Raw genomic sequence first — 57,671 nt, forward strand, 5'->3', positions numbered from 1 at the left:
TGATGAATAAGTTGGCCATTGGCCCGGCACGCCAGCAAACCCATTACCACTTGTCCGGATTTGGCGCGCAGGGTCATTATTGCACTGCACAAAAAACTTTTTCAAGGACTTTTTTGTGCGGTGCAAAACCAGCACTTCATCATCATGACCGTTATCTTTACTGAGCTGAGGGTCTTACCTTATTACCCAATGAGTCCACTTCCCTTCAGTAGCATTGCGCCGCAATATCACCACAGGCTTGCTCCCGCCAGAATGAATACAATATGACAACAAAGTTGTACTATACTTGCCGCACTGCGAACGTTTGCGGCGCCTTTGTGCGGCCATGCAACCGGTACCGGATCGACTCGTGGTTAAAGAAGGAAAGCCATTCCAAAAAAGAAGGCAAAATTTCATAAGTTACCGGCGCTGTTGTAACCAGCGGCTATATGTCATTAAAAACAATATCTTGCATCTTCACTGCCGCCGCAGTGCCCCCATGCCGTCCCAAATGGCATTTCCACATTATAAAAATCATTTCCAAAACTTGTTGATCGTCACATTTTTTTTCGTATCATCAGAGTATGGGTTGCGTAGATGTTAAGTGTCCTCACCAGACGTGTCTGCGCGCCGCTGTCATTTCGACAAACAACAACACGGTGCCGAGAGCACCTCAGATGAATGGATACACATCATGGCTAAAATGAAAGCAATCGAAGCGGCCGCCAAAATCCTGGAGCTGGAAGGTGTCAATAAAGCCTTTGGCGTTCCCGGTGCCGCCATCAACCCCTTCTACTCCGCACTGAAGGGTCTCGGCTCCATCGACCACGTACTGGCCCGCCACGTTGAAGGCGCGTCTCACATGGCCGAAGGCTATACCCGTGCCAACCCGGGTAACATCGGTGTATGTATCGGTACTTCCGGCCCTGCCGGCACCGACATGATCACCGGTCTGTACTCCGCTTCTGCCGATTCCATTCCGATCCTGTGCATCACCGGTCAGGCGCCGCGTGCCCGTATGCACAAGGAAGACTTCCAGGCCGTGGACATTGAGTCCATCGCCAAGCCGGTTGCCAAGTGGGCCACCACCGTACTGGAGCCAGGTCAGGTTCCCGGTGTATTCCAGCAGGCTTTCCACATCATGCGCTCCGGCCGTCCCGGCCCCGTGCTGATCGACCTGCCGTTCGACGTGCAGATGGCCGAGATCGAGTTCGATCCCGAAGCCTACCAGCCGATGACTCCCTACAAGCCGGCCGCCACCCGCATTCAGGTTGAAAAAGCCCTGACCATGCTGAACGACGCCGACAAGCCGCTGCTGGTTTCCGGTGGTGGTGTTATCAACGCCGACGCCGCTGCCCTGCTGACCGAATTCGCCGAAGTGCTGAACGTACCGGTAATCCCGACCCTGATGGGCTGGGGCACCATTCCGGACGACCACGGCCTGATGGCTGGTATGTGTGGTCTGCAAACCTCTCACCGCTACGGTAACGCCAACCTGCTGGCTTCCGACTTCGTACTGGGTGTAGGTAACCGTTGGGCCAACCGCCACACCGGTTCCGTAGAGGTTTACACCAAGGGCCGCAAGTTCGTTCACGTTGACATCGAACCCACTCAGATCGGTCGTGTATTCGGTCCGGACCTGGGCATCGTATCCGACGCCAAAGCCGCTCTGGAACTGTTCGTTGAAGTGGCCAAAGAGTGGAAAGCCGCCGGTAAACTGAAAGACCGCAGCGCCTGGGTTGCCGAGTGTCAGGAGCGCAAGCGCACCCTGCAGCGCAAGACTCACTTCGACAACACTCCGGTGAAGCCGCAGCGTGTATACGAAGAAATGAACAAGGCTTTCGGCCGCGACACCACCTATGTGTCCACCATCGGTCTGTCCCAGATCGCCGCCGCCCAGTTCCTGCACGTGTACAAAGAGCGTAACTGGATCAACTGTGGTCAGGCCGGTCCCCTGGGCTGGACCATTCCGGCCGCTCTGGGCGTATGTGCCGCCGAACCGGGTCGCCAGGTTGTTGCCCTGTCCGGTGACTACGACTTCCAGTTCATGATCGAAGAACTGGCCGTAGGTGCCCAGTTCAAACTGCCCTACATCCACGTGCTGGTGAACAACTCCTACCTGGGTCTGATCCGTCAGTCTCAGCGCGGCTTCGACATGGACTACTGCGTACAGCTGTCCTTCGAAAACATCAACGCGCCAGAGCTGGGCGAGTACGGTGTTGACCACAAAGCCGTGGTTGAAGGTCTGGGCTGTAAGGCCATCCGCGTATTCAAGCCGGAAGACATCGCTCCTGCCTTCGAAGAAGCCAAGAAGCTGATGGCCGAGCACTCCGTACCGGTAGTGGTTGAAGTCATCCTCGAGCGCGTGACCAACATCTCCATGGGTGTTGAAATCGACGCCGTCAACGAGTTCGAAGAGCTGGCTGAAAAGGGTGAAGACGCCCCCACCGCCATCTCTCTGCTGGACTGATTGATGACAGCGATGGGGCCCGACGGGCCCCATCCTGACTTTGCCCCCAACTGAACAAAGGACATCGCAATGCCGAAATTAGCTGCCAACCTGTCGATGCTGTTTACCGAAGTCGACTTCCTGGATCGTTTCGACGCCGCCGCCAAGGCCGGTTTCAAGGGTGTTGAATACCTGTTTCCCTATGATTTCGCCGCTGAAGAAATCAAGGCCAAGCTCGATGCCAACGGCCTGACCCAGGTACTGTTCAACCTGCCCGCCGGTGACTGGAACGGTGGCGAGCGCGGTATCGCCTGTCACCCGGATCGGGTTGAAGAATTCAAGGCCGGCGTCGACAAGGCCATTGCCTACGCCAAGGTACTGGGCAACACCCAGGTAAACTGCCTGGCCGGCATTCAGCCTGCCGGTGTGGCATACGAAGAAGCGGAAGCGACCTTCGTGGCCAACCTGAAGTACGCCGCCGAGAAACTGAAGGACGCCGGCATCAAGCTGATCGCCGAGGCCATCAACACTCGCGATATTCCCGGCTTCTTCCTGAACAACACTCAGCAGGCGCTGGATATCATCGAGAAAGTGGGTTCCGACAACCTGGCTTTCCAGTATGACATCTACCACATGCAGATCATGGAAGGGGACATCATCCCGACCATCGAGAAGAACCTGGGCATCATCAACCACATTCAGCTGGCTGATAACCCCGGTCGTCACGAGCCGGGCACCGGCGAGCTGAACTACCACAACATCTTCGCCTTCCTGGACAAGATCGGCTACGACGGCTGGATCGGTGCCGAATACAAGCCGGCCACCACCACCGAAGCCGGCCTGGGCTGGCTGAAGACCCACGGTGTGGTCTGAGGTTTTTCACTTAATTCGGTTTCTCTCGACGCCGGTTCACCGGCGTCTTCAGACAAAAGGATAACGAACATGAAAATTGGTTTCATTGGCACCGGTATCATGGGCAAGCCCATGGCTCAGAACCTGCAGAAAGCCGGTCACACCCTGTACTTCTCCGAGCACTACAACAAGGCCCCGGCCGACCTGCTGGGTGACAACGGTATCGCCCTGGCCAACCCCAAGGCCGTTGCCGAAGCTGCCGAAGTCATCATCACCATGGTACCCAACACTCCTCAGGTTGAGGACGTGCTGTTTGGTGAGAACGGTGCCGCCGAAGGTCTGTCTGCCGGCAAGGTCGTGGTAGACATGTCTTCCATCTCTCCGATCGCCACCAAGGAAATCGCCAAGCGCGTTAACGAAACCGGTGCCGATTTCCTGGATGCTCCGGTATCCGGCGGTGAAGTGGGCGCCATCAACGCTACCCTGACCATCATGGTGGGTGGTGAGCAGGCCGTATTCGACAAGATCAAGCCGCTGTTCGACATCATGGGTCAGAACATCACCCTGGTAGGCGGTAACGGCGACGGTCAAACCACCAAGGTGGCCAACCAGATCATTGTTGCCCTGAACATCGAAGCCGTTGCCGAAGCGCTGGTATTCGCTTCCAAGGCTGGCGCCGATCCGGCCAAGGTACGTGAAGCCCTGATGGGTGGTTTCGCTTCTTCCAAGATCCTGGAAGTTCACGGCGAGCGTATGGTGAAAGGCACCTTCAACCCGGGCTTCCGTATCGCCCTGCACCAGAAGGACCTGAACCTGGCCCTGAGCGGTGCTCGCGAGCTGGGCGTTGCCCTGCCCAACACCGCCAGCGCACAGGAACTGTTCAACACCTGTAACGCCCTGGGCGGCGACGGCTGGGATCACTCCGGCATGGTCAAGGCGCTCGAGCACCTGGCCAACCACAACATTCGGGGCGAGTAAGTCCTGAACCGAAAAGCGGTGTTGAGGCTTCAGCCGCTTTTCGGTACACCTCGGGGCAGACGTCGGTGACAAGCTGACTTTCACTCAGGGGGCTTTGTGTTAGACACTGGTCGCTGAACGTTTGCCCCACCCCGTTATTGAACCAACAACAGCAAGAAGACAGCCGTTTTTTCAGGAGTATTTGCAATGGATATCCAACCCAAGGAGTTGTTACAGCAGTTATTCGACAGCGCCGTGGCCGCCGCCCTGCCCAAGGGGAACCTGGCCGAATACCTGCCGAAGGATACTTCTCAAAAAGCCGTTGTTATCGGCGCCGGCAAGGCTGCTGCCTCCATGGCCGCCGAGCTCGACGCCATCTGGGAAGGGGAACTGTCCGGCGTGGTGGTCACCCGCTATGACCACGGCGCCCCCTGTGAGCGCATTGAAGTGATTGAAGCCGCTCACCCGGTGCCGGATGATGCCGGCGAGCGCGTGGGCCGCCGCATTCTGGAGCTGGTGGAAGGCCTGGGCGAAGATGACCTGGTGATCTGCCTGCTGTCCGGTGGTGGCTCTTCACTGCTGAGCCTGCCGGCCCCGGGTCTGACCCTGTCCGACAAGCAGGCCATCAACAAGGCCCTGCTGAAGTCCGGCGCCGCAATCGATGAAATGAACTGCGTGCGCAAGCACCTGTCCGGCATCAAGGGTGGCCGTCTGGCCGCCGCCGCCTATCCGGCCCGTCTGATCGCCCTCGGCATCTCCGACGTGCCCGGTGACGAAGCCACCGTAATCGCCTCCGGCCCGACCGTGGCGGATCCGACCACCTCGGCCCAGGCCCTGGCCATTCTCGACAGCTACGGCATTGAAGTGGGTGCCCATGTGCGCGCCTGGCTGGAAAGCGCCGAATCCGAAACCGTCAAGCCCGGCGACGAGCGCCTGAGCAAGGCCGAGTTCCACATGATCGCCACCCCTCAGGATGCCCTGGACGCCGCCGCCCACCTGGCCCGTGCCAAAGGTCTGGCCCCCCTGGTGCTGGGTGACTGCATTGAAGGCGAATCCCGCGAAGTGGCCAAGGTTCACGCCGCCATCGCCAAGCAGATCCTCAAGTGCGGTCAGCCCGTCCAGGCGCCCTGCGTGATCCTGTCCGGCGGTGAAACCACAGTGACCATCAAGGGTAACGGTCGTGGCGGCCGCAACAGCGAGTTCATGCTGAGCCTGTTCAACGAGCTCAAGGGTCAGGCCGGCGTGTATGCCCTGGCCGCCGACACCGACGGCATCGACGGCGTGGAAGACAACGCCGGCGCCATGATCACCCCAGAGCTGTTTGCCCAGGCGGAAGCCGCCGGCCTCAAGGCCGAAGACTACCTGGCCAACAACGACAGCTACGGTTTCTTCTCCCAGCTGGGTGTGCTGGTGGAAACCGGCCCGACCCGTACCAACGTGAATGACTTCCGGGCCATTCTGGTACTGCCGAAGTAACACCGAATTCAAACAACAATAATGCTTGGCCGCCGGCGTGCGGCCACTTTCCAGCGAGACCGGCCAGTGTGCCGGTCTTTTTTTGTCTTTTCAGCCCCCTTGCTGCCACACTTTTTGCTCGAAGCATGACCACCTTTCCTCTATAATCACGCGCTTTAAAATTCCCGGACGCGGGTGGTGTTCACAGCCTGGAGGTATGACCCGAGTGATCAAGACGCCTTACTATCTCATCGACAAGACCAAGCTGCTGCGCAACATGGAGAAAATCGCCTATGTGCGCGAACACTCCGGCGCCAAGGCGCTGCTGGCCCTGAAATGCTTTGCCACCTGGTCGGTGTTCGACCTGATGAGCCAGTACATGGACGGCACCACCTCTTCCTCCCTTAACGAAGTGAAGCTCGGCAAGCAGAAGTTCGGCGGGGAAACCCATGCCTACAGCGTGGCCTATGCCGACGATGAAATTGAGGAAGTGCTGGCCCACTCCGACAAGATCATCTTCAACACCATCGGCCAGCTCGAGCGCTATGAAGCCGACTCCGCACATCATGTGCGCGGCCTGCGCCTGAACCCGGGCGTGTCCAGCTCCGAATTCATCATCGCCGACCCGTCCCGGCCCTTCAGCCGTCTGGGCGAGTGGGATGCCGACAAGGTGTTGCGGGTGATGGACCGAATCTCCGGCTTCATGATCCATAACAACTGCGAAAACAGCGACTTCGAGTTGTTTGACCGCATGCTGGGCGAGATTGAACACAAGTTCGGCCGCCTGCTGGAACAGCCACAGATCACCTGGGTCAGCCTGGGCGGCGGCATTCACTTCACCGGCGACGGCTACCCGGTGGATCGCTTCTGCGCCCGGCTCAAGGCCTTCTCCGAACGCTTTGGCGTGCAGGTGTATCTGGAGCCCGGTGAGGCCTCCATCACCATGAGCACCTCGCTGGAAGTCACCGTGCTCGACACCCTGTACAACGGCAAGCAGCTGGCCATTGTCGACAGCTCCATCGAAGCCCATATGCTCGATTTGCTGATCTACCGGGAAACCGCCAAGATGGCGCCCAACAACGGCGAGCACCCCTACATGGTGTGCGGCAAGTCCTGCCTGGCCGGCGACATTTTCGGCGAGTTCAACTTCGACCAGCCGCTGAAGGTGGGTGATCGGCTATCCTTTATCGATGCCGCCGGCTACACCATGGTGAAGAAAAACTGGTTCAACGGCGTGCAAATGCCTGCCATTGCCGTACGCGAGCTCGACGGCAGCGTAAACCTGGTCAGGGAATTTACCTTTGACGACTTTGTAAGCAGCCTCTCCTGAGGCATGGAGTAACCACAACGCAGCCTTTCAAGGAGGCTCCAGAGGAAAAAGATGAAAAAGAACGTTCTGATTATTGGTGCCGGTGGTGTTGCCCAGGTCGTTGCCCACAAGTGTGCGCAACACAATGATGTACTGGGTAACATTCACATCGCCTCACGCACTGTCGCAAAGTGTCAGCAAATCGTCGACAGCGTGCGGGAAAAGGGCAGCCTCAAGGTTGCCGGTGAATTGCAAGCCCATGCCCTGGATGCGCTCGATATCGAAGCCACCAAGGCATTGATTGACAAAACACAGTCGCAACTGGTGATCAATGTCGGATCGGCTTTCATCAATATGTCGGTGCTGCAGGCCTGTATCGAGACCGGTGCCGCCTACCTCGATACCGCCATTCACGAAGATCCGACCAAGATCTGCGAAAACCCGCCCTGGTACGCCAACTACGAGTGGAAGCGCAAGGCCATCTGTGAAGAGAAGGGCGTCACCGCCATTCTCGGTGCCGGCTTTGACCCGGGTGTGGTCAACGCCTACGCCGCCGTGGCCGTGAACGAGTACTTCGACAGCGTCGATTCCATCGACATTATCGACATCAACGCCGGCAGCCACGGCCGTTACTTTGCCACCAACTTCGATCCGGAAATCAACTTCCGTGAGTTCACCGGCCGCGTCTGGTCCTGGCAGAACAACGAGTGGGTGCAGAACCGAATGTTCGAGCACAAGCGCACCGACGATCTGCCGGTGGTGGGCTCCCAGACCAGCTACATGACCGGTCACGACGAGGTTCACTCCCTGTCCCAGAACCTGGGTGTGCCCAATGTGCGCTTCTGGATGGGCTTTGGCGAGCACTACATCAATGTGTTCACCGTACTCAAGAACCTGGGCCTGCTGTCCGAACAGCCGGTGAAAACCGCCGAAGGCCTGGAAGTGGTACCGCTGAAAGTGGTTAAGGCCGTGCTGCCCGATCCCTCTTCTCTGGCTCCGGACTACACCGGCAAGACCTGCATCGGTGATCAGGTGAAGGGCAAGAAGGACGGCAAGGACAAGGAAGTGTTCATCTACAACGTATCTGACCACGCCGACGCCTATGCCGAAGTGGGCAGCCAGGGCATTTCCTACACCGCCGGTGTGCCGCCGGTCGCCGCCGCCATGCTGATCGCCACCGGCGAGTGGGATGTGAAGAAGATGGCCAACATTGAAGAGCTGGATCCCAAGCCCTTCATCAACCTGCTCAACGAAATGGGTCTGCCGACCCGCATCAAGGACGAGCAGGGCGACCGCCCGCTGAGCTTCTGAGCTTAACCGGCAAATGCAAAAGGCCAGTCGAAAGACTGGCCTTTTTTGTGCGTGCAGTGCGAAGTAGCTAGCAGCGGGGTCTTTTAATCACTCCCGTCCTCTTTTTGTCACTCCGCGAAGGCGGGAATCCAGAGCAGGCAACGTGGATTCTGCAGGCATGGACTCCCGCCTCCGCAGGAGTGACGAAGACACTCACACTTCAGCCTCAGGCCCTGGGCGCCTTGCCGCCGATGGCCTGGGTGACTGCCTTTGCTGCGTCCATCACCAGGGCGCTGAGCTGGGGAATGCGCTCCCACTTTACCCGCACCGCCGGTCCGGAAATGGAAATGGCGGCCACAGCTTCGCCGTATTCGTTGTAGATATTGGCGGCAATGCAGCGCAGGCCTTCAAACTGCTCCTCATCGTCGAGGGAGTAACCCTGCTGGGCGATCTTGACCAGTTCCTGTTCAAACTGGCTGGGGTTGATGATGGTGTGATCGGTGTAGGCCTTCATGCCCCCCTTGCGCACCAGCTCCAGGGCTTCCTTCATCGGCAGTGCCGACAGCAGTGCCTTGCCCACGCCGGCGGCATGCACCGGTGAGCGGCTGCCCAGGGACACCACCATGCGCATGGTCTGGGGCGACTCCACCTGGCCTACATAAACCACGCTGCCCTGCTCCAGAATGGCCAGATTGGAGGTTTCACCGGTTTCCGCCACCAGCCGCTTCATGTGCGGCCGGGCCTGAGCGATAAAGTCGCGTTTTTTCAGGTAGGCGTTGCCGATGGAAAAGGCATTCACGCCAATGCTCCACAGCCCTTGAGTGTCATCCAGATCGACAAAGTCATGGCTGCGCAAACTGTTGAGCAGGCGGTGGGCCGTAGACGGTGCCAGTCCCAGACTGCCGGCCACATCGGTGAGCGACATGCCCATGTCGGACGCGGCCAGCCGCTCCAGCAGCAACAGCGCCCGGGACAGGGACTGCACCTGAGTGACGCCGGCAGGCTTGGTGGTTTTGTTTTTTTTGAGTTTTGTTTCGTCAGCCATGAAAAAGCCGTGTAATACAGAGACCTGGCTCACATTGTATGGTTAATTCCCGCTCAAGTCCCGCGCTGTGTGGCGTTGGCTTATGGCAAGAGGTGAGTGAAAGGAAAGGTGGCGCTGAAATTCGGGCACAAAAAAACCGACACTAGGTCGGTTAATCTGGTCGGCGTTGCAGGATTCGAACCTGCGAAAACACTCTGGTCCCACTCATACCTAAAAAACGGATGCGCTACCAGGCTGCGCTCACCGTGAATTCCAGGCACAAAAAAACCGACACTAGGTCGGTTAATCTGGTCGGCGTTGCAGGATTCGAACCTGCGACCCTCTGGTCCCAAACCAGATGCGCTACCAGGCTGCGCTAAACGCCGTTAAACTGTTTGAAAGCAGTGGTGCGAAGGGGGGGACTTGAACCCCCACGTCCATAGGACACTAACACCTGAAGCTAGCGCGTCTACCAATTCCGCCACCCTCGCATGTTTACTGCTTTCAGGCCTTGGCCTGAAACTGGGGTGACCGACGGGGCTCGAACCCGCGACAACTGGAATCACAATCCAGGACTCTACCAACTGAGCTACGGTCACCAATGTTACTCTGTCCAATACCGAATGGCGCGCCCGACAGGATTCGAACCTGTGACCTCTGCCTCCGGAGGGCAGCGCTCTATCCAGCTGAGCTACGGGCGCTCTATAATTGGACGCTGCGAATACTAAGCGTCAGCCTCCCCCCTGTCCAGTACTTTTTTCCTCACCGTGCGCGTCTGCCGGTTTTGTCGGCAGAATGGTGTTTTTTTTAACTAAAGTGAAGAAGTGAGTGCTTGCCGGCAATTGACTTGGGCCGGCAAATCCCTAGAATCACCCAATAGGAATGAACGTTCATTCATTCGCAATTCAGATTCCGGACAAACAAGATGGCAAACAAACGCGAGCGCATTCTCAATGCAGCGGAACACCTGATCGCCACTCGAGGCTTTCAGGGCATGTCGATGCAGCTGGTAGCCCGGGAGGCCGAGGTGGCCACCGGCACCATTTACCGCTACTTCACGGACAAGGAAAGCCTGCTGCGCTGCGTGCACGAGGAGCGGCTGCAGGAGGTCTCCCTGGCCCTGCTGAAGGGCGTCGACACGCAAAACCCCTGCTTTGAGCAGTTTCGCGTGTTATGGCAAAACTGCCTGCACTACCTGCTGAGCAATGCCGATTGTCTGCTGTACCGGGTGCAGTACGAGGCCTCTCCCCTGTTCAACCGGGAAGAGGAAGAACGCATGGATGAACGCTATTTCAAGCCGGTGTTCGAGTTTTTTGAACAGGGCCGCCAAAGCGGCCTGTTTCGGGATCTGCCGGCACCGCTGCTGGGGTTTCTGGCACTGGAGAACCTGATGCTGCTGACCCAGAAACACGCCCGGGGCTGCATTCAGCTGAACGAAGCCATCTTTGACGAGCTGATGGATGCCGCCTGGAACGCCTTATTAAAACGCTAACAACCACGTCGCGGGAGTGACTTCGATGAAAAAATGGACCCTGTCCATGCTGCTGCTGGTGATCCTGATCTTCGGCAGTGTCATTGGTTTTAACCTGTTCAAGCAAAACATGATGGCGCAGTACTTCGCCAATCAGCCGGTGCCCAGCTTTCCGGTCACCGTGACCGAGGTCACCCCGGTGAACTGGACGCCGCGCATTGCCGCCATCGGTTTTATCGAGCCCATTCAGGGCATTAACGTCAGTAACGAGTCTGCCGGTATCGTCCGCGCCATTCATTTTGAGTCGGGCCAGCAGGTCAAGGCCGGTGAAGTGCTGGTGGAACTGGACGCCGACGTGGAAAAGGCCAATCTGCGCAGCGCCGAGGGCCGGCTGCCGGCGGTACAGGCCAACCTGGCGCGCATGCGCCAGCTGTTCCAGCGCGGCTCCGTCTCCCAGGGCCAGCTCGATGACGCCAATGCCAGCTACCGGGAGCTGCAGGGCCAGATTGACTCGCTCAAGGCCACCATTGAACGCCGCACCATTCGCGCCCCCTTTGACGGCGTCATGGGGATTCGCAATGCCTTTCTCGGCCAGTATCTGAATGCCGGCACCGACATTGCCCGGCTGGAGGACATCAGCCAGTTCCGCATTCGCTTCACCATTCCCCAGACTCGCATCGCCGAAATCAAAGTGGGCCAGGCGCTGAACATTCTGGTGGATGCCTACCCGGAGACGCCGTTCGAAGGTGAAATCACCGCCATCGAGCCGCAGATCAATCCGGAGTCGGGCGTGGTGCAGGTGCAGGCCAGCATTCCCAACCAGGACGGCAAGCTGCGCTCGGGCATGTTCGCCAAGCTGGACGTACAGTTGCCGGTTAAACCTGACCAGATCCTGGTGCCCCAGCATGCCATCAACTTCACCCTCTACGGCCAGACCGTGTATGTGGTGCAGGAAGAAACCACCGACGACGGCGAGACCGTGCTGGTCGCGCAACAGCGGGTGGTGGAAGTGGCCGAGCGTGAAGCCGACGTCGCCCGGGTGGTAACGGGTCTGGAAGCGGGTGACACCATCGTCACCTCGGGCCAGGTACGCCTGTCCAACGGCAGCCGGGTCAAACCGGTGGAAAGCGACGCCCTCGACACCCCCGAGTCGGCCCCCCTGCTGTAAGCGGAGAATTCCATGCGTTTTACCGATATCTTCATTAAACGGCCGGTACTGGCCGTCTCGATCAGCCTGCTGATCGTGCTGCTGGGGCTGCAAGCCCTGCAGAAAATGCAGGTGCGTGAATATCCGGAAATGACCAACACGGTGATCACCGTGAGCACCGGCTATTACGGCGCCAGCGCCGATCTGATTCAAGGGTTTATAACCCAGCCCCTGGAGCAGGCCATCGCCCAGGCCGACAACATCGACTTCATGACCTCGTCGAGCAGCAACGGCAGCTCCAAGATCACGGTGCAGATGAAGCTGAACACCGACTCCAACGCGGCCCTGTCGGACATACTGGCGCGGGTCAACTCGGTGCGTTCGCAATTGCCCCGGGAAGCGGAAGATCCCAGCCTGGAGATGACCACGGGGGCCTCCACCTCCATCATGTACATCTCCTTCAGCAGTGAGCAGTTGAACTCGCCCCAGATCAACGATTATCTGGAGCGGGTGGTTCGACCCCAGTTCTACTCGGTGGACGGGGTGGCCAAGATCAACCTGTTCGGGGGTGCCAAGTTTGCCCTGCGTATCTGGCTGGATCCGCTACGGCTGGCGGCCCAGCAGCTCACCGCCCCCGAGGTGCTGTCGGTGCTGCAGGCCAACAACTACCAGGCCGCTGCCGGTCAGGCAACCGGTTATTACATGCTCTATAACAGCGACATCAACACTCAGGTGGAAACCGCCGAAGAGCTGGAGTCGCTGGTGATCGCTACCCGCAACGATGCCGTGGTGCGTCTGCGCGACGTGGCAAAAGTGTCACTGGAAAAGAGCCACGACGTGGTTCGCGCCCTGGCCGATGGCCAGTCGGCGGTGATCATCGGGGTGGATCCCACGCCGTCGGCCAACCCGCTGACCGTAGCCGAGAATGTGCGCAACATGCTGCCCGACCTCGAGCGCAACATGCCCGACACCATCAAGATGGAATTGTTGTATGACGCCACCGACGCCATCAACGAATCCATTCACGAGGTGGTGAAAACCATTCTCGAGGCCTCGCTGATCGTGGTGGTGGTGATCACCCTGTTCCTGGGCTCACTGCGCGCCGTGCTGATCCCCATCATCACCATTCCGCTGTCGCTGATCGGGGTGGCCATTCTGATGAGCCTGTTCGGCTTCAGCATCAACCTGATGACGCTGCTGGCCATGGTGCTGGCCATCGGACTGGTGGTGGACGACGCCATCGTGGTGGTGGAAAACGTCGACCGGCATATCAAGGCCGGGGAGTCGCCCTACCGGGCCGCCATTCTTGGCACCCGGGAGATTGCCGTGCCGGTGATCACCATGACCATCACCCTGGCGGCGGTGTACGCCCCCATCGCCTTGATGAGCGGCATTACCGGCTCCCTGTTCAAGGAGTTCGCGCTCACCCTGGCCGGGGCCGTGTTTATCTCCGGCGTGGTGGCGCTGACCCTGTCGCCCATGATGTGTTCCAAGCTGCTCAAGCACCACGACAACCCTAACCGCTTTGAGCAAGGCGTGGAAAACACGCTGGAGCGCATTACCGGCAGCTACAGCCGCATGCTGGACGCCGTACTGGCCAAGCGCGCCGTGGTGATCGCCTTTGCCCTGCTGGTGTTCGGCTCCATGCCGGTGCTGTTCAGCTTTATTCCCAGCGAGCTCGCCCCGAACGAAGACAAGGGCGCCTTTCTGATGATGGCCAAGGCCCCCAACACCGCCAACCTCGACTACATCGAGAACAACATGCGCAAGGCGGTGGACGTGCTCAACAAGGACGACGCCCTGTCCACCTCCCTGACCATTGCCGGCGTGCCCAACGCCAACCAGGGTCTGGCGGTGGCGGTGCTCAAGCCCTGGAGCCAGCGCGACGCCCAGAAATCGGTGATCGAGCGGCTGACCCCGCCGCTGCAGGGCATACCGGCGGTGGCCATCAGTGCCTTTCCGTTCCCCGAGCTGCCCGGTGCCTCCAGCGGCCTGCCGGTGCAGTATGTACTGACCACGCCCAACAACTTTGAAAGCCTCTATGAAGTGGCCGCCGAGGTGCTGCAAAAGGTCAGCCAGAGTCCGCTGTTTGTGTACAGCGAGCTGGATCTGGCGTTTGACTCGGGCACCATGAAAATCAAGGTCAACCGGGACAAGGCCGGCGCCTACGGCGTGACCATGCAGGACATCGCCCTCACCCTGTCCACCATGATGAGTGACGGTTATGTCAACCGGGTGGATCTAGGCGGTCGCAGCTATGAGGTGATCCCTCAGGTGGCCCGGGCCGACCGGCTTAACCCGGACTCCATCAAGGACTACTATGTGCGCGCCCACAACGGCGACATGGTGCCCCTGGCCAACCTGGTGTCCATCACCATGGAGGCCCAGCCCCGTGCCCTGCCCCACTACAACCAGCTGAACTCGGCCACCATCGGCGCCGTGCTCACCCCGGGTGTGAGCATGGGCGATGCCATCGGCTTTCTGGAGCAAGAGGTGACCACCGGGCTGCCCAACGGTTACAACCACGACTACCTGGGCGCCGCCCGCCAGTTCGTCACCGAGGGCAACGCCCTGTACATGACCTTCCTGCTGGCGCTGTTCATCATCTTCCTGGTGCTGGCGTCCCAGTTCGAAAGCGTGCGTGACCCCCTGGTGATCATGGTGTCGGTGCCCCTGGCCATTTCCGGCGCCCTGGTGGCCCTGGCCTGGGGGCTGGCGACCATGAACATCTACACCCAGGTGGGGTTGATCACCCTGGTCGGCATTATCACCAAGCACGGTATTCTGATGTGTGAGGTGGCCAAGGAAGAGCAGCTGCACCGGGGCCGGGATCGTACCGAGGCCATTCGGGTGGCGGCCCGCATTCGTCTGCGCGCCATTCTGATGACCACCGCCGCCATGGTGGCAGGCCTTATTCCGCTGCTGTTTGCGGTGGGCGCCGGCGCCTTCTCGCGCTTTGGCATGGGCATTGTGATCGTGTCGGGTCTGAGCATCGGTACCCTGTTCACCCTGTTCGTACTGCCGGTGATCTACACCTTCCTGGCCTCACGCCACCAGCCGCTGCCGGAGTTTGACGAAAGTCAGGCGCCCAAGGCACTGGCCGGTCACTGAGCCGGCACTCAATAACCCCAAGGGCTGCCTCGCGCAGCCCTTTTTATTTTTGAGCCATGCTGTAATAGCGATGTCGCCAACAAGGAGAACAACATGCTGCTATGGATTTTGCTGGCGCTGGGCATCGGCCTGGTGCTGGTGCTCGGCCAGAACCGGGCTCAGAACGAGCTGGAAACCCGGGTCGAGGAGCTGGAAGCCGAGCAGCGCCGGCTGCGCCAGCGCATCACCACCCTGGAAGAGCTGGTGCTGGAAAAGGAAAAACGCCGCCCCTTTGATGAGCTGTGATCATATCTCCTGCGCCATTCCAGCCATATGATGAACTGTGACCATATCTCCTGCGCCATTCCAGTCATATGACGAGCTGTGACCGCGCCCCTTGCTCGCGGAAGATCCCCTGCCTACACTGCCCGTCTTGTTGCACGGGGCAATCCTATGAAGAATCAGAAAAAAGCCTATCTTTACGGGCTGGGCGCGGTGGCCTGCTGGTCTACCGTGGCCAGTGCCTTCAAGCTCTCCCTCGGCTACTTTGAGCCGGCCCAGCTGCTGCTGGTAGCCACCCTCAGCTCGCTGCTGCTGCTGCTGGGCCTGCTGGCGCGCCAGGGCAAGCTGCATCTGCTGAGCCGCACCTTCAGGCAGCGCCCGGGCTACTATGCCCTGCTGGGGCTGCTCAACCCGGCGCTCTATTACCTGGTGTTGTTTCAGGCCTATGATCTGCTGCCGGCCCAGCAGGCCCAGACCCTCAACTACACCTGGGCCATCACCCTTACCCTGCTGGCGGTGCCCTTTCTTGGCCAGACCATTCGCCGGCAGGACTGGATCGCCATCGCGCTCGGCTATCTGGGCGCCATGGTCATCGCCACCAAAGGCAATCTGCTCAGCCTGAACTTTGAAAGCCCGTTGGGCGTGACGCTGGCGCTGGCTTCAACCCTGCTCTGGGCCGGCTACTGGATACTCAACACCCGCAACCAGGCCGACCCCCTGGTAACCCTGACCCTGAGCTTTCTGCTGGGGCTGCCGGTGGTGGTGCTGGCCACCGCCTGGCTGTCGGACTTTGCTCTCACCGCCTGGCAGGGCTGGGTGGGCGCCATTTATGTAGGCCTGTTTGAAATGGGCTTTGCCTTTGTGATGTGGCTGCTGGCCCTGCGCCATGCGGAAAACACCGCACGCATCTCCAACCTGATTTTTATCTCTCCCTTTGCCTCGCTGCTGCTGCTGCGGCTGCTGGTGGGCGAGCAAATCTACCCCGCTACCCTGGCGGGGCTGGTGATGATCGTCATGGCGCTGCTGATCCAGCAATGGCGGCCGAAAGGGCGGTTTGCCAAGCACTCGAGGGCAGAGTAGAGTGAGCAACACCAAAAACGTATACGATTTTTCATGAGCCGAGCCCCCTACAAAACCCTGACCCAGTCGGTGGTCGAAACCCTTCGGGCCCGCATTCTCAAGGGTGAATTCAAGGCCGGCGCCCCCCTGCGCCAAGACACCCTGGCCCAGGAGCTGAACGTCAGCCGGGTGCCGGTGCGAGAAGCGCTGATGCAACTGGAGGCCCAGGGGCTGGTGAAATTTGAGGCCCATCGCGGCGCCGTGGTCACCGAGCTGGACGCCGAGGCCATTGACGAGCTGTTTTACCTGCGCGCCATGCTGGAAAGCGATCTGCTGTTTCAGGCCTTTGATCACCTGACCGAAGAGCACCTGAGCCAGGCCGAAGCCATTCTGGCCGAGTTCGACCAAATCCTTGAAACCGGCGATCAAATTGAACGCTGGAGCGAGCTCAACCGCCGCTTTCACACCACCCTGTACGGCCCGGCCAATCGTCCGCGCACCCTGGCGCTGGTGGACCAGATCAACCTGAGCTGCGATCGCTATATTCAGGTGGAGCTGCTGCATTCCCGCCAGGGCATCATTACCGCCGAGCGGGAACACACCCAACTGCTCAGCCTGTGCCGTCAGCGGCGCAAGTTCGAAGCTGCCGCCCTGCTGCGCCAGCATATCGAATCGGCGGGCCATTCCATCAAACACCTGCTCAACTCTCGCTAAGGAATCACCATGACCCATGCCCAACGCCTTGCCAGTGTTCGCAACGACCTGCAGCAACAGCAGCTGGACGCCTTTATCGTGCCCCACGACGACGAGCACCTGGGTGAATACATTCCCCCCTATGCGGAGCGACTGGCCTGGCTCACCGGCTTTACCGGCTCCGCCGGCGCCGCCGTGGTGCTGGCCGGCAAGGCCGCGGTGTTTGTGGATGGCCGCTACACGGTGCAGGTGCGCCACCAGTGCGACAGTGAGCTGTTTGAATACCGCCATCTGATTGAGGAGCCGGTGCTCGACTATGTGCTGAGCGAGCTGGCTGCCGGCGCCCGGGTGGGCGTGGACCCGCGCCTGCACAGCCGGAGCTGGTTTGATGCCGCCAAAAAGAAACTGGCCGCCAAGGGCATGGAGCTGGTGCCGGTCGCCGGCAATCCCATCGACGGCCACTGGCACGACCAGCCCGAGCCACAAATTCATCCGGCCCTGCTGCTGAGCCAGGAATACAGCGGTCAGCACAGCGAGGCCAAGCGCAACCGCATCGCCGAGCAGCTTGCCGCCAACCACATAGATGCCCAATTACTGACCCAGGCCGAGCCCATCAACTGGCTGCTCAATATTCGCGGCCGGGACATTCCCTGTCTGCCGGTGGTGCTGAGCTTCGCCCTGCTACATAACGACGGCAGCGTGCAGCTGTTTGCCGACCCCGCCAAATTTGACGACCTGGATCTCGCCGGCCACAGCGGCGTTAACGTAACCCTGGCGCCCTTTAACGAGCTGGAAAGTGCCCTGCGTGAACTGGGCAAAAAGAGCGCCCGGGTACAGCTGGATCCGGCCACTGCCAACGCCTGGAGCAGCCTGGTGCTGGAGCAGGCCGGCGCCGAGCTGGTGTTTGCCGACGACCCCTGCATGCTGCCCAAGGCCTGTAAAAATCCGGTGGAAGTACAGGGCAGTCGCACCGCCCACCTGCGCGACGGTGTGGCCGTCAGCCGCTTTCTGGCCTGGCTGGATCGCCGCCTGACTCAGGCCAACCCGGAGCAGGAAGACGAAGGTACCCTGGCCGATAAACTGCACGCCCTGCGGGCAGATGCTCACGAATTCGTGGAGCCCAGTTTCAGCACCATTTCGGCCCTGGGCCCCAACGCCGCCATGTGCCACTACCACCACGGCAACGGCACCCCGCGTAAACTGGGGCAGGACGCCATCTACCTGGTGGACTCCGGCGGCCAGTACCTCGACGGCACCACCGACATCACCCGTACCGTGGCGGTGGGCGAGCCGAATGATGACATGCGCAAACTGTTCACTCTGGTGCTGCGCGGCCACATCGATCTGGCCCGCGCCCGCTTTCCCGCCGGCACCGGCGGCCTGCAGCTGGACGCCCTGGCCCGCATGCCGCTGTGGCAGCAGGGCTACAACTTTGACCACGGCACCGGCCACGGCGTGGGTCATTTTCTCAGCGTGCACGAAGGGCCCCAGCGCATCTCGCCCAAGGGCAGCACTGTGCCGCTGACTACCGGCATGATCGTCTCCAACGAACCCGGCTATTACCGGGAAAACGCCTTTGGCATTCGCTGTGAAAACCTGGAAGTGGTGCAGCCCGCCAGCACAGACGGCGATATTCCGGTATTTGAATTTGAAAACCTCACCTGGGTGCCCTTTGACCGCCGCCTGATCGACACCACCTGGCTTGATGCCAGACATATTGAGTGGCTGAACAATTACCACGCCAGTGTGTGGGAAAAAATCAGCCCGCAACTGGCCGGCGAGGATCTCACCTGGCTGGAACAGGCGACGCGTCCGCTTTAAAGCCGGAAGCCTGAAGCTGAAAGCTGGAAGTTAAAGAGAACCGCCAAGCGACTCTGAACAGCTTCCGGCTTCCAGCTGATCGCTTCAGGCTTCTCTGTGAGTTTGCTGCCCTTCCCCCTAATTCGGTAAACTGCACCGAATCTTGTCGTTTGAGTATGGTCTTAAGCGGCAACGCCATTAATCAGGTTCATTATGCAACTAGCCAACTACTACCGAAGCCTGCTGAAGCGCCTTCCCACCCTGTCGGTCGATGCCGAACAGGTGCGCGTGCTGCACTCCGCCGCCGCCTTCCGGGCACGGCTGCTGGAGCTGATTGCCTCGGCACAAACCCGCATCTGCCTGGTGGCCCTCTATCTGCAGGACGACGACGCCGGCCGGGAAATTCTGACCGCCCTGCACGAAGCCAAGCAGACCAATCCGGCGCTGGATGTGCACCTTTATGTAGACTTTCACCGGGCCCAGCGGGGACTCATCGGCCAAAAGGGACAGGGTGGTAACCACCTGATGTATCAGGAGTTTGCCGAACGCTATGAGCACCCCATCACCATTCACGGGGTACCGGTCAAGGGCCGGGAACTGCTCGGCGTGCTGCACCTCAAGGGCTTTGTGTTTGACGACACCCTGCTCTATTCCGGCGCCAGCATCAACGACATCTACCTGCACCAGAATGGCCGCTACCGCTTTGATCGCTACCACGAGATCACCGACGCCAGCCTCGCCGACGCCATGATCGACTATGTGGACCGGCTGTTTGCCCACAACCCGGCGGTGCCGGCCCTGAACCAGCCCGAGATCCCCACCGCCCGCCGGCTGCGTCAGCCCATTCGCCAGTTTCGCCAGCAACTGCGCCGGGGCCAGTACCAGTTTGAACACCAGGCCCGCCGGCCCGGTGAAGTGGCGGTCACCCCGCTGGCCGGCCTGGGCAAGCGCGGCAACAAGCTCAACCGGGCCATTCGCACCCTGGTGCGCGGCACCAAAGAAAAGCTGTTTGTCTGCACCCCCTATTTCAACCTGCCCAAATCCCTGGCCCGGGACATTCGCAGCCAGCTCAAAAAGGGCCGGGAAGTCACCCTGGTGATCGGCGACAAGACCGCCAACGACTTTTACATTCCACCGGACGAGCCATTCCGCACCATAGGCGGGCTGCCCTATTTATACGAGGCCAACCTGCGCCGCTTTGCCCGGGCCAACCAGACCTTTATTTACAAGGGCAAGCTCAACATCATGCTCTGGCACCACGACCGCAACTCCTATCACCTCAAGGGGCTGTTTGTGGATGACGATCTGGCCATGATCACCGGCAACAACCTCAACCCCCGCGCCTGGGGGCTGGATCTGGAAAACGGCCTGCTGTTGCAGGATCCCGAGCAAAAACTGCAGCCCGCCTTTGAGGAAGAAAAGGCCAACATATTGCAGCACTGCCGGCGTCTGACCCACTTTACCGAAATTGAGCAGCTCGGCGACTATCCGGAGCCGGTGCAGCGCCTGCTGAAACGGGTGCAGCGCACTCAGGCCAATGTATTGCTGAAACGACTGTTGTAAAACCAGGGACTGGGGATTAGGGAATTGGGACTTGATTCGTCCCCAGTCCCATTTTGAATCCGGCTTTGCTATTCTCTGTACATATTTACAGTGAAGGGCCGCCATGAAGCTGGACAAAATGCCCCTCAGCCTGCTCAAGGGCGTGGGCGACAAAATGCAGGAAAAGCTGCACCGGCTGGGGCTGGAAACGGTGCAGGATCTGCTGTTTCATCTGCCATTGCGCTACGAGGACCGCACCCAAATCTGCCCGGTGGCCGAGCTGCGGCCCGGCATGCATGTGTCGGTGGTGGGCGAAGTGGTCGACAGCCATATCAGTTACGGCCGCAAACGCATGCTGCTGTGCCGGCTGCGGGACGACAGCGGCACCCTGACCCTGCGTTTTTTCAACTTTGCCGCCGCCCAGAAAAACAGCCTCACCGCCGGCACCCGGCTGCGCGCCTTTGGTGAAATTCGTCCCGGCCATCACGGCCTGGAGATCATTCACCCCGAATACACCCTGCTGCAGGGCGACAACCCGGTCAGTACGGAAACCAGCCTCACGCCCGTGTACGGCACCACCGAAGGGCTGCGCCAAATCAGCCTGCGCCAGCTCACCGATCAGGCGCTGGTGCTGCTTGATCAACAACCGCTGACCGAACTGCTGCCTTCCGGCCTCTATAACCAGCAACTGCCCCTGAACGACGCCGTGCGCCTGCTGCACCGGCCGCCCCCGGACGTGGCGCAGGATCAACTCGAGCAGGGCACGCACCCGGCCCAGCAACGGCTGGTGATGGAAGAACTGCTGGCCCACAACCTGTCGGTGCTGCAGGTGCGGGAACAGGGGCAGTCACACCGGGCCCGCGCCCTGCCGCCCGCCGAGGCGCTGGTAAATGACTTTCTGGCCCGGCTGCCATTCTCTCCCACCGGTGCCCAGCAACGGGTGGTGGCGGAGATCGGCGCGGATTTACAACAAAACACCCCCATGATGCGGCTGGTGCAGGGGGATGTGGGCTCGGGCAAAACCCTGGTGGCGGCGCTGGCGGCCCTGCAGGTGATCGGCCATCAGGGTCAGGTGGCGCTGATGGCCCCCACCGAGCTGCTGGCCGAGCAGCATGCCGCCAACTTTGCCGCCTGGCTGGAACCGCTGGGCATAAAAGTGGGCTGGCTGGCGGGCAAGGTCAAGGGCAAGGCCCGCACCGAACAGCTTGAGCGCCTGGCCAGCGGCGAGCTGGCGATGATCGTCGGCACCCATGCGCTGTTTCAGGAACAGGTGCAGTTCAACGCCCTGGAACTGGTGATCATCGACGAACAGCATCGCTTTGGCGTGCACCAGCGCCTCGCCTTGCGGGAAAAAGGCAGTCAGGGCGAGTACTACCCTCATCAGTTAATCATGACCGCCACCCCCATTCCCCGCACCCTGGCCATGACCGCCTACGCCGATCTCGACACTTCCATTATCGACGAGCTGCCCCCGGGGCGTACCCCGGTCACGACCGTGGCCATTCCCGACACCCGGCGGGACGAGGTGATTGAGCGGGTGCGGCGAGTATGCCGGGAGCAGGGCCGCCAGGCCTACTGGGTGTGTACGCTTATCGACGAGTCGGACGTGCTCGAATGCCAGGCGGCGGAAGACACCGCCACCGCGCTTTCGGCCCGGCTGCCGGAGCTTAAGGTGGGGCTGGTACACGGCCGTATGAAGGCGGCAGAAAAGCAGGCGGTGATGGCCGGTTTCAAGGACGGCCAGCTGGATCTGCTGGTGGCCACCACCGTCATTGAAGTGGGGGTGGATGTGCCCAACGCCTCGCTGATGATCATCGAAAACCCCGAGCGCCTGGGCCTGGCCCAGCTGCACCAGTTGCGTGGCCGGGTGGGCCGGGGCGCTACCGCGTCCCACTGCGTGCTGCTCTATCATGCGCCCCTGTCGAAAACCGCCACTCAGCGGCTGGGGGTACTGCGCGACACCAACGATGGCTTTGTTATCGCCCAGAAGGATCTGGAAATTCGCGGTCCGGGCGAACTGCTGGGCACCCGTCAGACGGGCCTCGCGGACCTCAAAATTGCCGATCTGGTTCGGGATCAGGCGCTGCTGCCTGAGGTGCAACGGCTGGCCCGCTATCTCGCCGACCGCCACCCCGGCTGCGTGGAGCCGTTGATCCGCCGCTGGCTCGGCACTCGGGATCACTACGGTAAAGTTTGATAAAACAACGCCTTAAGCGGTAAGCTGATAGCAAAACGTATCTTCCAAATGAAGCCTTTCTTTTGCTGATCGCTTACAGCTGAAAGCCTGTACCTTGGTCACAAGTCGTCAAAGAGGCCGTAATGCGAAGCATCAGTGCAGTTGCACTCCGCCGACACGCTACAAGTACTTCCCTGTAACGCTCGAAAATGCCATCCATGGCATTTTATGGTCGGCTACGGCAATCCCCACTGCTGCTTCGGGCAACATTGGGCGTTGCCTGCTTCTTGTCAGTCGGCTCTGAGTGTGCCGAGGAGGGCAAAGGGTGTCTGCTTCGCCGCGCCCTCTGCGCCAGGGATGGCGCAGTGGAGCCTACAGGGAAGTATTCATGGCGTGCCGGCGAAGTAGTGCGCTTTGGCCGACGGTTGTGCACGGCTCTGCAAACGATCATATTTTTGACTAAGAGACAGGCTGAAAGCTTAAAGTTGCCCGAAGGGCGAAGGATAAATTCATGAAAAAGCTGGCCAGAAGAGGTTTGACGGGGCTGCTGGTGCTGTTGCTCGGTGGCTGGTTGCTGCTTAATCTGCTGGACGTGAACCAGCTGAAAAAGCCGGTGCTCACCTGGCTGAACGAGAACACCGAGCTGGATCTCAGCGTGGGCCGGCTGGAATTCAACCCGCTGTCCCCCTACAAACTGCTGGCGGAAGAGGTGCGCCTGGGCGACTGGTTCAGCGCCCGGCAAGTCTACCTGGAGCTGGAGCAGCTGGCGCCCCTGAACGGCCGTACTCGCGTGGCCATTCTCGATATCATCGACGGCAGACTCAACCTTGAACGAGCCCAAGCGCCCGCCCTGCCGGCCAACCTGGCCGATATTCACATTAATGAGCTCAATACCCGCAATCTCAGCCTGGCCGGCCACGGCTGGAATGCGGGCGGCATCGAGCTCAGCATTAGGGACTGGCAGCCCCGCCGCCAGGGTCAGTGGCAATGGTGGGCCAACGCCAGCCTGAGCGGCCGGGTACGCCAGGTTTCCTATCCGGCCCTGGAGCTGTCGCGGCTGGATATCAGCGGCCATTTACGGCAGCAGCGGCTGGAGCTCGACGACCTGCGCGGCCGATTGTTTGGCGGCCTGGTCAGCGGCGCACTGGTGCTGGATCCGGCGCGCCGGGAGCTGCATCTGGAGCAACCGCAATTCAGCCAGGTCAAACTGCAGCTCAGCGACACCCCCACTCTGCTCGACGGCTGGACATTGCTGCTGAGCCGGGCCGGGCTTGATGACGTCAGCCTGACCACGCCGGTGCTTACCGTCAACGGCCTGCGCGGCGAACTCAGGGATCTGGAATGGAACGGCAAGGGGTTGCCCGAAGGCCGGGGTGACTGGCAGGCGGAGGAAGCCACCCTCGACTGGCTGCGCCTGGACCGCCACCGGCTGCAGTGGCTGGGGGACGGCGCACGTCAGGGCTTCACCCTCAGCGGCCTGGCCTGGGAAGGCAGCATCGAGGCCGAGCTGGGCTGGTACGCCGATCAGGGCCGACTCGATATCGACGAGCTGCAACTGGCCGGCACCAAACTGGTGTGGCAGCCGGACATGACCTGGCCCCTGCCCGAGGTGCGCATTCACAAACTCAACCTGAGCCGTACCGAGCTGTTGTCGCTGGATGATGAACTGCCGCTGTCACTGCTGGACGGCGATCTGTTCATTACCGATCTGGCCTGGTCGGCGGGTCTGTGGCGTCCCCTGAGCGAGCAGGCCCGGCTGGAAGGCAGCGTCAGTGAGCTGGCCTGGAACAGCCTGATCGCCCGCGCCGCCCGCTTCAGCGCCCGCCTCACCGACGAGCAGTGGCTGCTCGACCACCTCAGCGGCGACTGGCTCGACGGCCGGGTGCAGCTCAAGGGTGACATGGGACTCTATGCCCCGCACCACACTCACATTGAGCTGACCGGTGAACACTGGCAGCTGCGCCACCTCAGCAACTGGCTGCGGGCCGATCAGGGCTTTGCCGGGGAGCTGAACGTCATGGCGAAGCTCACCGGCGAGCCCGCCGATACCGCCAGCTGGCAGGGTGAACTCGCCCTCGACGGACAGGATATCTTTGTGGAGCAACTGGGGCTGGATCCCTGGCTGCGCAACCGCCTGGGCGAGGACTACGCCGAGCCCAAACGGGTGGACACCGCGCTGGCGGCACTGGACATGACACAGTACGACGGCTTTCTGTACCGGCTGGATCTGCACGGCCCGGTGCGGGACGGCCGCTGGCGGCTGGATGGCAGCGCGGTGCAGAGCGTGCGTCACCTGCTGGCCCTGCGGGGCGAGGTGGACGTCGCCGGCAACCTGGCGCTCGAGCTGGGCACCATCAACGACGCCGGCTGCCGGGAGCTGGCCATTCGGCTGACCGGCGACTGGCATGCTCCGCAACTGCGCTTGCACCAGCCGGCGCTGGCCGAGCCCTGCTCTCCCTGGTACTCGGGCCCGGTGTCCTATCCCGCCGCCGGCCTGCCCGGCAAGCTGATCGAGGCGGTACGGGCGCTGCCGGCGGCGCCCTGAGCGCCCGTTACACCGTGGCCCGGACCACCGGAAACTGCTCGGTATAGCTGAGGTTGTACAGCTCGACCAGGTAGCGCCAGAACACATCCACTTCCGGCTTGACCGTGTGCCGAAAGCGATACAGCAGAATACGCAGGTCCACGGTATGAAAGCCTTCATGCAGCACGGTGAGCTGGCCCTGGGCCAGCTCGTTCTGGATCAGTCCCGAGGGCAGCCAGGCCACGCCATAGCCCTGCAGCGCCATGGCCTTGAGGCCTTCCGCCAGGGCGTTTTCACAGACGATGCTGTACTGAAAGTCCGGCGGCAGCTTGTTCAAACAAAACTCTTTCACCAGCCCGCCCAGGTAGGAGTCGTCGGGGTAGGCCAGCAGTTTGAGCGGCGCCTTGCCGTTCACCGAAAACACCGGTGTGCCTTCCGGGGTCAGGGCCGAGACCGGCACCAGCCGGTCGGTGCCCACCTGAATACAGGTGGTGTCGTTGCGCGACAGCTGGCCCATATCGCCTGCGGAAGAAAAACTCAGCAAAAAATCGCCCATGCCCGCCATAAAAGATTCGGTAATGTCATGCAGATTGCCGGTGCTGAGCTTGACCAGGGTGTTGCCCACCAGGGGCTCCAGGGTGCGAATCCAGTGGGGAAAAAACGACACCGCCGGCGAGTGCTGGGCGAGAAACACCATGCTCTTCTGAATCTCTTGGCCCTGCAGGCGTTTGCGCACTCGGTAGGTGTCGTGGATCATGCGCTTGGCTTCTTCCACAAACGCCAGCCCGCTCGGAGTCAGGGTGGTGGGATGCTTTTCCCGGTCCACCAATGCCACCCCCAGCCAGTTTTCCAGCGAGCGAATGCGCCGGCTAAATGCGGGCTGGGTCACAAAACGGGCCTCGGCGGCCTTGGAGAAGCTGCCGTGCTCACTCAGGGCCACAAAGTCCTTCAACCACTTTAATTCCATTAAAAACAATTCCTTACTGTCTCGTTTTGGCCCTATGCCCAAAAGTAATCACGGGCGAAGCCTATATAGCATTGGTCGTGCTGCGGTGATTATTCCACCATGAAGTTGTTAACCAAATGTATTACACATGTTCAAAACGAAGAGGAATGTTAAAATGCATCTAGCTCGTTATCCCCGTCTGCACTTTGCTCATCTGGCCACTCCGCTGGAGCCGATGCATCAACTCACCAAGCTGCTGGATGGTCCGAACCTGTGGATCAAGCGTGACGATTGTACCGGTCTCGCCGGTGGCGGCAACAAGACCCGTAAACTCGAGTTCCTGATGGCCGATGCCCTGGAGCAGGGCGCCGACACCATTATCACTCAGGGTGCCACCCAGTCCAACCATGCCCGCCAGACCGTGGCCATCGCCACCAAGCTGGGCATGGAGTGCCACATTCTGCTGGAAGACCGCACCGCCTCCGAAGACGTTGACTACAACTATAACGGCAACGTCATGCTGGACCAGCTGTTCGGCGGCATGCTGCGCAAGTACCCGGGCGGTACCGACATGAACGCAGCCATGGAAGAAGTGGCCAGCGAACTGAAAGCCGCGGGCAAAAAGCCCTACATAGTGCCCGGTGGCGGCTCCAACGAAATCGGCGCCCTGGGCTATGTGAACTGCGCCCTGGAACTGCTGGGTCAGGCCAACGACGCCAGCCTGCGCATTGACCACGTGGTACACGCCACCGGCTCCGCCGGCACCCAGGCCGGCCTGGTCACCGGCCTGTCCGGCAGCAACAGCCGCATTCCGGTACTGGGCATCGGCGTACGGGTTCCCCGTGAGCAGCAGGAAGCCAACGTGTTCCGTCTGGCCGAGCGCACCGCCGAGAAGCTGGGCATTCCCGGCGCCGTGAAGCGCGAAGACGTGGTCGCCAACTGTGACTACGTGGGTGAAGGCTACGGTATTCCCGCTCCCAGCACCCTGGAAGCCATTGAGCTGTTTGCCCGTCACGAAGGCATTCTGCTGGACCCGGTTTACTCCGGCAAAGGCGGCGCCGGCCTGATCAACCTGATCCGCAAGGGTCACTTCAAGAAGGGCGAAAACGTGGTGTTCCTGCACACCGGTGGCGCCCAGGCCCTGTTCGGCTACCGTGATGCCTTTGGTTTTGCCAAGTACGATTGATTGACCCGAACGGCCGTCCGCGGCCGTTCACTCCAACGGACGCTGTTGTCAGCCAGTTGGCGCGTTTTAATTAACAGGTGACATACCATGGAATATCTCAAGAGAGCGGCGGCAGAAAGTGAAGTCGCACAGGAAGATGAGCGCATTCAGGGCGTGGTCAAGGACATGCTGGCCAATATTCGCCGCAACGGTGAAACCGCGGTGCGCGAATATGCCCGGCAATTTGATAACTGGCAGGGCGATTTCGTCCTGACCGAGCAGAAAAAGCAGGCCCTGATTGACCAGGTGCCCCAGCAGGTCAAGGACGATATCGACTTTGCCCATCGCCAGATCAAACGCTTTGCCGAAGCCCAGCGCGACAGCCTGACCTCCTTTGAAATTGAAACCGAAGAAGGCGTACGCCTGGGGCAGCAGATACTGCCGGTGCAGTGTGCCGGCTGTTACGTGCCCGGTGGCCGCTATGCCCACGCCGCCTCTGCGCTGATGAGCGTGGCCACCGCCAAGGCCGCCGGCGTGCCCTTTATCGTGGCCTGTTCACCGCCCCGGGGTGACAGCATCAACCCCGCCGTGGCCTATGCCATGCACGTGGCCGGTGCCGATGTGATCCTGGAAATGGGCGGCGTACACGCCATCGCCACCATGGCCTATGGCCTCTTTACCGACCGCCCTGCCGACATTCTGGTGGGTCCGGGCAACGCCTACGTGGCCGAAGCCAAGCGCATGCTGTTTGGTGAAGTGGGCATCGACGTGTTTGCCGGCCCGACCGAGTCCGCCATTATCGCCGACAAGAACGCCGATCCCATGACCATTGCCGTGGATCTGGTGTCCCAGGCCGAGCACGGTCCCAACTCGCCGGTCTGGCTGTTTACCGACAGCCGCGAACTGGGCGAGAAGGTACTGGAAATCATGCCGCATGTGATTGCCGACATGCCCAATGCCGATGTGTGCGAAGCCGCTTGGCGCGATCACGGCGTGGTCATTCTCGGCGACAGCCGCGAAGAAGTGGCCAAAGTCAGCGACGAATGGGCCTGTGAGCACCTGCAGGTGCTGGCGGACGATCTGGAATGGTGGAAAGCCAACCTCAACAACTACGGCTCCCTGTTCCTGGGCGAAGGCAGCACCGTCTCTCACGGCGACAAGTGCTCCGGTACCAACCACATTCTGCCCACCAAGAAGGCGGCCCGCTACAGCGGTGGCCTGAACGTGCAGAAGTTCATGAAGGTACTGACCTACCAGGAGCTGAGCGAAGACGCCAACCTGTTGTTCAGCGCCGCCGGCTCCCGCATCTCCCGCACCGAAGGCATGGAAGGCCACGCCCGCGCCTGTGACTGGCGCCTGCGCAAGTACTTCCCCGATACCGAGTGGGATTTCCACGTTTACGATCAGAAGCGTTATTGCTGAGTGATACAGGCAGGTGCATGCACCTGCCTTCGGGAGAAGTTATGACCACCTTCAACAAGTCTTTCACCCAGCAGGAAGCCATTCCGGAAGCGGGCATCGAGCGGGCCGTGGAAGTGATGCGCAGCGGGCGCCTGCACCGCTACAATTCCGCCGCCGGCGAGCCCACGGAAACCGAGCTGCTGGAAAAGGAATTTGCCGACTATCAGGGCAGCCGCTACTGCCTGGCCTGCGCCTCGGGCGGTTATGCCCTGCACGTGGCCATGCGCGCCGTGGGTGTTAAAGCGGGCGACAAAATACTGTGCAATGCCTTTACCCTGGCGCCGGTACCGGGGGCCATTCACAACGCCGGCGGCCTGCCGGTGTTTGTGGAAACCACCGACGACTTCACCATTGATCTGGACGACCTTGAACGCAAGGCCGCCGCCGATGACGTGCACTATCTGCTGCTGTCCCACATGCGTGGCCATCTGGCCGACATGGATCGGCTGATGGCCATCTGTGATCGCCACGACGTGATCGTTATCGAAGACTGTGCCCACACCATGGGCGCCAGCTGGAATGGCAAAAAAAGCGGCAGCTTTGGCCGGGTAGGTTGTTTCAGCACCCAGACCTACAAGCACATGAACTCCGGCGAAGGCGGTTTTCTGACCACCGACGACGACGAGGTCATGGCCCGCGCCATCATCTATTCCGGCTCCTACATGCTGTATGAACGGCACCTGGCGGCACCGCCCAAAGAGACCTTTGCGCGCATTCGCTTTGAAACGCCCAACTACAGTGGTCGCATGGACAATCTGCGCGCCGCCATTCTGCGCCCGCAGTTGGCCGATCTCGATACCCAGTGCCGGCGCTGGAACGATCTGTACCGGGTCACCGAAGCCGGTCTGAAGCAAATACCCTGCCTGCGCCTGCCGGAACGCCCCGAGGCCGAGCAGTTTGTCGCCAGCTCGATTCAGTTTTCCCTGCCCAATCAGAGCGAAGCCGACATTCACCGCTTCATTGAACGATGCGAAGCCCGCGGGGTGCCGCTAAAATGGTTCGGTGATGCGGATCCAAAAGGCTACACCAGTCGTTTCGACAGCTGGCAGTACCTGGGCGAGCCGCCGTCTTTACCGCAAACCGAGCGGGTACTGGCCACCATGTGTGACATGCGCCTGCCCCTGACCTTTGACGAAGCGGACTGCCGGCTGATCGTACGTATTATTGCCGAGGTCTGTGACGAACTCTTTTTGTCTGCCGCCCCCGGTGAACGCACAAACTGAACACGTTCCTGTTGCACGGAAGTCAAACCTGAAACCTACAGTGAGGTAATGAATATGTTCTCCATGAAGCAAGTTGCCAAGTACCTGACCCTGTCCCTGGCCTGCGCCGCCACCGCCATGCCCATGCTGGCCAGCGCCAAGACCATGCGCCTGGGCATGGGCGACCCCATCGACTCGGATCAGGGTGCCTACGCCAGCCGCTTTAAGGATCTGGTCGAATACTACTCCGACGGCGATATCAAGGTAACCCTGTATCCCAACGGTGCCATTGGTTCGGAAACCGAAATGGTGCAGAACGCCCGTCTCGGCTCCCTCGACATGACCCTGGTCGGCATCGGCAACGTGACTCCCTTCTCCAAGGAGCTGGGCATTCTGACCATGCCTTACGTGATCAAGAACTCCGCCGACGCGGTGAAAATCACCACCGGTCAGCTGGGTGATCACTGGAATGAGCTGGCGCAGAAGCAGGTGGGCGTCAACATTCTGGGCTGGACCTACTCCAACTTCCGTCATCTGACCAACTCCAAGCGTCCGGTCAAGAACCTGGAAGACGTGCAGGGTCTGAAGGTGCGGGTACCGCAAAACCCCATCATGCTGGCCACCTGGAAGGCCTGGGGCGCCAACCCCATCGCCATGGCCTGGACCGAAACCTTTACCGCCCTGCAGCAGCAGGTGGTAGACGGCCAGGACAACCCCTACATCGTGAACAACACCATGAAGTTCTACGAGGTACAGGATTACGTGACCGAGGTGCACCACCAGTACTCGCTGCAGCCCCTGCTGATCGGCAAGCGCACCTTTGACAAGCTCAGCGACGAAGAGAAAAACGTGCTGACCCGCGCCGGCCTGGAAGCCCAGCAGTACGCCCTGGTCTTCCAGATGACCGAAGCGGACAAGGCCAAGCAGAACATGATCGACAACGGCATGGAAGTCTCCACCCTGGAAGACGAAGACCAGTGGATCAAGCTGGCCAAGGAAAAGGTATGGCCCGAGTTCTACGACACCATCGGTGGCAAGGAGAACTTTGACGCCGTACTGGAACAGCTGAAGTAACGCTGTTCTGAATGTAAGCAAACGGGCCTGGCAACAGGCCCGCAAATACACAAAAGGGCGGCTGGCAGAGTCACCTGCCCCGCCCTCTTTGTTGGAGCCTTGCTATGCGTAAGCTGATGCTGCAGTTGGACAAGTTGGAAAATTACGTATGTCAGCTTCTGCTCTGCCTGTTCGTGGTGCTGCTGTTTGTTCAGGTGATCCTGCGAGTGGTATTCAACTACGGAATCCCCTGGAGTGAAGAGCTGTCCCGGTTTTCCTTTGTCTGGTTTGTATTCCTGGGGGCCTCCTATGCCGCCCGGCTGTCGGCCCACAACCGGGTGACCTTTCATCTTCGAATGATGCCTCCCGGCATGCGAAAAGGGGTCGAACTGGTAGGGGATCTGTTCTGGATTGCCTTCAATACCCTGATGACTCTGAAGAGCATCGAGGTCATCGAGTCGATGATGGAGTTCACCTTCTACTCGCCGGCGCTGGACTGGTCCATGGCCTACCTGTACATGATCTTTCCCATCTCGTTCACCCTGACCACCATTCGCATCATTCAGGTCAACTACCTGAAGCTGACCGGCGCCACCTTTGACGACGTGGATGAGCCCAAGCTGGAAGAAATGGAGCAGGAACCCGATTCGGCGGCCACGCCGAACAAGGACGGGTCAACCGGCAACAAGTCCGGCAAGACCAAAAAAGGCGGAAACACCCTGGCCTGAGCCGGGTGAGAGGATAAAAAAATGACAGCTCCCATTATCTTGTTTGGCATGTTTTTCTTTCTGCTGCTGATCGGTGCCCCCATCGTCGTGGCCCTCGGTGCCTCGGCGCTGAGCGTGTATCTGGCGGCAGGCGATGATTTTGTGTCCCTGGTGCAAACCGCCTGGAACGCCGTGGACTCCTTTCCCATCATGGCCCTGCCCGCCTTTATTCTGTCGGGTGCCCTGATGCAAAGCGCCGGCATTTCCCGCCGGCTGGTACACATTGCCGAGCTGATGGCCGGCCCCATGGCCGGTGGCCTGGGCTTTTCCGCCATTCTCGCCAGCATGTTCTTTGGCGCCATCTCCGGCTCCGGCCCGGCCACCACCGCCGCCGTGGGCATGCTGATGATCCCCGCCATGGTGGATCGGGGTTACAACCGCAGCTATTCGGCGGCCCTGACCGCCTCGTCCGGCGGTCTGGGCGTGGTGATCCCGCCGTCCATTCCCATGGTAATTTACGGCGTCACCGCCAGTGAATCCATTACCAAGCTGTTCCTGGCCGGCATACTGCCGGGCATCATGCTGGCCGGCGGCCTGATGATCGCCAACTACACCATCAGCAAGAAAAAAGGCTACACCGGCAGCCCCGAGCGCAAGCCCGGCGAACTGAGAAAGGCCTGCCGTGAGGGTATCTGGGCCATTCTGGCACCCGTGGTGATCCTGGGCGGTATCTATTCCGGCCTGTTCACCCCCACCGAAGCCGCCGTGGTCTCGGTGTTCTACACCCTGTTCGTGGGCATTTTCATTCACAAGGAGCTGAAACTCGATGGCTTCAAGGAATCCCTGAACTCCACCACCTGGCTCACCGGCCGCGTGCTGATCATCATGTTCACCGCCACCGCCTTTGGCCGCATTCTGGTGGAGAACGACATTCCGGGCATGATCGCCGCCGGCCTGCTGGATCTGACCAACAGCCTGCCGCTGATCTGGGTGATCGTCATTGCCTTCCTGATCTTTGTCGGCATGTTCCTGGAAACCCTGGCCACCATCATGATCGTCACCCCGGTGCTGCTGCCGGTGATGGTCAGCCTGGGGGTCGACCCCATTCACTTTGGTGTGGTGCTGGTGTGCTGCTGTGAAATCGGCTTCTCGACACCACCACTGGGGGAAAACATGTTTATCGGATCCAGTATTGCCAAGGTTTCCATAGAGGAAATCTCGGTCAAGGCGCTGCCCTTTGTGCTGGTGGAGATCCTGGTGGTCATGTTGCTGGCCTTCTTCCCGGACCTGACACTGTGGCTGCCCAACCTGTTTGGCTACTGATGCGGTCGTGACCGCTTAACCGATTGTTGAATGGAAAAGGAACATGGAAAAAGAAAAGTCTGTAGGCGTGATTGGCGGCATGGGCCCGGAAGCCACCGTGGATCTGATGCGCCGGGTCATCGCCCTGACCCCGGCCGGAGATGATGCCGACCACATTCATATGCTGGTGGACAACAACCCCAAGGTACCGTCGCGTATCAAGGCACTGATTGAGGGCACCGGTGAAAGCCCGGGCCCCTTTATGGCGGAGATGGCGCGCGGGCTGGAACGGGCGGGGGTGGACTTTCTGGTGATCCCCTGCAACACCGCCCATATGTACCATGCCGAGGTGGCCGAGGCGGTGAACATTCCGGTGGTCAACATTCTGGATGTGACCGTGCGCCATGTGCTGAAACGCCATCCCAGCATCAAGAAGGTGGGCCTGCTGGCCTCCACCGCGGTGGAAATGACCCGGCTGTACCATGAGAAGTTTGCCCAGAAGGGCGTGCGGGTGCTGTTTCCGGAAGCGGAGCAACAGCATGATGTAATGACCCTGATTCGGGAAGTGAAGGCCAAGAATTACGATTACGACTCCCTGGCCCGCTATAACGCGGCGGCCACGGCGCTGAAGGCGAGGGGGGCGGAATGTCTGATCCTGGCCTGCACCGAGCTGTCCGTGATCGCCGACAAGCTGGTCTCCGACATTCCGGTGTACGATGCGTCCCAGCTGCTGGCCGAGCATATCGTCGACCAGGTCAAGGGCGAGCACAAACACGTGAAGCCGGTACTGAGCGACCGCTGATCGGGCCGAGGCTCTGCCCATATAAACGAAAAAAGAAGGGAGTTCCCTTCTTTTTTTATGCCCGTTTTTTGTGGCCGCTATCAGTGCGAGAGGATCACATAGCGTCCGGTAAACAGGGCGGCACGGGTATCACCGCTGTAGAGGGTGATGGACAGCTCCACCTTGACCCGTTCCCCCCGGGCCAGGGGCTGCAGCTGATCCCGCAGCCGGCCCTGCACCTCTGCGGTGGGTTCATCCCACACCGGGGTCAGATACTTGATGTCACCGCTGCTCTGCACAATGTCGCCACTAAGACCGTATTCCTGCATCTGCAGCCAGATCAGCCCCCAGCCGGTGAGCACGCACTGGCTGTAAATGCTGCCGGCAAACATGGACTCGTGCAGATTGAGGTTGGCGGTCAGGTTGGCCTTGGTTCTGAGCTTGCTGCCGGTGTACTGAATGATTTTGGCGCCCATCTTTTCGCTGATGGGAATGCGTCTGTGCCACAGCCGCTGCAGCTCGTCGCACAACTCGGGTCTGTGGCTGATCTGGTGAATGGGCGTCAGCGCCTTAATCATCTGCCGGTGGGGAATTTTGCCAAAACTGATGGGCCCCTCGCCCACCACGGTAAAACCGCAATGGCTGTAGAAAGACACCGCTTCTTCCCGGGCATTCATCACCAGCCGGCGCACCCCCTGCTGGCGTGCCACCTGCTCCAGGGCCAGCACCATGCGCGAGCCCAGGCCCTTGTCGCGGCATTCGGGAATCACCGCCATAAAGCGGATCTGGGCTTCGTCGCCGCTCACGTAGAGCCGGCCCACCGCCACCAGTCTGCCGGTGTCATCCACCATCATGCGGTGATGGGCGTATTCATCGAACTCGTCTCGTTCCGAGCCCTTGGGTTGCTGCCAGGGTTTGCGCAACAGCTGCCAGCGCAGCTGATAGTAGGCTTCCAGTTCCGCTTCCGTTTGCGGGGTGACCACACGATACATGGTCTGCTCCTGTTATGGTTATTCATGATAGTGGCTGCCGCGCTATGTGCCGGCGATGACATTTCACCCGGTAAGCAACGACCCAAATACGCGAAGGCTAAACCTGCAGCCAGAAAGTGACGGGGCCGTCGTTGGTCAGGCCAACCTGCATGTCGGCGGCGAAACGACCGGACTCGGTGGGTACGCCCAGATCCCGGGCCGCCATAACGAAATAATCGTACCAGCGCTCGGCGTCGGCCGGGGCGGCCCCGCGGGAAAAGCTGGGGCGCAGGCCACTGTTGGTATCGGCGGCCAGGGTGAATTGAGACACCACCAGCAGGCTGCCGCCGGCCTGGCGCAGGTTGAGGTTCATTTTACCATTTTCATCGGGGAACACGCGATAGCCGAGCACCTTGGCCAGCAGCTTGTCGGCCTTGCTCTTGTCGTCTTCCCGCTCTACCCCCAGCAGCACCAGCAGCCCGGGTCCGATGGCTCCCACTGTGTCGCCGGCCACGGTAACGCTTGCCTGGGTCACTCTTTGTATCAGGGCTATCATGGTGCCGCCAGCTCCTTTGCCATGTGATCGGTCGCCTTGACCAGGGCGTCCATAATACCCGGTTCAAAGGCCGAATGCCCGGCGCCGGGCACAATCTGCAGGCGAAGTTCGGGCCAGTGGCCGGCCAGTGTGGCGGCGGCAGCGGGCTTGCAGATGGCGTCGTAACGGCCGTGCACCAGGATCGCCGGCAACGAGCGAATGTGGTGAAGCCGCTCAATGATGTGGTTTTCCTCAAGGAAACAGTTATTTACAAAGTAGTGGCACTCCAGCCGGGCCAGCGCCAGGGCGCTGTGGGCTTCGCCGTAGTGACTGTCGGCGTCGTTTCTCGGCAGCAGGGTGGAAATGCGCCCTTCCCAGATGGCCCAGGCCCGGGCGGCATTGAGCCGGGCCAGCTCGTTGTCGCTGGTCAGCAAGCGGTAATAGCGGTTGAGCAGATCGTCCGGGTTGCCGTCCAGCGGCGCCAGAAACTCCCGGTAATAGTCGGGAAACAGCTGGGCGGCGCCCCCCTCGGGCTGATACAGCCAGTCCAGATCCTGCTGCCGGCCCAGAAACAGGCCACGCAGCACCAGCCCCAGCACGCGCTCGGGGTGTTCGATGGCATAACACAAGCTCAGGGTGGAGCCCCAGGATCCGCCAAACACCAGCCAGCGTTCAATGCCAAGATGAGTGCGAATATGCTCCATGTCGGCGATCAGGCCTTGCGTGTTGTTGTCGGTCAGCTCCGCATGGGGTGTCGACTGGCCGGTGCCGCGCTGGTCAAACAGGATAATGCGATAGCATTCCGGGTCGAAAAAGCGCCTGTGCTCGGGGCTGATGCCGGCCCCGGGCCCGCCGTGTACCAGTACCACCGGAATGCCGAGGGGGTTGCCACTTTCTTCCACGTAAAGGTGATGCAGGTCGGACACCTGCAGCCACTGCTGCTGGTTGGCGGCAATTGCCGGATAAAGGGTGCGCATCAGGCCGGGTCCTCGTCGTTGTCGTCGTCGTGATCAAAGCTTAGCCCGTGGCTGTGCTCGTAATCCCCCAGGCTGGCGGTGAGCTCGGCGCCAAACAGAGCAATCATCCAGCTTAAATAGACCCACACAAACAAAATGGGCACGGTGGCCAGGGCGCCGTAAATGGCCTGATAAGAGGGAAACTGGGTGATGTAAAAGGCAAAGCCACGCTTGGCGAGCTCAAACAGCACCGCCGCGACCAGGCCGCCGACAATGGCGTGGCTGAAGCGCACCCGCTTGTTGGGCACCACCATGTAAAACACCACAAACATCAGGGTGGACAACAAAAACGGCAGCATGCCCAGCAGCACGGCGCCCACCCCGAAAAAGCTGTCGCCCTGAAAAATGCGCATCGAGGTCACGTAGGAAGTTACCGCCAGGCTGGCCCCGGCCAGAATGGGCCCCAGGGTGAGGATCATCCAGTAGGTGGAAAAGGCCACCGACCAGCGCCGCTTCTGGCTGACCCGCCAGATATGGTTGAAGTTCTCGTCAATGGCCGAGATCAGCAGCATGGCGGTCACCGCCAGCGCCGCCACGCCGATGGCGGTGGTTTTGGAGGCGTTGTCGATAAAGCCCTGAATGTTCTTTTGCACCACGTCGCCCGCCGCCGGCACAAAGTTGCTGAACACAAAGTTCTGAATGGTCTCGCGCAGCTCGGCAAACATGGGAAAGGCCGACATCATGGCGAACACCACCGCCAGCATGGGCACCAGTGACAGCAGGCTGATATAGGTAAGGTAACCGGCGGTGATCTTGAGCCGGTCCTGTTGCATGCGTTTGAGCACAAAGCGGCTGAAGTCCACTCCATGTTCCCGCATAAAACGCAGACGATGCCCGATACGGGCGACAACCTGGGTCATGGCACATCCTGTTTGCGACAAGTGAATGGTTATTGTGGCAAATTTCACACCTGCCCGGCCAGCCATGCCGTCACACAACCGGCTTCAAACGAAAAACCGCCCGGCCTTGCGGCCGGGCGGTGATCTTTTACGGTAACCGGAATGCTTACTGACGCACGCCTTCCAGGTGCATTTCCAGATAGACGGTGGCGGCCGCCGGCCCCAGATCGTAGTCGATGCCGAAATCGGCCAGTTGCAGCTCCAGCTCGCCCTCAAAGCCGCGACGGTAGCCGCCCCAGGGATCATTACCGGCCCCCACCTGCTCGATGTCAAACTCCACCGGTTTGGTGACGCCGTGCAGGGTCAAGTCGCCCTTCACCACATATTCCCCTTCGTCGTCGCCTTGCGTCACGCTGGTGCTTTTAAAGCTGGCCTCGGGATACTGGTTCACATCGAGAAAATCATCGTCGCGCAGGTGACGGTCGCGCTCGCCATGGTTGGTATCGATGCTGGCGGTGTCGACGGTCACTTCCACGCTGTTGTTGGCGGCATTGGCTTCATCAAAGGCAAAACTGCCGTTAAAGTCGTTAAACCGGCCCACGATCCAGCTGTAGCCCAGGTGGTTAATCTTGAAGTTGATCGAGGCATGCATGCCCTTGGTATCGACGGTGTAGTTTTCCACTGCGGCAAAGGCAGGGGTTGCAGACACGGCCAGCAGGGCGGACGCGATCAGGGTCTTTTTCATTTTTTCTCTCCTTGGTGGAAAAAATCACAGCATGCGTTTCAGGGTATGGTCCCGGTCAACCCAGTGATGCTTCAGCGCGGCCAGGACGTGCAGCACCACCAGGCCGATCAATGACCAGGCACAAATTTCGTGAATGAGGCCGGCCACGTCTTCCTGATTTTCAAAGGCGGTGAACAGCACCGGAATATCGAACCAGCCAAAAAAGGACGCGGGCCTGTCGTCGGACGTTGCCACCAGATAACCACTGGCAAAGAGGCCAAACAGCAGCAAATACAGCACCCCGTGCATCAGGTGGGCCTGCCGCCGCTCCCAGGGCTGATGAGTGTTTAGAGGGCCGGGTTGCGTCAGCAGCCAGCGACTCAGCAGGCGCAGCACAATCAGACCTGCCAGCAGAAAGCCGACGCTTTTATGCCAATAGGGCAGCACCTGATAAAGGGGATCATAGTAACCCAGGCTGCGCATCCACAGCCCCACCCCGAACAGACCAAACACCAGCAGGGCGGTGCTCCAGTGAAAAAGGCGCATTGTGATTGAATATTTCTGCATATTCCGGCTCTCCCACTGCCCCGTGAACAGGCAGTGCATTCAGCTGTGCATAACAATTGTTCATCAGTCTAATGGCTTTGGCGGTAAATCAAAGCGACCTTTACTGGCTTAAAGATTCAAATAATTTGAATGTAAAACGTCAGACATCTTACGGCTTGCCTGATACAGGATCGAAAAAGGGGGCGCCGAAGCGCCCCCTTTATATCTGCGGGTGAAGATGATCAGGCGCGGCTGGCGCGCTTGCGATCGTTTTCGGTCAGCAGTTTTTTACGAATGCGAATGTGGTTGGGGGTTACTTCCACCAGCTCGTCGTCATCGATGAACTCGAGCGCGCGCTCCAGGGTCATCTTGATCGGCGGCACCAGGGTCAGCGCCTCATCGGTGCCGGCGGCACGAATGTTGGTCAGCTGCTTGCCCTTGAGGCAGTTTACGGTCAGGTCGTTGGAGCGGCTGTGAATGCCGATCACCATGCCTTCATACACTTCGGTGGCGTGCTCGATAAACAGGCGGCCACGCTCTTGCAGGTTGAACAGGGCATAGGCCAGGGCCTTGCCCTTGCCATTGGAGATCAGCACGCCGTTGTTGCGCTGACCGATGTTGCCACCCTTGTGGGGACCGTAGTGGTCAAAGGTGTGGTACATCAGGCCGGAGCCGGAGGTCAGGGTCATGAACTCGGTCTGGAAGCCGATCAGGCCCCGGGCCGGGATCATGAAGTCGATGCGTACGCGACCCTTGCCGTCCGGTACCATGTCGGTCATCTCGGCCTTGCGCTCACCCAGCTTCTCCATGATGGAGCCCTGGCAGTCTTCTTCCACGTCCACGGTCAGGGTTTCAAACGGTTCGAGCAGCTCGCCGTTTTCTTCCTTCAGGATCACTTCGGGGCGGGATACCGCCAGCTCAAAACCTTCGCGGCGCATGTTTTCGATCAGAATGCCCAGGTGCAGTTCACCCCGGCCGGAGACGCGGAACTTGTCGGGATCGCCGGTTTCTTCCACCCGCAGGGCCACGTTGTGTACCAGCTCCTGCTGCAGACGCTCCAGAATGTTACGGGAGGTCACGAACTTGCCGTCGAGGCCGGCAAAGGGAGAGGTGTTGACCTGGAAGGTCATGGTCACGGTAGGCTCGTCCACGGACAGCGGCGGCAGGGCTTCCACGGTGCCGGCGGCACAGATGGTGTCGGAAATCTTCAGCTCGCCCAGGCCAGTGACGGCCACGATGTCGCCGGCAGTGGCTTCGGTCACGTCGTGACGCTGCAGGCCCAGGTAACCCATCACCTGGCCGACCTTGCCGTTACGGGTTTTGCCATCGGCGCCGATTACGGTTACCTGCTGGTTTACCTTGACGGTACCGCGCTTGATGCGGCCCACACCGATCACACCCACGTAAGAGGAGTAGTCGAGCTGGGAGATCTGCATTTGCAGCTGACCGGCAGGATCGGCGTCGGGCACCGGCACCTGATCCACTATGGTCTGGAACAGGGCGGTCATGTCTTCGGCAGGCTCGTCGGCATCGAGGGACGCCCAGCCGTTCAGGCCGGAAGCATAGACCACCTGGAAGTCGAGCTGGTCATCGGTGGCACCCAGGTTGTCGAACAGGTCAAACACCTGATCCATCACCCAGTCGGCGCGGGCGCCGGGCTTGTCCACCTTGTTGATGATCACGATGGGCTTGAGTCCCTGGGCAAAGGCCTTCTGGGTCACGAAGCGGGTCTGCGGCATGGGGCCTTCCTGAGCGTCCACCAGCAGCAGCACGGAATCCACCATGGACATGACCCGCTCTACCTCACCGCCGAAGTCGGCGTGTCCGGGGGTGTCCACGATGTTGATGCGGTATTCCTGGCCCTCGGGCGAGGTCCAGCGAATGGCGGTGTTCTTGGCCAGAATGGTGATGCCGCGCTCACGTTCGATATCGTTGGAGTCCATGACCCGCTCTTCGGCTTCACCGCGGCTTTCCAGGGTACCGGACTGCTGCAACAGCTTGTCGACCAGGGTAGTTTTACCGTGGTCAACGTGCGCGATGATGGCAATGTTTCTCAAGTTATTGATTTCAGATGACATTAATTTCTTTCGCTCGCATATTTTTGAGGCGGGCGCCCGCCGGCGCAGTCGCTCTCATGAGGGTGTCCGTCGCGAGGGTTGCAGCGGAACCAAATAAAAAGGGCTGCAAATTGTACACGCTTTAGCCGCTTTCACATATTAATTTATTGCGTTTTGCGCAGGCCGGCTCACCGGCACCGGTGAAAGTGGTTTCATTTGGAGTAAAGAAAGCCCGCTATTGTCATTCAACCGCCCGGCAGGAATGGTACTATCCGCTCTGGCACCGGTGCACCAGAATGGAACAAGGGGACCGGGTCGCACCAAAAGGATTCAGCGATGCACTAAACTAGTGCAGAGCAATAACAACCGGTTTGCAGGCCATGAAGTAATTGACTTAAATAACAGCAACTTACCAACATGGCACGGTTTTAGCTTAGTAAACGGCAACTGATGAATTTGTTCATCAGACCCTGGGATGCTTATTTTTGGAGGTCGAAATCCATGTCAATCGAAACCGTAATGGACATGATCAAGGAACACGATGTCAAATTCATCGATCTGCGCTTTACCGATATCAAGGGTAAAGAGCAACACATCAGCCTGCCTGTCAATCAGGTGAACGATGACTTCTTTGAAGAAGGCAAGATGTTCGACGGCTCATCCATGACCGCGTGGAAAACCATTCACGAGTCCGACATGGTACTGATGCCCGATCCGTCCACCGCCGTAATGGACCCCTTTACCGAAGACGCCACCCTGAACATTCGCTGTGACGTGCTTGAGCCCGCCACCATGCAGGGCTACGACCGGGATCCGCGCTCCATCGCCCGCCGCGCCGAAGAATACCTGGTGTCCACCGGCATCGCCGACACCGTGCTGATCGGCCCCGAGCCGGAATTCTTCATGTTTGACGACGTGCGTTTCCACACCGACATGGCCGGCAGCTTCTTCAAGATTGACGATGAAGAAGCCAAATGGAACTCAGGCCGTGAATACACCGAAGGCAACAAGGGCCACCGTCCGGGCGTGAAGGGCGGCTACTTCCCGGTTGCTCCCATCGATTCTTCCCACGACATTCGCTCCGCCATGTGTCTGGTGATGGAAGAAATGGGTCTGGTGGTGGAAGCCCACCACCACGAAGTGGCCACCGCCGGTCAGAACGAAATTGCCTGCAAGTTCAACACCCTGACCAAAAAGGCCGACGAAATTCAGATCTACAAGTATGTAGTTCACAACGTGGCCCACGCCTTTAACAAGACCGCGACCTTTATGCCCAAGCCGCTGGTGGGTGACAACGGTTCCGGCATGCACGTGCACCAGTCTCTGGGCAAGAACGGTGAAAACCTGTTCGCCGGCGACCTGTACGGCGGCCTGTCCGAAATGGCACTGTACTACATTGGCGGTATCATCAAGCACGCCCGCGCCCTGAACGCCATCACCAACCCGGCCACCAACTCCTACCGTCGTCTGGTGCCCGGCTTTGAAGCTCCGGTTATGCTGGCCTACTCCGCCCGTAACCGCTCCGCCTCCATCCGGATTCCGCTGGTAGGTTCGCCCAAGGCCCGCCGCATCGAGACCCGTTTCCCGGATCCGGCCGCCAACCCCTACCTGTGCTTTGCCGCGCTGCTGATGGCCGGCCTGGACGGCATTCAGAACAAGATCCACCCGGGCGATGCCATGGACAAGGATCTGTACGACCTGCCGGCCGAAGAAGCCGCCGAGATCCCGACCGTGGCCACCTCGCTGGACAACGCCCTGGACAACCTGGACAAGGACCGCGAGTTCCTGACCCGTGGCGGCGTGTTCTCCGACGAGTTCATCGATGCCTACATCAAGCAGAAGCGTACCGAGACCGAGTCCATCAACATGGCGGTTCACCCGCTGGAGTTCGACCTGTACTACTCCGTTTAAACGGACAGCTTGAAGCCATAAGCTTGAAGCTGACAGCAAAAGGCCCGGGGAAACCCGGGCCTTTTTTGTTATGAATTCGCTACGCTCATGGCCAATCCAGGCTCCACCGTTTTTACTTCCAGCTTTCAACTTCTGGCTTCCCGCTCACAGGATCTGATGCCGGGTGGACGGAAACAGGTTGAGCAGCTTGTGCACCAGATACACGCAGCACAGGGTGACGAGAATGGCCACCGTCATCGAACTCATGCGATAGAGGGCGCTGAACACCAGATCGTGCTCCGGCGACACATACTGGCCAAACAGAATGCCCACGGTCGTGAGGCCGGCAAAGCCCACGCCGGGCATGGCCTCACGGGCATGCCAGCGGGCGAACACCATGGTGCAGATCCAGAACGCCAGCCCCAGCAACAGCAGGTTGTGGTAATGGTCGTACAACACCAGCTGAAACAGCAGCCCCGCCGAGCAGCCCAGCAGGGTACCCATGCAGCGGGCCCGGCCCGACACCACGGCGCCGGCAAAACTCATGGGAAACAATACCAGCACGGTGGCCACCTGGGCCGACAGCGAGTCCACCAGATCCAGGGTCTGGAATACCACGAAGCTCAGGGTCGCGACGATGGCACCCAGCAGGGTCTGATGGCGCAGCACATTATCGCTTTTCTCGGGCAACGCCCGGGCGGCGGGGGCCTCCTTGTTGGGCAGCAGCGCATAGAGCACGGCGGCCACCGCCACCGACAGGCAGGACGCCACTATGTTGCTGGCGGCCATGTCGGCCAGGTGATACTGGGGATAGCTGGCAAAGTGCAGCATGATACTGAGACTCACACAGCCGCTGGCGCCAAACAGCATCAGCGGCCCCCGGGCCATCATGTAAAAACGCCACAAAAACAACAGAAACACCACCAGGGTGTAAGCCGGTGGCCAGTGCCCGAGCAGGCCCGGCAGCAGCATCACCTCCAGCGAGGTGAGCACCGACGAGCCGATAAACTGCAGCATCACAAAGCGGTTGAGCACCGGCACCATGCCCAGCAGCAACATGGGGTAAACGGTGAAAAACACCCCCATCTGCCAGTCCATCACCTTGGCGGTGAGCATGCCCGCGGTACTGCCCAGGGCAATGCGCAGACAGCCTCGCAGTTTGTCGTCGGTAAAGGTCATGGCCGCACGCTCATCAGTAGAGATAACGGAACTGGCTCACCAGCCACAGCTGGGCCCAGCCCAGCCCGTGAAGCCAGCTGCCGGCTTCGGGAAATAACTGCACCGTGGCCCGGGCGCCGGTGGCCAGCATTGGTACCGGCTCGTCGAGGGCGATATGCACCCGCAGCCGCTGGGCGTCCCGCACCCAGCGATCCGAGTTCTCGGGCTGCACCAGCTGACCGTCGGCGGGCTGCTGGCCCTGGCGCACACCGCTGTCGATACTACTGACATGACCGTCGAAAATACGTCCCGGCAGGGCGTCAAACACCACTCCAACCTCGGTGCCGGTGGTCACATGGCGAAGACTTTTTTCCCGCAGATCGGCGATCACCGTCAGCTCGTTGGAGATCAATGCCAGCAGCGGCTGACCAGCCCGGGCCTGCACCCCCTCCTGTAACTGCAGATTACCGACGCGCCCGGCCAGTTCGGCCCGGACTCGAGTGCGCTGCAGCGCCAGTCTGGCCTGCTTGTAAGCATTGTTGGCCTGCTCATGGGCCAGCGTCGCCGCCGCCAGCGCCTGTTCGGCTTCCTGCTGCCGGGCTTCCACCGCCTGCAGGGCGCTGCGGGCCTGCTGGGCCTGATTGCGGGCCTGCTCTGCCTGCTGCACCGACATATGACCCAGGCGGTGCAGCCGCTCCATGCGGCTGGCTTCCCGGGCCAGTTCCTCGGCCCGCAGCCGCGCCTGCTCAATCTCCGCCTTGATGGTCTCCATGACCGCCTGCTGACGCTCGCTGTCGGCAGCGGCCAGCTGCTGCTGCAATTCGGCCCGGGCCAGTGCCAGCCGGTAATCGGTATCATCCAGCGCAAACAGCAGATCCCCCGCCGCCACGGGCTGGTTGTTGGTCACCGCCACCTGTGCCACCTGACCCGCCACTCTGGGTGCCACCGACAGCACGGGTCTGTGCGCCTGGGCCTGGGGCGTCATGGGGGCGTAGTTGTCGATCAGCACGAAATACACCAGCAGCACGCCAAAGGCAGCCAGGGCAATACGCACCCAGCGGTTAAAACTTTGCTCTGCGCTCATGATGACCCCTCTTTGTCACCCAGTTGTTCGCTTATTTTTTGCAGATTGGCGCCGATATGGCACACCATCCGCTCCAGCTCGGCCAGCTCCGCCTCGCTCAGCCCGTCCAGCACCTGCTGTCGAGTATGGTCCAGCACGGCATCCATTTGCGACAGCAGCGGCTGTACCGCCGGGGTCAGGTGCACTGTCTTGCCCCGGCGGTCGTTGGCGCAGGGACGGCGCTCCACCAGCCCCAGCTGCTCCAGGCCGTCCAGGGTGCGCACCAGTGACGAGCTTTCCACCCCGACCCGCCGCGCCAGCTGGTGCTGCAGAATGCCGTCTTCCTGCTTCAGGTGGGTCAGGGTGATCCAGCGGCTTTGTGTCAGCCCCAGGGGTTTGAGGCGCTCGTCATTGATCAGCCGCCACTGACGCACCAGATTCGACAAAGCCATGCCCAGCGTTTTCATGTTTCACTCCCATTTAGTTAGCTAGCTAATTATATTCACACTATCATTATTTGCAAAGGGCTGGCGGGCAAGGTTCTTGCAACGGTGTTCACCAGGGCCTGGTGTGCCGGCCAAATCGCTACAAGCTGCACCATAATGTAGCAATTATCGAGTCATGGGTTACACTGACCGCACCACATTGGTGCAAATGTCCACGAGAGGACTTCACGCGTGAAAAGCCGGATCAACATTCAGACCATTATCGACAGCCAGCTCACGGCCGTGCTGGTGGTCGACGGCGACCTGGTGGTGCACTTTGCCAATACCGCCGCCGAGCAATTGCTGACCCTGAGTAAACGCCGGCTGCAGGATGCCCGGCTGGATCAGGTGGTGGAAGACATTTCCCTCGATATGCGCCGCATTCAGCGCTGCATCGAGCTGGAGCAGAGCTTTACCAACAGCGAGGTGCAGGTGGTGATCGACGGCCTGCCCCGCTGGGTGGACGTGAGCGTGACCGCCTTTACCTTTGAAAAACAGACCCTGGCGCTGATGGAACTGCGGCTGATTGACCAGCAGAAAAAAATCAGTCAGGAATTGCAGCAACGGGCCCAGCAGCAGGCGGCCCGGGAACTGGTGCGGGGCCTGGCCCACGAAATCAAGAACCCCCTCGGCGGCCTGCGCGGTGCCGCCCAGCTGCTGGAGCGGGAGCTGGAAAAGGAAGAACTCAAGGAGTTCACTCACCTGATCATCGCCCAGGCCGACCGGCTGCGTAACCTGGTGGACCGGCTGCTCGGCCCCCAGCGTCCGGGCAAGCAGGAGGTGATCAACCTGCACTCGGTGCTGGAGCAGGTACGCCGGCTGGTGAGCATGGACATTCCGCCCGGCATCAGCCTTAACCGCGACTACGATCCCAGCATTCCCGATATGGAAATGGACCCGGAGCAACTGCAGCAGGCCTTTCTCAACATGGTGCGCAACGCCGTGGAAGCCCTGGGCGATCACGGTCACATTACCATTCGCACCCGCACCGCCTTTCAGGTGATGCTGCAGGGCAAGCGCTACCGGCTGGCCGCCGAGGTACGCATTATCGACGACGGCCCGGGCATTCCCGCCGCCCTGCACGACACCCTGTTCTACCCCATGGTCACCGGCAAGGACGGCGGCACCGGCCTGGGGCTATCCATCGCCCAGGAGCTGATCCACCAGCATCAGGGCCGCATTGAATGCCAGAGCCGCCCGGGCCACACCGAATTCATTGTTTATCTGCCGCTAAGACGATAGGAGCACTTTATGGCTGAACTGATTTGGGTCGTCGACGACGACAGCTCCATTCGCTGGGTACTGGAACGGGCCCTGGCCCAGGCCGGGTTTCGCTGCCGCAGTTTTGAAGACGGCGAAAGTGTGCTCGACGCCCTCGCCGGTGCCCACCCCGACGTGGTGATCTCCGATATTCGCATGGGGGGCATGGACGGCCTCACCCTGCTGGGCGCCATTCACCAGCGCGCTCCCGAGCTACCGGTGATCATCATGACCGCCCACTCGGATCTCGACAGCGCGGTCAATGCTTACCAGCGCGGTGCCTTTGAATACCTGCCCAAGCCCTTTGATATTGACGACGCCGTGGCCCTGGTGCAGCGCGCCGTGGCCTTTGTAAAGGAAAGCCGGCGCAAGGCCCCGAATGCCCAGCAGGAAGCGGTACGCACCCCCGAGATAATCGGCGAGGCGCCGGCCATGCAGGAAGTGTTTCGCGCCATCGGCCGGCTGGCCCGATCCTCCATCTCAGTGCTGATCAACGGCCAGAGCGGCACCGGCAAGGAGCTGGTGGCCCATGCGCTGCACAAGCACAGCCCACGGGCCGAGCAACCCTTTATCGCCCTGAACATGGCGGCCATTCCCAAGGATCTGATTGAATCGGAGCTGTTCGGCCACGAAAAAGGCGCCTTTACCGGCGCCAACAACGTGCGCCGGGGCCGCTTTGAGCAGGCCGACGGCGGCACCCTGTTTCTGGACGAGATCGGCGACATGCCGCTGGACATTCAGACCCGGCTGCTGCGGGTGCTGGCCGACGGCCAGTTCTACCGGGTGGGCGGTCACCAGCCGATCAAGGTGGACGTGCGCATTATCGCCGCCACCCACCAGGATCTGGAGCAAAAGGCAGCCGAAGGCGACTTTCGCGAAGATCTGTTTCATCGCCTCAACGTGATCCGCATTCACATGCCGGCACTCAGGGAGCGGCGGGAAGACATTCCCAAGCTGGCCCGGCACTTTCTGGGCCTGGCGGCCCGGGAGCTGAGCGTGGACGCCAAGTCCCTGCACGCCGATACCCAGGCCTTGCTGCAATCCCTGCCCTGGCCCGGCAACGTGCGCCAGCTTGAAAACGTGTGCCGCTGGCTCACTGTCATGGCCTCGGGCCAGGAAGTGCTGGTCTCCGACCTGCCTGCCGAACTGCTGAAGCGGGAACCCGAGCCCGAGCCGGCCGCCGCCGGCCAGCCTGCGGACTGGCGGCGAGCACTGAAAAACTGGGCCAGCGATGAGCTGGCCCGGGGTCGCAAGGATCTGCTGGCCGAGGCCCTGCCCGAGTTCGAGCGCATTCTGCTCGACTGCGCCCTGACCCAGAGCGGCGGCCACAAGCAGGAAGCCGCACGGCTGCTGGGCTGGGGCCGCAACACCCTGACCCGCAAGCTGAAGGAGCTGCAACCGGAAGAATCGGCGACAAAGGAGTAAGCTGTACGGTGCCACCTTTCAACGGGAGCCTTCATGATTGACACCAGCCTGCCCCTGCTCGACCTGCACCGTCACCTGGACGGCAATATTCGTCCGGCCACCATACTGGAACTGGGCCGGGCCTTTGATCTGGCCCTGCCCGCCGATACCCTGAGCGAACTGCTGCCCCATGTGCGAGTTCAGGGCAACACCCCCGATCTGCTGTCCTTTCTGGCCAGGCTCGACTGGGGGGTAAAGGTGCTCGGCAGTTACGATGCCTGCCGCCGGGTGGCCTATGAAAACGTGGAAGATTTGCAGCTGGCGGGCATCGACTACGCCGAGCTGCGCTTCAGCCCGGGTTACATGGCCATGACTCACCACCTTGAGCCCGAAGGGGTGGTGGAAGCGGTGATCGACGGCGTGGCCGCCGGCAGCCGGGACTTCGGCGTGCCGGTAAAACTCATCGGCATCATGAGCCGCACCTTTGGCCAGAGCGCCTGCGAGCGGGAGCTGAATGCCTGCCTGGCCCATGCCGGCAGACTGGTGGCCATGGATCTGGCCGGAGACGAAAGTGGTTTTCCCGGCGAGCTGTTCACCGAGCACTTTCGCCGGGTGCGGGAAGCCGGGCTGAACGTCACCGTGCATGCCGGTGAGGCCGCCGGCAGCGCCAGCGTCTGGCAGGCGGTACGAGAGTTGGGTGCCAGCCGTATCGGCCACGGCGTGCGGGCGGTGGAAGACGAGCGTCTGCTCGACTATCTGGCGAAGCACCATATCGGCATTGAAACCTGCCTGACCTCCAACCTGCAGACCAGCACGGTCACCGAACTGGCTCAACACCCCATTCACCGTTTTCTCGAAAAAGGCATTCCCGTCTGCCTGAACACCGACGATCCGGCGGTGGAAGGCATCGAACTGCGCCACGAATACATGGACACAGCAGTGCGCGCCGGCCTGAGCCCGCAACAGACCCGCCGCTGCCAGGAAAACGCCCTCAATATGGCCTTTATCAGCTCACAAGAAAGAGCAGCCCTGCTGCTGGCCTGCGCCGAGCGGGAGTGACGAGGCGGTGGCATTACTACATTGATGACTATCCTTGAATATGTTTCCACCAATTCCAAGGAAACTAAGGAAGGTCATCATGTTCAGATTTATTCCGCTGGCGCTGGCCGGGCTGCTTGCCATGCATGTCCAGGCTGCACCCGAGCCCCGCCCGCTTAAGCCTTATGCAGACAACCGCATCCTGGTGAAATTCGAACCCGGCACCGCCGCCACCGAGATGGGTAAAATCCACCGGAGGCTGGGCGGAAAATCGCTGAAAACCATACCCGGCATCGACGTCAAGGTCATACAGGTACCCATCGGCTCGGTGCCGGAAATGGTGGACGCCTACAACAACAACCCCAATGTGGTTTATGCCGAGCCCGACTACTACCGGCTGCTGGTGGTACCCAACGAAGAAGCGGGGCCTACCCCGGCCGGCGGCAGCAATTTCTTTGAGGAGCAATGGGCGCTGCACAATACCGGACAGGATCACACCTATGTGCGCCAGAGTCTGTTCGGGGCGCAGCTGAGCACCACCCGCGGCACCCCCGATGCAGACATCAACGCGCCCGAGGCCTGGGACTGGCTGGACGCCAATGGCATACTCGATAAAGCGACCAACAAGCTGCCGGCAGTGGCGGTACTGGACAGCGGTGCCGACTGCAATGCGCTGGAGTTGAAGGACAAGTGTCTGGACCAGGAAGATATTGTTGATACAGCAGGAGCGACTTGGGACTGCAATGATCCTGTTGCCTGCGACACCCTGGGTCACGGTACCTTTGTGGCTTCTGAAATCGCCGCCAACACCGATAACGGCAAGGGCATTGCCGGAGCCGCCTGGAATGCCGGCGTGGGTGTATTCAAGGTCTGCTACCAGGAACTGATCACCGATGGCCTTAATTACTTTTTTGTTGGCCTTTGCCCGGTATCGGCGTCGGCCGAGGGCATTGCCCGCGCCGCCGAGCTGGGCTACAAGGTCATCAACATGAGCTACGGCAGTGACTTGATCGACGTCGCCGGTAATATCTTTGCAACCGACCCGTCCACCGCCGAGTGCGAGGCCGTACAGGCAGCAAGGGATCAGGGTGTGGTGCTGGTGGCCGGTGCCGGCAACAACGGCGACCAGGTAAAAACCTATCCCGCCGCCTGCCTGTCGAATAGTGGCGAGTCCACCGTGATGGCCGTGGCGGCCACGGATCACAATGATGACCGAGCGTCATTTTCAACCTACGGCAGCGACTGGGTCAGCCTGAGTGCACCGGGCCAAGATATTATCGGCGTGGTACCCGATGCCCACTGTGGAACCTATACACCAGGCACCGACAGCTGTGTCGACTGGTGGAGCGGCACCTCCATGTCGTCGCCCCTTGTAGCGGCCGGAGCCGCTCTGGTCTGGCTGGGTATTGATGCAGAAGGGCTGATCACAAATTCCAGTGCCGTTCCTACTCAGTGTGGTGATATACCCTGCCATGAGCTGGTACGTTACCGGCTGGAGCAGAGCACCGACAAGACCGGCGCCAAAGGTCAGGACCTGCAGGGCTGGACGCAACATGGCCGGCTTAACCTGGCGGCCGCCCTCTCGTTTGATGCTGCGCCGCCCCCGCCGGGATCCGATGCTGCCCCTGTTGCGGCCTTCAGCTACCGCTGCAACAAACTGTCCTGTAGCTTTGATGCCTCCGCCAGTAGTGACGATATCGGTATCGACAGCTATACATGGAATTTTGGAGATGGCGGCAGTGCTGGCGGGATCACTCAGAGTCATGATTACAGTACCCCCGGCGATTATCAGGTCACCCTCACCGTGACCGACACAGCAGGGCAAAGTGCAGACACCAACCTGATACTGAGCGTAAAAAACAGGGGGCGTACCAGCGGAAGCACCTCGGATGACGGTGGTGGGGATGGCGGTGAGACCGGCGGCGATACCAACTGCCCACCCGGCAAGGCCGCCAAGGGAAAGTGCTGACAACACCGCCGTAAGCCATAAACAAACCGGGCCATGCGTACATTATGCGCATGGCCCTGTGCCCGCATTTAAATTACTCGTGAGAACTGCTGGCGGCGAGCCTGTTTGCGGGAATGCACGTCAAAGCACATGCAGATGTTGCGGATCAGCAGCCGGCCCTTGGGGGTGACGCGAATTGCACCCGCTTCCCGTACCACCAGGCCGTCGTCCACAAAGGTCTGCAGCAATTGCAGATCTTCGGCGAAGTAGTCGTCAAAAGCGATGCCGTATTGCTGTGCCAGGGGCGCGAACTCCAGCTCGAAGTTGCAGATCAGGGTCTTGATCAGATCCCGGCGCAGGCAGTCATCCTCGTTCAGGGCGTAACCCACAGTCTGGGCATGACCCAGCTCGTCGAGCTGGGCGTAATACTGCTTCAGATCCTTGTGATTCTGCGAATAGGCATCGCCAATCATGCTGATGGACGAGACCCCCAGCCCCAGCAAATCGCATTCGCCCTGGGTGGTGTAACCCTGAAAGTTGCGGTGCAGCTCACCGTTGCGCTGGGCCACCGCCAGGCTGTCGTCGGGCAGGGCAAAGTGATCCATACCGATAAACTGATAGCCTTGGCCGGTGAGGTAGCGAATGCTGTCCTGCAGCATGGCCAGCTTCACCGCCGGGGCCGGCATGTCTTCGTCTTTCAGCTTGCGCTGGGCGGAGAAACGGCTGGGCAGGTGGGCGTAGTTGAACACCGACAGCCGCGCCGGCTGCATGGCCACCACCTGCTCCAGGGTGTGATGAAAGCTCTCTTTGGTCTGCAGCGGCAGGCCGTAGATCAGGTCCAGGTTGGTGGAGACAAAGCCCAGCTCATTGGCCCGGGCCACCAGCGCCTTGATAAAGTCGTTGTCCTGCTCCCGGTTAACGACCTTCTGCACGTCCTTGTTGAAGTCCTGCACCCCCAGGCTGATACGGTTAAAGCCCTCTTCTTTCAGCACATCGAGCAGGTCAAGCTCGATTCGGCGGGGATCGATTTCGATGCTGAATTCGCCCTCAGCGGCAAAGTGAAAATGCCGGCGCAGCAGGCCGTTCAGGCGCCGAATCTGGGGGGCGGTGAGAAAGGTGGGGGTGCCGCCACCCCAGTGCAGCTGGGTCACGGTGCGGCCGGTAAAGCGCGGTGCCATGGCCTCGATTTCCCGTTCCAGGAAGTCCAGGTAGATATCGGCCTTGCCCTGATGACGGGTGATCACCTTGTTGCAGCCGCAGTAGTAGCAGAGCTTGTGGCAGAACGGAATGTGCACATAGAGCGACAGCGGGCGCTCGGGGTAACGGGCGGCGGCGGCATCGAACTCTGCCATGCCAAAGTTGCCGGTGAACTCGAGGGCGGTAGGGTATGAGGTATACCGCGGCCCCGAGTAATTGTATTTTTCGATGAGGGCTTGATCCCACTCAATCGCTGACATTGTCTCCTCCCCGGTCAGCGACCGGGCAGTTCCAGACTGGCCAGGCGCTCGACCTCAATTTTAATGGTGGCTTCCAGCTCGCCTTCATGGCCGGCCCGTTCCAGGTCCAGGCGCATGAGTTCGTTGCGCTTCAGCTGTTTGCGGGCGTCGTGGGTCGGCATTTCTTTCACTCTGTCATAGAGATCGTAGAGGCCGGGGTACTCGACGGCAAAATCCTTGGGCCGGTCAAACTGCAGGGCATTCAGCAGATTGGTCAGGCGGATGGCGCCTTCCGACAGGTTGCACTGATCTTCGCGAACGGCCTGGGCAATGACCCGCACGCTTTCAAGAATGCGGTCGTTGCGTTTGGCGATGGCCTTTTGCCGGTATTGTGTCTGCTGGCGCAGTTTCGCCAGCAGAATGCCCGCATACACGGCCAGACCCAAAATGATGACGCCACCCGCCAGGGCGGCAATCAGCCAGGGTGAGATCATGACTTGTCTTCCTCCTCCCGATATTGAGCAGGATCAAGCTCGGCGTCCATAAAGCGGTCCCAGAGGTCATCACCGGGCTCGGCGTCTTCTTCTTCCTCATCCAGCAGGCCGAGTTGCTCCAGCAATTGCTGGTGGCGGGCCAGGGTACGGTCGAGCCAGACCTTGTCGGCTTTATCCAGTTTGTCGCCCGCTTCCACCCGATCCAGCAGGATGTTGAGGCGCTCGTCGCTCTCGAGCTGCTCCAGTTCCTGCTCGGGAGAGAGCTTAAGGGCCTTGGTCAGCGGCTTGACTCTGGGCGCAGCGGCGGTATCGCGGGCGGCGTCTTCCTGCACCAGGGCCACAGGCTTGCGCGAGCCCAGGCGCGGATCCTGAGGGGCTTTTGGTGCCTTGCCGCCCTGGTTACCGCCTTCCACATTGTGGCGCGACCCCGGGGTCAGGCCCTTGCGTCTGGCCTTGCGCTTGCGTTCCCTGCTCTGCTCGGCGGTTTCCCAGTTTTCCTTGCGGGCACCGATACGGCCCGGACTACGAACCTTCTTAATACGTGTCATAACGACTCCGGTTTGTGCAGAAGAATGACATCGGCACCGACGAATTCGATGCCGAGCCCATCCCGTTCTGCCAGCCACAGAAAGGTGTCGCGGCTGAAAAAGCAGACATGGGTGGGATCCTGTTTGTAATGCCAGGTGGCAAAGGCCGCCTGATCCCGGGCCAGCTTGGTCATCAGCCCCAGCCAGCCACCGGGCCGGATCATGGCCAGCAAGCGCTGCCACTCCCGCCCGGGAAAATAAAAATGCTCAATCGCCTCGGTACAGGTTACAAAATCGTATTGTCGCTGCAACCGCTCCGGCCGATCCGCATAGTAAGGGTCGTAGGTAGTCACCGCAAAGCCTGCTTCATTAAGCATGGCCGCCAGTGCCGGGCCGGGCCCGCAACCAAAGTCCAGCCCCTCACTGCCCGGGGCCAGCCGCGCCGTGAGCGGCGTTGCCAGCCGGCTCAGAAAGCGCCGGTAGCCCCCATCCTGCGGGTCGTTGTCATGCAGATCGTACTCGGCCTTTTCCGCCTCATGGGTCAGCCGCTGGCCGGGCTCCACAAAAATCAGCCGGCAGCGCGCGCACTGATGGTAACGGCGGCGATCCTGGTGAAACAGGGCATGGTCGGGAAAGTCGCAGAGCGGACAACAAAAGGAAGGCGGGAAAGAAGACATCAACAAACCGGGTTAAGCGGGGGGCATGGCCCCCCTTGAGCGATCAGTGCAGGCCGGCCACGTACTGGGACAGCACGGCAATGTCGTCATCGGTCAGCTTGGTGGCGATGCCACGCATCATGCCGTTGGGATCATTGGCGCGCTCACCGCTGCGGAACATTTCCAGCTGGGCCTTGATGTAGGCCGGATGCTGGCCGCTCAGGCTGGGGAACTTGGCGGACTCCAGACCTTCGCCACGGGGGCCGTGACAGGCAATGCAGGAAGTAATACCGCGCTCGATGTCACCGCCCTGATACAGGGCAGCACCGCGCTCGATCACCGCTTCGTCTACCGGCACCGGCGTGATGGCCTGGCTGGCGTAGTAGGCACCCAGGTCCGCCATGTCCTGCTCTGACAGCGGCATGGCCATGCCGCCCATGATGGCGTTGGCGCGGCCTTCACCACCGGTAGCGGCGGCCTTGAACTCGGCCAGCTGCTTCGCAATGTAGGAAGCGTGCTGTCCGGCCAGTTTGGGATACATGTCGGTCGGGCTGTTGCCGTCGGCACCGTGACAGGCGGCACAAGCGGCGGATTTGGCCTTACCGGCTTCAACATCGCCCTGGGCCTGTGCGGTACCGGCCACTCCGAGCATTAAGGCTAGCGTGAAAACAATTTTTTTCATGACGTTCCGACTTCTCGTTGTTAGAGCTTCCAGGTCACATACCTGCAAGGGCATGTTACAATGCGATTCAAAAAACCGCACTATTCTACACAATTTTGCCAGAAAGTAATCAGGGCGGCTTCATAACCTCGGGGAATTCACATTGAACAACAACAAGATAAACTTTAACGCCGCCCGCTTCATTACCAGCGCGCCCAACATACGGCAGATGCCCGCCGACACGGGTGTTGAGATCGCCTTTGCCGGCCGTTCAAACGCCGGAAAATCCTCTGCGCTGAACACGATCACCCAGCAGAAATCCCTGGCACGGACCAGTAAAACCCCGGGCCGAACCCAGCTTATCAATGTGTTTGAGCTGAGTGAAGGCAAACGTCTGATCGACCTGCCCGGTTACGGTTACGCCAAGGTGCCGGAAGAAATGAAGCTGAAGTGGCAGGAAGCGCTGTCGGAATATCTGCAACAGCGCGACAGCCTCAAGGGGCTGGTGGTGCTGATGGACATTCGCCACCCGCTGAAAGACATCGACCAGCAGCTGCTGCAATGGGCCAGCGACTGCGAACTGCCGGTGCTGGCGCTGCTGACCAAGTGCGACAAGCTTAAATCCGGCGCCCGCAAGGCCGAGGTGCTGCGCGTGCGCGAAGCCGTGGCCATCTTTGGCGGCAGCATTCGGGTTGAGGCGTTCAGCTCACTCAAGGGCCTGGGCGTGGATCAGGCCAAGGAAGTGCTGACCGAGTGGCTGCTGCAGCATGACCAAACCGACACCGAGGAAGAACTCGCCTGATGCGCCTGGATCGCTTTTTGTGTGAAGCTACCGGCCTGACCCGCTCTCTGGCCAAAAAGGCCCTGTCCCGGGGCGAGATCACGGTGAATGGCGAAGTGGTCAAAAAGGGCGATATCAAAATCGACGAGCAGCTGGTTTGTCTGGAAGGCCGCCTGCTGAGCCTGCGGCCGCCCCGCTACATTATGCTGCACAAGCCGCAAGGGTACATCAGCGCCAGCCAGGATGACGTGCACCCCTGCGTGCTGCAATTGCTGCCAGCGGAGCTGGCTGCCGGCCTGCAATGCGCCGGGCGACTCGATCTGGACACCACCGGCCTGCTGCTGCTCACCGACGACGGCCAGTGGTCACACCGGCTGCGCTCTCCCCGCCGGGCCTGCCATAAAACCTACCGGGTGGATTTGGCCGAGCCATTGGCGGCCGGTACCATTGAGCGCTTTGCCGAGGGCGTGCTGCTACACGGCGAAGACAAGGCCACGCTGCCCGCCACCCTGGACATGCTCACCCCCACTCAAGTACTGCTGACCATTCAGGAAGGCAAATACCATCAGGTCAAGCGCATGTTTGCCGCCGCGGGCAATCGGGTGACCGCCCTGCACCGGCTGCAAATTGGTGACATCCTGCTGGATGATACCCTGGCCGAGGGCGCGTGGCGCCACCTCACCCCCGAAGAAGTGGCGTCCATTCAATAAAATCCGGGACTGGGGAAATGCAGGTTGGCGATAAGTGCAGCGAATCCCAACCTACTTTTGCTCCTCACCGGCTACCGGAATATCCAGCCAGAAACAGGCGCCTTCGCCTTCTGTCGAGTCAAAGCCAACGGCGCCATTCATCTGCTCCATCAGCTCCCGCGTGATCGCCAGCCCCAGACCGGTACCGCCTTTCTTGCGGGTGTCCGAACTGTCGGCCTGGGCAAACTTTTCAAAAATCCGCGCTCGGAAACTCTCGGGCACACCATCGCCCTGATCCTGCACCCGAACCCGCAGCCGGCCATTGCCGGTCGTTTCGGTGCTGATGCACACCTCGCCGCCGTCGGGAGAAAACTTGACCGCATTGGACAACAGATTGGCCAGCGCCTGGGTCAGCCGATCCCGGTCCGCCAGCACGAGCACACCGGCCCGTTGCGCGCCTAGCGCAAGGGTGACGCCCCGGCTAGCCCCCAAGGGCCGGTGGCTGTCCACCAGCTCCCGCAGCAGCGTCGCCAGATCATGAGGCTGCATATCAAAGTGCATCTTGCCGGCCACCAGTTTTTCCATATCGAGCAAATCATTGATCAGCAGGTTCAGCCGCCGGCTGTTGGCATGGGCCACGTCGACCAGCCGGGCCACCTGAGGCGCCAGCTCGCCCACAGCGCCCAGGCCCAGCAGCCCCAGGGCACCGCTGATGGCGGTCAGCGGCGTGCGCAGCTCGTGACTGACCGTGGACACGAATTCCTTTTGCATGCGCGCCACCCTTTTCAGCTCGGTAACGTCTTCCATCAGGGTCCATACCAGCTGCCGACCGCCTGCATCCTCGATACGCATGCCCTGCTGGCGCACCGGAAACCGGGCGCCGCTGCGGTGCCTGAGTTCCTTTTCAAAGGGAGCATAACGGCCATCCTGCGCCAGCATGCGCTGGGCGTCGGCCTCCTGCTGCCGGTACTCCGCCGGGGTCAGCGCCGGCAGTGTCAGGCCCAGCAGTTCGGCCTTGCCGTAACCGGTGGCTTCAAGCAACGCCCGGTTTACATCCAGAATACGGCCGGAGCCGGCCTCGCTCAGGGCAATACCGATGGACGACAGCTCAAACAGCCCTCGCAACCGCTGCTCGCTGGCGGCCAGGGCCAGCTCCGCCCGCTTTTCGTGCTCGATATCGGTGAGGTAGCCATGCCAGATGGTGCTGCCGTCTTCCAGCCGCTCGGGCCGGGCCCGGCCTTCCACCCAATGGGTGCTGCCGTCGGTCCGTCGCACCCGGTACTGGGCGTGCCAGTCCGACAGCGCCTGTTCGGAGCGGGTAATGCTGTCGGCAACCGAGCGCAGATCCTGTGAGTAAATGCGCTCAAAGACCGCCTCCGCACTGTCCCGCACCGCCTCGGGAGACAGTTGGTACACCTGCTCGATGCCGGCACTGCTGTAGGGAAAGGCACTGTGGCCATCGGGCCAGCGCCGGTACTGGTAGATCATGCCGGGCAACTGGGTGGCCAGCTTGTCGAGCCGGGCCTGCTGGCGCCGGCGGCTGAGCAGATCACCCAGCCAGCGCGCCATCAGCGCCAGAAACATGAGATCGGTCACATCAAAGGGCCGTTCGCGCGCGGCGCCGGAAGAAAAATTCAGGGTACCGAACAGCTCGCCGTCCACCATTAGCCGGGTGGCAATATAGGACTCCAGCCCCATGGTGCGATAACAGACGCTATCGGCAAAGTCGGAGCGGCCCATGTGGTCGATGGCCAGCACCCCGTCCTGGGCCAGCATC

The 57,671-nt window shown here is 60.6% G+C and carries 48 protein-coding genes and 4 tRNA genes (1 of these 52 running past the window's edge); 30 read left to right on the forward strand and 22 right to left on the reverse strand.

The window, feature by feature from the left end; genetic code table 11:
- Nucleotides 1–673: 673 nt before the first annotated feature.
- The 6 genes from gcl (at nt 674) to Q9290_RS11455 (ending at nt 8,312) form a co-directional block, all read left to right on the forward strand.
- On the forward strand, nt 674–2,449 hold the full coding sequence (gene gcl / locus Q9290_RS11430) for a glyoxylate carboligase (protein ID WP_306079778.1): 1,776 nt from the start codon (nt 674–676) through the stop codon (nt 2,447–2,449).
- Between the two features lie 69 nt (nt 2,450–2,518).
- Nucleotides 2,519–3,301 carry a hydroxypyruvate isomerase gene (hyi, locus tag Q9290_RS11435; protein WP_306079779.1) on the forward strand — a complete coding sequence of 261 codons (783 nt, stop codon included), beginning with the start codon at nt 2,519–2,521 and terminating at the stop codon, nt 3,299–3,301.
- Nucleotides 3,302–3,361: 60 nt separating this feature from the next.
- Nucleotides 3,362–4,258: a 2-hydroxy-3-oxopropionate reductase gene (locus Q9290_RS11440; protein ID WP_371930923.1), complete on the forward strand. Its 897-nt coding sequence runs from the start codon at nt 3,362–3,364 to the stop codon at nt 4,256–4,258.
- A gap of 186 nt (nt 4,259–4,444) precedes the next feature.
- Nucleotides 4,445–5,713, forward strand: a complete 1,269-nt coding sequence (locus Q9290_RS11445) for a glycerate kinase type-2 family protein (protein ID WP_306079781.1) — start codon at nt 4,445–4,447, stop codon at nt 5,711–5,713.
- Between the two features lie 196 nt (nt 5,714–5,909).
- Nucleotides 5,910–7,022, forward strand: coding sequence for a carboxynorspermidine decarboxylase (locus Q9290_RS11450; protein WP_306079782.1), 1,113 nt, complete (start codon nt 5,910–5,912; stop codon nt 7,020–7,022).
- Between the two features lie 51 nt (nt 7,023–7,073).
- Nucleotides 7,074–8,312, forward strand: a complete 1,239-nt coding sequence (locus Q9290_RS11455) for a saccharopine dehydrogenase family protein (RefSeq protein ID WP_306079783.1) — start codon at nt 7,074–7,076, stop codon at nt 8,310–8,312.
- A gap of 205 nt (nt 8,313–8,517) precedes the next feature.
- Here the strand turns inward: Q9290_RS11455 and Q9290_RS11460 are convergent, their stop codons facing one another.
- The 5 genes from Q9290_RS11460 to Q9290_RS11480 form a co-directional block, all read right to left on the reverse strand.
- On the reverse strand, nt 8,518–9,336 hold the full coding sequence (locus tag Q9290_RS11460; protein ID WP_306079784.1) for an IclR family transcriptional regulator: 819 nt from the start codon (nt 9,334–9,336) through the stop codon (nt 8,518–8,520).
- A 288-nt stretch (nt 9,337–9,624) separates the two neighbouring features.
- Nucleotides 9,625–9,701 (reverse strand) — tRNA-Pro (locus Q9290_RS11465).
- A 19-nt stretch (nt 9,702–9,720) separates the two neighbouring features.
- Nucleotides 9,721–9,806: transfer RNA gene (locus Q9290_RS11470), tRNA-Leu, on the reverse strand.
- 32 nt (nt 9,807–9,838) lie between these two features.
- Nucleotides 9,839–9,914: transfer RNA gene (locus Q9290_RS11475), tRNA-His, on the reverse strand.
- 25 nt (nt 9,915–9,939) lie between these two features.
- Nucleotides 9,940–10,016: transfer RNA gene (locus Q9290_RS11480), tRNA-Arg, on the reverse strand.
- A gap of 224 nt (nt 10,017–10,240) precedes the next feature.
- On the opposite strand from Q9290_RS11480, the gene Q9290_RS11485 reads away from it, so the two are divergent.
- The 10 genes from Q9290_RS11485 to Q9290_RS11530 all read left to right on the forward strand — a co-directional run bounded on the left by Q9290_RS11485 (nt 10,241) and on the right by Q9290_RS11530 (nt 25,120).
- Nucleotides 10,241–10,807 carry a TetR/AcrR family transcriptional regulator gene (locus tag Q9290_RS11485; RefSeq protein ID WP_306079785.1) on the forward strand — a complete coding sequence of 189 codons (567 nt, stop codon included), beginning with the start codon at nt 10,241–10,243 and terminating at the stop codon, nt 10,805–10,807.
- A 25-nt stretch (nt 10,808–10,832) separates the two neighbouring features.
- Entirely contained in the window at nt 10,833–11,954 is a 1,122-nt protein-coding gene (locus Q9290_RS11490) for an efflux RND transporter periplasmic adaptor subunit (RefSeq protein ID WP_306079786.1), read from the forward strand.
- Between the two features lie 12 nt (nt 11,955–11,966).
- Nucleotides 11,967–15,044, forward strand: coding sequence for a multidrug efflux RND transporter permease subunit (locus tag Q9290_RS11495; RefSeq protein WP_306079787.1), 3,078 nt, complete (start codon nt 11,967–11,969; stop codon nt 15,042–15,044).
- 93 nt (nt 15,045–15,137) lie between these two features.
- Entirely contained in the window at nt 15,138–15,329 is a 192-nt protein-coding gene (locus Q9290_RS11500; RefSeq protein ID WP_306079788.1) for a hypothetical protein, read from the forward strand.
- A 147-nt stretch (nt 15,330–15,476) separates the two neighbouring features.
- The gene (locus tag Q9290_RS11505; RefSeq protein WP_306079789.1) at nt 15,477–16,385 is read left to right on the forward strand and encodes a DMT family transporter; all 909 of its coding nucleotides are present in this window, start codon (nt 15,477–15,479) and stop codon (nt 16,383–16,385) included.
- A gap of 33 nt (nt 16,386–16,418) precedes the next feature.
- Nucleotides 16,419–17,078: a GntR family transcriptional regulator gene (locus tag Q9290_RS11510; protein ID WP_306079790.1), complete on the forward strand. Its 660-nt coding sequence runs from the start codon at nt 16,419–16,421 to the stop codon at nt 17,076–17,078.
- Nucleotides 17,079–17,087: 9 nt separating this feature from the next.
- Nucleotides 17,088–18,878, forward strand: a complete 1,791-nt coding sequence (locus Q9290_RS11515) for an aminopeptidase P family protein (protein ID WP_306079791.1) — start codon at nt 17,088–17,090, stop codon at nt 18,876–18,878.
- A gap of 192 nt (nt 18,879–19,070) precedes the next feature.
- Entirely contained in the window at nt 19,071–20,420 is a 1,350-nt protein-coding gene (gene pssA / locus Q9290_RS11520) for a CDP-diacylglycerol--serine O-phosphatidyltransferase (RefSeq protein WP_306079792.1), read from the forward strand.
- A 103-nt stretch (nt 20,421–20,523) separates the two neighbouring features.
- Nucleotides 20,524–22,596, forward strand: coding sequence for an ATP-dependent DNA helicase RecG (gene recG / locus Q9290_RS11525; RefSeq protein WP_306079793.1), 2,073 nt, complete (start codon nt 20,524–20,526; stop codon nt 22,594–22,596).
- A 490-nt stretch (nt 22,597–23,086) separates the two neighbouring features.
- Nucleotides 23,087–25,120 carry an AsmA family protein gene (locus Q9290_RS11530; RefSeq protein WP_306079794.1) on the forward strand — a complete coding sequence of 678 codons (2,034 nt, stop codon included), beginning with the start codon at nt 23,087–23,089 and terminating at the stop codon, nt 25,118–25,120.
- A gap of 7 nt (nt 25,121–25,127) precedes the next feature.
- Here the strand turns inward: Q9290_RS11530 and Q9290_RS11535 are convergent, their stop codons facing one another.
- Nucleotides 25,128–26,066: a LysR family transcriptional regulator gene (locus tag Q9290_RS11535; RefSeq protein ID WP_306079795.1), complete on the reverse strand. Its 939-nt coding sequence runs from the start codon at nt 26,064–26,066 to the stop codon at nt 25,128–25,130.
- 154 nt (nt 26,067–26,220) lie between these two features.
- Here Q9290_RS11535 and cuyA point away from each other — a divergent pair, with 154 nt between their 5' ends.
- From cuyA to cuyB, 7 genes are all read left to right on the forward strand, one after another.
- Complete coding sequence (cuyA, locus tag Q9290_RS11540) at nt 26,221–27,231, forward strand: D-cysteate sulfo-lyase (RefSeq protein ID WP_306079796.1); 1,011 nt, start codon at nt 26,221–26,223, stop codon at nt 27,229–27,231.
- A gap of 87 nt (nt 27,232–27,318) precedes the next feature.
- Nucleotides 27,319–28,632: a histidinol dehydrogenase gene (gene hisD / locus Q9290_RS11545; protein ID WP_306079797.1), complete on the forward strand. Its 1,314-nt coding sequence runs from the start codon at nt 27,319–27,321 to the stop codon at nt 28,630–28,632.
- A gap of 41 nt (nt 28,633–28,673) precedes the next feature.
- Nucleotides 28,674–29,894 (forward strand): DegT/DnrJ/EryC1/StrS family aminotransferase, encoded by a 1,221-nt coding sequence (locus Q9290_RS11550; protein ID WP_306079798.1) that lies wholly within the window; start codon nt 28,674–28,676, stop codon nt 29,892–29,894.
- A gap of 63 nt (nt 29,895–29,957) precedes the next feature.
- Nucleotides 29,958–30,947: a TRAP transporter substrate-binding protein gene (locus Q9290_RS11555; RefSeq protein ID WP_306079799.1), complete on the forward strand. Its 990-nt coding sequence runs from the start codon at nt 29,958–29,960 to the stop codon at nt 30,945–30,947.
- A gap of 104 nt (nt 30,948–31,051) precedes the next feature.
- The gene (locus Q9290_RS11560) at nt 31,052–31,654 is read left to right on the forward strand and encodes a TRAP transporter small permease (RefSeq protein ID WP_306079800.1); all 603 of its coding nucleotides are present in this window, start codon (nt 31,052–31,054) and stop codon (nt 31,652–31,654) included.
- 21 nt (nt 31,655–31,675) lie between these two features.
- Nucleotides 31,676–32,956 (forward strand): TRAP transporter large permease, encoded by a 1,281-nt coding sequence (locus Q9290_RS11565; protein WP_306079801.1) that lies wholly within the window; start codon nt 31,676–31,678, stop codon nt 32,954–32,956.
- Between the two features lie 43 nt (nt 32,957–32,999).
- Nucleotides 33,000–33,737: a cysteate racemase gene (cuyB, locus tag Q9290_RS11570; protein WP_306079802.1), complete on the forward strand. Its 738-nt coding sequence runs from the start codon at nt 33,000–33,002 to the stop codon at nt 33,735–33,737.
- Between the two features lie 80 nt (nt 33,738–33,817).
- On the opposite strand, the gene Q9290_RS11575 is transcribed toward cuyB, so the two are convergent.
- From Q9290_RS11575 to typA, 7 genes are all read right to left on the reverse strand, one after another.
- The gene (locus tag Q9290_RS11575; protein WP_306079803.1) at nt 33,818–34,708 is read right to left on the reverse strand and encodes a bifunctional GNAT family N-acetyltransferase/hotdog fold thioesterase; all 891 of its coding nucleotides are present in this window, start codon (nt 34,706–34,708) and stop codon (nt 33,818–33,820) included.
- 97 nt (nt 34,709–34,805) lie between these two features.
- The gene (gene dtd, locus Q9290_RS11580; protein ID WP_306079804.1) at nt 34,806–35,243 is read right to left on the reverse strand and encodes a D-aminoacyl-tRNA deacylase; all 438 of its coding nucleotides are present in this window, start codon (nt 35,241–35,243) and stop codon (nt 34,806–34,808) included.
- Nucleotides 35,240–36,199, reverse strand: a complete 960-nt coding sequence (gene pip, locus Q9290_RS11585; protein ID WP_306079805.1) for a prolyl aminopeptidase — start codon at nt 36,197–36,199, stop codon at nt 35,240–35,242. Before pip ends, dtd begins: the two co-directional genes overlap by 4 nt.
- A complete protein-coding gene (locus Q9290_RS11590; RefSeq protein ID WP_306079806.1) occupies nt 36,199–37,098 on the reverse strand; it encodes a virulence factor BrkB family protein in 900 nt (299 codons plus the stop codon). The genes pip and Q9290_RS11590 overlap by 1 nt, the downstream gene beginning before the upstream one ends.
- 145 nt (nt 37,099–37,243) lie before the next feature.
- Entirely contained in the window at nt 37,244–37,822 is a 579-nt protein-coding gene (locus Q9290_RS11595) for a YceI family protein (protein ID WP_306079807.1), read from the reverse strand.
- A gap of 24 nt (nt 37,823–37,846) precedes the next feature.
- Entirely contained in the window at nt 37,847–38,368 is a 522-nt protein-coding gene (locus Q9290_RS11600) for a cytochrome b (protein ID WP_306079808.1), read from the reverse strand.
- 221 nt (nt 38,369–38,589) lie between these two features.
- Nucleotides 38,590–40,425 (reverse strand): translational GTPase TypA, encoded by a 1,836-nt coding sequence (gene typA, locus Q9290_RS11605; RefSeq protein WP_306079809.1) that lies wholly within the window; start codon nt 40,423–40,425, stop codon nt 38,590–38,592.
- A gap of 480 nt (nt 40,426–40,905) precedes the next feature.
- On the opposite strand from typA, the gene glnA reads away from it, so the two are divergent.
- Nucleotides 40,906–42,315 (forward strand): glutamate--ammonia ligase, encoded by a 1,410-nt coding sequence (gene glnA / locus Q9290_RS11610; protein WP_371930921.1) that lies wholly within the window; start codon nt 40,906–40,908, stop codon nt 42,313–42,315.
- Nucleotides 42,316–42,459: 144 nt separating this feature from the next.
- Here glnA and Q9290_RS11615 read toward each other — a convergent pair whose 3' ends face one another.
- From Q9290_RS11615 to slyA, 3 genes are read right to left on the reverse strand one after another with little or no spacing between them, the layout of a single operon-like run.
- A complete protein-coding gene (locus Q9290_RS11615; protein WP_306079810.1) occupies nt 42,460–43,473 on the reverse strand; it encodes a DUF2955 domain-containing protein in 1,014 nt (337 codons plus the stop codon).
- A 13-nt stretch (nt 43,474–43,486) separates the two neighbouring features.
- The gene (locus Q9290_RS11620; RefSeq protein WP_306079811.1) at nt 43,487–44,536 is read right to left on the reverse strand and encodes an HlyD family secretion protein; all 1,050 of its coding nucleotides are present in this window, start codon (nt 44,534–44,536) and stop codon (nt 43,487–43,489) included.
- A complete protein-coding gene (gene slyA / locus Q9290_RS11625; protein ID WP_306079812.1) occupies nt 44,533–44,982 on the reverse strand; it encodes a transcriptional regulator SlyA in 450 nt (149 codons plus the stop codon). Before slyA ends, Q9290_RS11620 begins: the two co-directional genes overlap by 4 nt.
- Before the next feature lie 210 nt (nt 44,983–45,192).
- Between slyA and glnL the strand changes: the two genes are divergently transcribed.
- The 4 genes from glnL to Q9290_RS11645 all read left to right on the forward strand — a co-directional run bounded on the left by glnL (nt 45,193) and on the right by Q9290_RS11645 (nt 50,671).
- On the forward strand, nt 45,193–46,242 hold the full coding sequence (gene glnL / locus Q9290_RS11630) for a nitrogen regulation protein NR(II) (protein ID WP_306079813.1): 1,050 nt from the start codon (nt 45,193–45,195) through the stop codon (nt 46,240–46,242).
- A gap of 9 nt (nt 46,243–46,251) precedes the next feature.
- Nucleotides 46,252–47,685: a nitrogen regulation protein NR(I) gene (gene glnG, locus Q9290_RS11635; protein ID WP_306079814.1), complete on the forward strand. Its 1,434-nt coding sequence runs from the start codon at nt 46,252–46,254 to the stop codon at nt 47,683–47,685.
- A 33-nt stretch (nt 47,686–47,718) separates the two neighbouring features.
- Complete coding sequence (gene add / locus Q9290_RS11640; protein ID WP_306079815.1) at nt 47,719–48,723, forward strand: adenosine deaminase; 1,005 nt, start codon at nt 47,719–47,721, stop codon at nt 48,721–48,723.
- Nucleotides 48,724–48,802: 79 nt separating this feature from the next.
- Nucleotides 48,803–50,671, forward strand: coding sequence for a S8 family peptidase (locus Q9290_RS11645; RefSeq protein ID WP_306079816.1), 1,869 nt, complete (start codon nt 48,803–48,805; stop codon nt 50,669–50,671).
- Nucleotides 50,672–50,739: 68 nt separating this feature from the next.
- Here the strand turns inward: Q9290_RS11645 and hemN are convergent, their stop codons facing one another.
- From hemN to Q9290_RS11670, 5 genes are read right to left on the reverse strand one after another with little or no spacing between them, the layout of a single operon-like run.
- Nucleotides 50,740–52,107, reverse strand: a complete 1,368-nt coding sequence (hemN, locus tag Q9290_RS11650; RefSeq protein WP_306079817.1) for an oxygen-independent coproporphyrinogen III oxidase — start codon at nt 52,105–52,107, stop codon at nt 50,740–50,742.
- Nucleotides 52,108–52,121: 14 nt separating this feature from the next.
- Nucleotides 52,122–52,565 (reverse strand): DUF2489 domain-containing protein, encoded by a 444-nt coding sequence (locus Q9290_RS11655; RefSeq protein WP_306079890.1) that lies wholly within the window; start codon nt 52,563–52,565, stop codon nt 52,122–52,124.
- An 11-nt stretch (nt 52,566–52,576) separates the two neighbouring features.
- Nucleotides 52,577–53,128 carry a Der GTPase-activating protein YihI gene (yihI, locus tag Q9290_RS11660; RefSeq protein WP_306079818.1) on the reverse strand — a complete coding sequence of 184 codons (552 nt, stop codon included), beginning with the start codon at nt 53,126–53,128 and terminating at the stop codon, nt 52,577–52,579.
- Nucleotides 53,125–53,784: a class I SAM-dependent methyltransferase gene (locus tag Q9290_RS11665; protein ID WP_306079819.1), complete on the reverse strand. Its 660-nt coding sequence runs from the start codon at nt 53,782–53,784 to the stop codon at nt 53,125–53,127. The genes yihI and Q9290_RS11665 overlap by 4 nt, the downstream gene beginning before the upstream one ends.
- A gap of 43 nt (nt 53,785–53,827) precedes the next feature.
- Nucleotides 53,828–54,445 (reverse strand): c-type cytochrome, encoded by a 618-nt coding sequence (locus Q9290_RS11670; protein ID WP_306079820.1) that lies wholly within the window; start codon nt 54,443–54,445, stop codon nt 53,828–53,830.
- 142 nt (nt 54,446–54,587) lie between these two features.
- Between Q9290_RS11670 and yihA the strand changes: the two genes are divergently transcribed.
- Nucleotides 54,588–55,226 (forward strand): ribosome biogenesis GTP-binding protein YihA/YsxC, encoded by a 639-nt coding sequence (gene yihA, locus Q9290_RS11675; protein ID WP_306079821.1) that lies wholly within the window; start codon nt 54,588–54,590, stop codon nt 55,224–55,226.
- Nucleotides 55,226–55,915, forward strand: coding sequence for a 16S rRNA pseudouridine(516) synthase RsuA (gene rsuA / locus Q9290_RS11680; RefSeq protein WP_306079822.1), 690 nt, complete (start codon nt 55,226–55,228; stop codon nt 55,913–55,915). Before yihA ends, rsuA begins: the two co-directional genes overlap by 1 nt.
- A gap of 51 nt (nt 55,916–55,966) precedes the next feature.
- Here rsuA and Q9290_RS11685 read toward each other — a convergent pair whose 3' ends face one another.
- On the reverse strand, nt 55,967–57,671 hold the 3' portion of the coding sequence (locus tag Q9290_RS11685; RefSeq protein WP_306079823.1) for a PAS domain S-box protein. It continues 1,139 nt past the right edge of the window; the window shows 1,705 of its 2,844 coding nt (coding positions 1,140–2,844); the start codon falls outside the window, past its right edge — the gene reads right to left on this strand; its stop codon occupies nt 55,967–55,969.

This window comes from Oceanimonas aquatica (genome assembly GCF_030732065.1).
In the GTDB taxonomy this organism is placed as follows: domain Bacteria; phylum Pseudomonadota; class Gammaproteobacteria; order Enterobacterales; family Aeromonadaceae; genus Oceanimonas.

Bases quoted from the DNA above. Each gene is read 5' to 3' on its own strand.
- glnG (WP_306079814.1), top strand. From the start codon at position 46,252: ATGGCTGAACTGATTTGGGTCGTCGACGACGACAGCTCCATTCGCTGG.
- Q9290_RS11560 (WP_306079800.1), top strand. From the start codon at position 31,052: ATGCGTAAGCTGATGCTGCAGTTGGACAAGTTGGAAAATTACGTATGT.
- Q9290_RS11490 (WP_306079786.1), top strand. From the start codon at position 10,833: ATGAAAAAATGGACCCTGTCCATGCTGCTGCTGGTGATCCTGATCTTC.
- Q9290_RS11645 (WP_306079816.1), top strand. From the start codon at position 48,803: ATGTTCAGATTTATTCCGCTGGCGCTGGCCGGGCTGCTTGCCATGCAT.
- Q9290_RS11665 (WP_306079819.1), bottom strand. From the start codon at position 53,784: ATGTCTTCTTTCCCGCCTTCCTTTTGTTGTCCGCTCTGCGACTTTCCC.
- yihI (WP_306079818.1), bottom strand. From the start codon at position 53,128: ATGACACGTATTAAGAAGGTTCGTAGTCCGGGCCGTATCGGTGCCCGC.
- Q9290_RS11445 (WP_306079781.1), top strand. From the start codon at position 4,445: ATGGATATCCAACCCAAGGAGTTGTTACAGCAGTTATTCGACAGCGCC.
- Q9290_RS11505 (WP_306079789.1), top strand. From the start codon at position 15,477: ATGAAGAATCAGAAAAAAGCCTATCTTTACGGGCTGGGCGCGGTGGCC.
- gcl (WP_306079778.1), top strand. From the start codon at position 674: ATGGCTAAAATGAAAGCAATCGAAGCGGCCGCCAAAATCCTGGAGCTG.
- Q9290_RS11495 (WP_306079787.1), top strand. From the start codon at position 11,967: ATGCGTTTTACCGATATCTTCATTAAACGGCCGGTACTGGCCGTCTCG.
- dtd (WP_306079804.1), bottom strand. From the start codon at position 35,243: ATGATAGCCCTGATACAAAGAGTGACCCAGGCAAGCGTTACCGTGGCC.
- add (WP_306079815.1), top strand. From the start codon at position 47,719: ATGATTGACACCAGCCTGCCCCTGCTCGACCTGCACCGTCACCTGGAC.
- Q9290_RS11510 (WP_306079790.1), top strand. From the start codon at position 16,419: ATGAGCCGAGCCCCCTACAAAACCCTGACCCAGTCGGTGGTCGAAACC.
- cuyA (WP_306079796.1), top strand. From the start codon at position 26,221: ATGCATCTAGCTCGTTATCCCCGTCTGCACTTTGCTCATCTGGCCACT.
- pssA (WP_306079792.1), top strand. From the start codon at position 19,071: ATGCAACTAGCCAACTACTACCGAAGCCTGCTGAAGCGCCTTCCCACC.
- hemN (WP_306079817.1), bottom strand. From the start codon at position 52,107: ATGTCAGCGATTGAGTGGGATCAAGCCCTCATCGAAAAATACAATTAC.
- Q9290_RS11460 (WP_306079784.1), bottom strand. From the start codon at position 9,336: ATGGCTGACGAAACAAAACTCAAAAAAAACAAAACCACCAAGCCTGCC.
- Q9290_RS11485 (WP_306079785.1), top strand. From the start codon at position 10,241: ATGGCAAACAAACGCGAGCGCATTCTCAATGCAGCGGAACACCTGATC.
- Q9290_RS11670 (WP_306079820.1), bottom strand. From the start codon at position 54,445: ATGAAAAAAATTGTTTTCACGCTAGCCTTAATGCTCGGAGTGGCCGGT.
- cuyB (WP_306079802.1), top strand. From the start codon at position 33,000: ATGGAAAAAGAAAAGTCTGTAGGCGTGATTGGCGGCATGGGCCCGGAA.
- Q9290_RS11530 (WP_306079794.1), top strand. From the start codon at position 23,087: ATGAAAAAGCTGGCCAGAAGAGGTTTGACGGGGCTGCTGGTGCTGTTG.
- Q9290_RS11575 (WP_306079803.1), bottom strand. From the start codon at position 34,708: ATGTATCGTGTGGTCACCCCGCAAACGGAAGCGGAACTGGAAGCCTAC.
- slyA (WP_306079812.1), bottom strand. From the start codon at position 44,982: ATGAAAACGCTGGGCATGGCTTTGTCGAATCTGGTGCGTCAGTGGCGG.
- glnA (WP_371930921.1), top strand. From the start codon at position 40,906: ATGTCAATCGAAACCGTAATGGACATGATCAAGGAACACGATGTCAAA.
- pip (WP_306079805.1), bottom strand. From the start codon at position 36,199: ATGCGCACCCTTTATCCGGCAATTGCCGCCAACCAGCAGCAGTGGCTG.
- typA (WP_306079809.1), bottom strand. From the start codon at position 40,425: ATGTCATCTGAAATCAATAACTTGAGAAACATTGCCATCATCGCGCAC.
- Q9290_RS11550 (WP_306079798.1), top strand. From the start codon at position 28,674: ATGACCACCTTCAACAAGTCTTTCACCCAGCAGGAAGCCATTCCGGAA.
- Q9290_RS11500 (WP_306079788.1), top strand. From the start codon at position 15,138: ATGCTGCTATGGATTTTGCTGGCGCTGGGCATCGGCCTGGTGCTGGTG.
- recG (WP_306079793.1), top strand. From the start codon at position 20,524: ATGAAGCTGGACAAAATGCCCCTCAGCCTGCTCAAGGGCGTGGGCGAC.
- Q9290_RS11595 (WP_306079807.1), bottom strand. From the start codon at position 37,822: ATGAAAAAGACCCTGATCGCGTCCGCCCTGCTGGCCGTGTCTGCAACC.
- Q9290_RS11555 (WP_306079799.1), top strand. From the start codon at position 29,958: ATGAAGCAAGTTGCCAAGTACCTGACCCTGTCCCTGGCCTGCGCCGCC.
- Q9290_RS11600 (WP_306079808.1), bottom strand. From the start codon at position 38,368: ATGCAGAAATATTCAATCACAATGCGCCTTTTTCACTGGAGCACCGCC.
- hisD (WP_306079797.1), top strand. From the start codon at position 27,319: ATGGAATATCTCAAGAGAGCGGCGGCAGAAAGTGAAGTCGCACAGGAA.
- Q9290_RS11450 (WP_306079782.1), top strand. From the start codon at position 5,910: ATGACCCGAGTGATCAAGACGCCTTACTATCTCATCGACAAGACCAAG.
- Q9290_RS11590 (WP_306079806.1), bottom strand. From the start codon at position 37,098: ATGACCCAGGTTGTCGCCCGTATCGGGCATCGTCTGCGTTTTATGCGG.
- Q9290_RS11615 (WP_306079810.1), bottom strand. From the start codon at position 43,473: ATGACCTTTACCGACGACAAACTGCGAGGCTGTCTGCGCATTGCCCTG.
- hyi (WP_306079779.1), top strand. From the start codon at position 2,519: ATGCCGAAATTAGCTGCCAACCTGTCGATGCTGTTTACCGAAGTCGAC.
- Q9290_RS11515 (WP_306079791.1), top strand. From the start codon at position 17,088: ATGACCCATGCCCAACGCCTTGCCAGTGTTCGCAACGACCTGCAGCAA.
- Q9290_RS11535 (WP_306079795.1), bottom strand. From the start codon at position 26,066: ATGGAATTAAAGTGGTTGAAGGACTTTGTGGCCCTGAGTGAGCACGGC.
- Q9290_RS11455 (WP_306079783.1), top strand. From the start codon at position 7,074: ATGAAAAAGAACGTTCTGATTATTGGTGCCGGTGGTGTTGCCCAGGTC.
- Q9290_RS11620 (WP_306079811.1), bottom strand. From the start codon at position 44,536: ATGAGCGCAGAGCAAAGTTTTAACCGCTGGGTGCGTATTGCCCTGGCT.
- Q9290_RS11565 (WP_306079801.1), top strand. From the start codon at position 31,676: ATGACAGCTCCCATTATCTTGTTTGGCATGTTTTTCTTTCTGCTGCTG.
- rsuA (WP_306079822.1), top strand. From the start codon at position 55,226: ATGCGCCTGGATCGCTTTTTGTGTGAAGCTACCGGCCTGACCCGCTCT.